At 65.1% G+C, this 57671-nt stretch carries 53 protein-coding genes and 1 pseudogene (1 of these 54 running past the window's edge); 23 read left to right on the forward strand and 31 right to left on the reverse strand.

Going from position 1 to position 57671, the window contains the following annotated elements:
• From MKW15_RS08670 to MKW15_RS08705, 8 genes are all read right to left on the reverse strand, one after another.
• Window positions 1-208, reverse strand: a 208-nt coding sequence (locus MKW15_RS08670; protein WP_462476164.1) for a PIN domain-containing protein, incomplete at its 3' end; no start/stop codon positions are given.
• On the reverse strand, window positions 205-432 hold the full coding sequence (locus tag MKW15_RS08675; RefSeq protein WP_240857204.1) for a FitA-like ribbon-helix-helix domain-containing protein: 228 nt from the start codon (window positions 430-432) through the stop codon (window positions 205-207). The genes MKW15_RS08670 and MKW15_RS08675, both read right to left, overlap by 4 nt.
• Before the next feature lie 281 nt (window positions 433-713).
• The gene (locus tag MKW15_RS08680; protein WP_240857205.1) at window positions 714-1100 is read right to left on the reverse strand and encodes a hypothetical protein; all 387 of its coding nucleotides are present in this window, start codon (window positions 1098-1100) and stop codon (window positions 714-716) included.
• Window positions 1100-1741: a nucleotidyltransferase domain-containing protein gene (locus MKW15_RS08685; RefSeq protein WP_240857206.1), complete on the reverse strand. Its 642-nt coding sequence runs from the start codon at window positions 1739-1741 to the stop codon at window positions 1100-1102. Before MKW15_RS08685 ends, MKW15_RS08680 begins: the two co-directional genes overlap by 1 nt.
• A gap of 115 nt (window positions 1742-1856) precedes the next feature.
• Complete coding sequence (locus MKW15_RS08690; RefSeq protein WP_240857207.1) at window positions 1857-2525, reverse strand: LGFP repeat-containing protein; 669 nt, start codon at window positions 2523-2525, stop codon at window positions 1857-1859.
• A 168-nt stretch (window positions 2526-2693) separates the two neighbouring features.
• Window positions 2694-3161 carry a YfbM family protein gene (locus MKW15_RS08695; protein WP_240857208.1) on the reverse strand — a complete coding sequence of 156 codons (468 nt, stop codon included), beginning with the start codon at window positions 3159-3161 and terminating at the stop codon, window positions 2694-2696.
• Between the two features lie 79 nt (window positions 3162-3240).
• Window positions 3241-3639: a DUF2255 family protein gene (locus MKW15_RS08700; protein ID WP_240857209.1), complete on the reverse strand. Its 399-nt coding sequence runs from the start codon at window positions 3637-3639 to the stop codon at window positions 3241-3243.
• A 161-nt stretch (window positions 3640-3800) separates the two neighbouring features.
• On the reverse strand, window positions 3801-4352 hold the full coding sequence (locus MKW15_RS08705) for a TetR/AcrR family transcriptional regulator (RefSeq protein WP_240857210.1): 552 nt from the start codon (window positions 4350-4352) through the stop codon (window positions 3801-3803).
• Window positions 4353-4452: 100 nt separating this feature from the next.
• Here MKW15_RS08705 and MKW15_RS08710 point away from each other — a divergent pair, with 100 nt between their 5' ends.
• Window positions 4453-4836, forward strand: coding sequence for a hypothetical protein (locus MKW15_RS08710; protein ID WP_240857211.1), 384 nt, complete (start codon window positions 4453-4455; stop codon window positions 4834-4836).
• 11 nt (window positions 4837-4847) lie between these two features.
• Here MKW15_RS08710 and MKW15_RS08715 read toward each other — a convergent pair whose 3' ends face one another.
• Window positions 4848-5648 (reverse strand): ferritin-like domain-containing protein, encoded by an 801-nt coding sequence (locus MKW15_RS08715; protein ID WP_240857212.1) that lies wholly within the window; start codon window positions 5646-5648, stop codon window positions 4848-4850.
• Between the two features lie 104 nt (window positions 5649-5752).
• On the opposite strand from MKW15_RS08715, the pseudogene MKW15_RS08720 reads away from it, so the two are divergent.
• A pseudogene (locus MKW15_RS08720) lies at window positions 5753-6321 on the forward strand (oxygenase MpaB family protein); the annotation flags it as partial.
• A gap of 419 nt (window positions 6322-6740) precedes the next feature.
• Window positions 6741-7172 carry a DUF1622 domain-containing protein gene (locus MKW15_RS08725; RefSeq protein WP_240857214.1) on the forward strand — a complete coding sequence of 144 codons (432 nt, stop codon included), beginning with the start codon at window positions 6741-6743 and terminating at the stop codon, window positions 7170-7172.
• A 15-nt stretch (window positions 7173-7187) separates the two neighbouring features.
• On the opposite strand, the gene MKW15_RS08730 is transcribed toward MKW15_RS08725, so the two are convergent.
• Entirely contained in the window at window positions 7188-7601 is a 414-nt protein-coding gene (locus MKW15_RS08730) for a MaoC family dehydratase (protein ID WP_240857215.1), read from the reverse strand.
• A complete protein-coding gene (locus tag MKW15_RS08735) occupies window positions 7598-7996 on the reverse strand; it encodes a hypothetical protein (RefSeq protein WP_240857216.1) in 399 nt (132 codons plus the stop codon). The genes MKW15_RS08730 and MKW15_RS08735 overlap by 4 nt, the downstream gene beginning before the upstream one ends.
• 143 nt (window positions 7997-8139) lie before the next feature.
• Here MKW15_RS08735 and MKW15_RS08740 point away from each other — a divergent pair, with 143 nt between their 5' ends.
• The 3 genes from MKW15_RS08740 (at window position 8140) to MKW15_RS08750 (ending at window position 11436) form a co-directional block, all read left to right on the forward strand.
• Window positions 8140-9312, forward strand: coding sequence for a lactonase family protein (locus MKW15_RS08740; protein WP_240857217.1), 1173 nt, complete (start codon window positions 8140-8142; stop codon window positions 9310-9312).
• A 52-nt stretch (window positions 9313-9364) separates the two neighbouring features.
• A complete protein-coding gene (locus MKW15_RS08745; RefSeq protein ID WP_240857218.1) occupies window positions 9365-10312 on the forward strand; it encodes an LLM class flavin-dependent oxidoreductase in 948 nt (315 codons plus the stop codon).
• A gap of 92 nt (window positions 10313-10404) precedes the next feature.
• On the forward strand, window positions 10405-11436 hold the full coding sequence (locus tag MKW15_RS08750; protein ID WP_240857219.1) for a YihY/virulence factor BrkB family protein: 1032 nt from the start codon (window positions 10405-10407) through the stop codon (window positions 11434-11436).
• A gap of 85 nt (window positions 11437-11521) precedes the next feature.
• Here MKW15_RS08750 and MKW15_RS08755 read toward each other — a convergent pair whose 3' ends face one another.
• From MKW15_RS08755 to MKW15_RS08775, 5 genes are all read right to left on the reverse strand, one after another.
• Window positions 11522-13714, reverse strand: a complete 2193-nt coding sequence (locus MKW15_RS08755; RefSeq protein WP_240857220.1) for a 3-hydroxyacyl-CoA dehydrogenase NAD-binding domain-containing protein — start codon at window positions 13712-13714, stop codon at window positions 11522-11524.
• Window positions 13715-13723: 9 nt separating this feature from the next.
• Entirely contained in the window at window positions 13724-14935 is a 1212-nt protein-coding gene (locus tag MKW15_RS08760) for an acetyl-CoA C-acetyltransferase (protein ID WP_240857221.1), read from the reverse strand.
• 29 nt (window positions 14936-14964) lie between these two features.
• Window positions 14965-16107, reverse strand: coding sequence for an acyl-CoA dehydrogenase family protein (locus tag MKW15_RS08765; RefSeq protein ID WP_240857222.1), 1143 nt, complete (start codon window positions 16105-16107; stop codon window positions 14965-14967).
• A gap of 20 nt (window positions 16108-16127) precedes the next feature.
• A complete protein-coding gene (locus MKW15_RS08770; RefSeq protein WP_240857223.1) occupies window positions 16128-17885 on the reverse strand; it encodes an AMP-dependent synthetase/ligase in 1758 nt (585 codons plus the stop codon).
• Between the two features lie 184 nt (window positions 17886-18069).
• Entirely contained in the window at window positions 18070-18690 is a 621-nt protein-coding gene (locus tag MKW15_RS08775) for an LGFP repeat-containing protein (RefSeq protein WP_240857224.1), read from the reverse strand.
• A gap of 283 nt (window positions 18691-18973) precedes the next feature.
• On the opposite strand from MKW15_RS08775, the gene MKW15_RS08780 reads away from it, so the two are divergent.
• The 5 genes from MKW15_RS08780 (at window position 18974) to glgX (ending at window position 25345) form a co-directional block, all read left to right on the forward strand.
• Entirely contained in the window at window positions 18974-20272 is a 1299-nt protein-coding gene (locus MKW15_RS08780; protein WP_240857225.1) for an ammonium transporter, read from the forward strand.
• A 131-nt stretch (window positions 20273-20403) separates the two neighbouring features.
• On the forward strand, window positions 20404-21204 hold the full coding sequence (locus MKW15_RS08785; protein WP_240857226.1) for a crotonase/enoyl-CoA hydratase family protein: 801 nt from the start codon (window positions 20404-20406) through the stop codon (window positions 21202-21204).
• A 145-nt stretch (window positions 21205-21349) separates the two neighbouring features.
• Window positions 21350-21943, forward strand: coding sequence for a dihydrofolate reductase family protein (locus tag MKW15_RS08790; RefSeq protein ID WP_240857227.1), 594 nt, complete (start codon window positions 21350-21352; stop codon window positions 21941-21943).
• Between the two features lie 89 nt (window positions 21944-22032).
• Window positions 22033-23163 (forward strand): lipase family protein, encoded by a 1131-nt coding sequence (locus MKW15_RS08795; protein ID WP_240857228.1) that lies wholly within the window; start codon window positions 22033-22035, stop codon window positions 23161-23163.
• Window positions 23164-23176: 13 nt separating this feature from the next.
• Window positions 23177-25345, forward strand: a complete 2169-nt coding sequence (gene glgX, locus MKW15_RS08800; RefSeq protein ID WP_240857229.1) for a glycogen debranching protein GlgX — start codon at window positions 23177-23179, stop codon at window positions 25343-25345.
• A gap of 175 nt (window positions 25346-25520) precedes the next feature.
• Here glgX and fadD5 read toward each other — a convergent pair whose 3' ends face one another.
• From fadD5 to MKW15_RS08820, 4 genes are all read right to left on the reverse strand, one after another.
• Window positions 25521-27131 (reverse strand): fatty-acid--CoA ligase FadD5, encoded by a 1611-nt coding sequence (fadD5, locus tag MKW15_RS08805; RefSeq protein ID WP_240857230.1) that lies wholly within the window; start codon window positions 27129-27131, stop codon window positions 25521-25523.
• 134 nt (window positions 27132-27265) lie between these two features.
• On the reverse strand, window positions 27266-32758 hold the full coding sequence (locus MKW15_RS08810; RefSeq protein ID WP_240857231.1) for an ATP-binding protein: 5493 nt from the start codon (window positions 32756-32758) through the stop codon (window positions 27266-27268).
• Between the two features lie 159 nt (window positions 32759-32917).
• Window positions 32918-33403 (reverse strand): SRPBCC family protein, encoded by a 486-nt coding sequence (locus MKW15_RS08815; RefSeq protein ID WP_240857232.1) that lies wholly within the window; start codon window positions 33401-33403, stop codon window positions 32918-32920.
• Between the two features lie 3 nt (window positions 33404-33406).
• Window positions 33407-33748, reverse strand: a complete 342-nt coding sequence (locus MKW15_RS08820) for an ArsR/SmtB family transcription factor (protein ID WP_240857233.1) — start codon at window positions 33746-33748, stop codon at window positions 33407-33409.
• 234 nt (window positions 33749-33982) lie between these two features.
• Between MKW15_RS08820 and MKW15_RS08825 the strand changes: the two genes are divergently transcribed.
• On the forward strand, window positions 33983-36220 hold the full coding sequence (locus tag MKW15_RS08825; RefSeq protein WP_240857234.1) for an NADP-dependent isocitrate dehydrogenase: 2238 nt from the start codon (window positions 33983-33985) through the stop codon (window positions 36218-36220).
• Between the two features lie 246 nt (window positions 36221-36466).
• Window positions 36467-37996, forward strand: coding sequence for a catalase (locus tag MKW15_RS08830; protein WP_240857235.1), 1530 nt, complete (start codon window positions 36467-36469; stop codon window positions 37994-37996).
• A 49-nt stretch (window positions 37997-38045) separates the two neighbouring features.
• Here the strand turns inward: MKW15_RS08830 and MKW15_RS08835 are convergent, their stop codons facing one another.
• The 3 genes from MKW15_RS08835 to MKW15_RS08845 form a co-directional block, all read right to left on the reverse strand.
• Window positions 38046-38540, reverse strand: a complete 495-nt coding sequence (locus MKW15_RS08835) for a M15 family metallopeptidase (protein WP_240857236.1) — start codon at window positions 38538-38540, stop codon at window positions 38046-38048.
• Window positions 38541-38585: 45 nt separating this feature from the next.
• The gene (locus MKW15_RS08840; protein WP_240857237.1) at window positions 38586-39848 is read right to left on the reverse strand and encodes an acyl-CoA thioester hydrolase/BAAT C-terminal domain-containing protein; all 1263 of its coding nucleotides are present in this window, start codon (window positions 39846-39848) and stop codon (window positions 38586-38588) included.
• Between the two features lie 131 nt (window positions 39849-39979).
• Window positions 39980-40468 carry a hypothetical protein gene (locus tag MKW15_RS08845; RefSeq protein ID WP_240857238.1) on the reverse strand — a complete coding sequence of 163 codons (489 nt, stop codon included), beginning with the start codon at window positions 40466-40468 and terminating at the stop codon, window positions 39980-39982.
• A gap of 263 nt (window positions 40469-40731) precedes the next feature.
• Here MKW15_RS08845 and MKW15_RS08850 point away from each other — a divergent pair, with 263 nt between their 5' ends.
• From MKW15_RS08850 to MKW15_RS08860, 3 genes are read left to right on the forward strand one after another with little or no spacing between them, the layout of a single operon-like run.
• Complete coding sequence (locus tag MKW15_RS08850; RefSeq protein ID WP_240857239.1) at window positions 40732-41394, forward strand: response regulator transcription factor; 663 nt, start codon at window positions 40732-40734, stop codon at window positions 41392-41394.
• A complete protein-coding gene (locus tag MKW15_RS08855; protein WP_240857240.1) occupies window positions 41358-42578 on the forward strand; it encodes a sensor histidine kinase in 1221 nt (406 codons plus the stop codon). The genes MKW15_RS08850 and MKW15_RS08855 overlap by 37 nt, the downstream gene beginning before the upstream one ends.
• Window positions 42578-43660, forward strand: a complete 1083-nt coding sequence (locus MKW15_RS08860; protein ID WP_240857241.1) for a hypothetical protein — start codon at window positions 42578-42580, stop codon at window positions 43658-43660. The genes MKW15_RS08855 and MKW15_RS08860 overlap by 1 nt, the downstream gene beginning before the upstream one ends.
• Here the strand turns inward: MKW15_RS08860 and MKW15_RS08865 are convergent.
• From MKW15_RS08865 to MKW15_RS08880, 4 genes are all read right to left on the reverse strand, one after another.
• Window positions 43657-47001, reverse strand: coding sequence for an ATP-binding protein (locus MKW15_RS08865; RefSeq protein ID WP_240857242.1), 3345 nt, complete (start codon window positions 46999-47001; stop codon window positions 43657-43659). The two genes, MKW15_RS08860 and MKW15_RS08865, sit on opposite strands and share 4 nt — an antisense overlap.
• Window positions 46998-47771 (reverse strand): DUF4194 domain-containing protein, encoded by a 774-nt coding sequence (locus MKW15_RS08870; RefSeq protein ID WP_240857243.1) that lies wholly within the window; start codon window positions 47769-47771, stop codon window positions 46998-47000. The genes MKW15_RS08865 and MKW15_RS08870 overlap by 4 nt, the downstream gene beginning before the upstream one ends.
• Window positions 47768-49243: a DUF3375 domain-containing protein gene (locus tag MKW15_RS08875; RefSeq protein ID WP_240857244.1), complete on the reverse strand. Its 1476-nt coding sequence runs from the start codon at window positions 49241-49243 to the stop codon at window positions 47768-47770. Before MKW15_RS08875 ends, MKW15_RS08870 begins: the two co-directional genes overlap by 4 nt.
• Before the next feature lie 110 nt (window positions 49244-49353).
• Window positions 49354-49494, reverse strand: coding sequence for a hypothetical protein (locus MKW15_RS08880; protein ID WP_240857245.1), 141 nt, complete (start codon window positions 49492-49494; stop codon window positions 49354-49356).
• Between MKW15_RS08880 and MKW15_RS08885 the strand changes: the two genes are divergently transcribed.
• The 3 genes from MKW15_RS08885 to MKW15_RS08895 all read left to right on the forward strand — a co-directional run bounded on the left by MKW15_RS08885 (window position 49493) and on the right by MKW15_RS08895 (window position 51803).
• Entirely contained in the window at window positions 49493-50137 is a 645-nt protein-coding gene (locus MKW15_RS08885) for a hypothetical protein (protein ID WP_240857246.1), read from the forward strand. The two genes, MKW15_RS08880 and MKW15_RS08885, sit on opposite strands and share 2 nt — an antisense overlap.
• Before the next feature lie 149 nt (window positions 50138-50286).
• Window positions 50287-50640 carry a VOC family protein gene (locus MKW15_RS08890; protein WP_240857247.1) on the forward strand — a complete coding sequence of 118 codons (354 nt, stop codon included), beginning with the start codon at window positions 50287-50289 and terminating at the stop codon, window positions 50638-50640.
• Between the two features lie 50 nt (window positions 50641-50690).
• Entirely contained in the window at window positions 50691-51803 is a 1113-nt protein-coding gene (locus MKW15_RS08895) for an alpha/beta hydrolase fold domain-containing protein (protein ID WP_240857248.1), read from the forward strand.
• A gap of 188 nt (window positions 51804-51991) precedes the next feature.
• Here MKW15_RS08895 and MKW15_RS08900 read toward each other — a convergent pair whose 3' ends face one another.
• From MKW15_RS08900 to MKW15_RS08910, 3 genes are read right to left on the reverse strand one after another with little or no spacing between them, the layout of a single operon-like run.
• Window positions 51992-52387, reverse strand: coding sequence for a tautomerase family protein (locus tag MKW15_RS08900; protein ID WP_240857249.1), 396 nt, complete (start codon window positions 52385-52387; stop codon window positions 51992-51994).
• Between the two features lie 12 nt (window positions 52388-52399).
• A complete protein-coding gene (locus MKW15_RS08905) occupies window positions 52400-53110 on the reverse strand; it encodes a class I SAM-dependent methyltransferase (protein WP_240857250.1) in 711 nt (236 codons plus the stop codon).
• 6 nt (window positions 53111-53116) lie between these two features.
• Window positions 53117-53737: a TetR/AcrR family transcriptional regulator gene (locus tag MKW15_RS08910; protein ID WP_240857251.1), complete on the reverse strand. Its 621-nt coding sequence runs from the start codon at window positions 53735-53737 to the stop codon at window positions 53117-53119.
• A gap of 78 nt (window positions 53738-53815) precedes the next feature.
• On the opposite strand from MKW15_RS08910, the gene MKW15_RS08915 reads away from it, so the two are divergent.
• Both MKW15_RS08915 and MKW15_RS08920 read left to right on the forward strand, forming a co-directional pair.
• Window positions 53816-54949 carry a threonine synthase gene (locus tag MKW15_RS08915; protein WP_240857252.1) on the forward strand — a complete coding sequence of 378 codons (1134 nt, stop codon included), beginning with the start codon at window positions 53816-53818 and terminating at the stop codon, window positions 54947-54949.
• Window positions 54950-55021: 72 nt separating this feature from the next.
• The gene (locus tag MKW15_RS08920) at window positions 55022-55432 is read left to right on the forward strand and encodes a nuclear transport factor 2 family protein (protein WP_240857253.1); all 411 of its coding nucleotides are present in this window, start codon (window positions 55022-55024) and stop codon (window positions 55430-55432) included.
• A 25-nt stretch (window positions 55433-55457) separates the two neighbouring features.
• Here MKW15_RS08920 and MKW15_RS08925 read toward each other — a convergent pair whose 3' ends face one another.
• Window positions 55458-56033, reverse strand: a complete 576-nt coding sequence (locus MKW15_RS08925; protein ID WP_240857254.1) for a PadR family transcriptional regulator — start codon at window positions 56031-56033, stop codon at window positions 55458-55460.
• Window positions 56034-56159: 126 nt separating this feature from the next.
• Between MKW15_RS08925 and MKW15_RS08930 the strand changes: the two genes are divergently transcribed.
• Window positions 56160-57194 carry an LLM class F420-dependent oxidoreductase gene (locus MKW15_RS08930; RefSeq protein ID WP_240857255.1) on the forward strand — a complete coding sequence of 345 codons (1035 nt, stop codon included), beginning with the start codon at window positions 56160-56162 and terminating at the stop codon, window positions 57192-57194.
• Between the two features lie 83 nt (window positions 57195-57277).
• Window positions 57278-57671 carry the beginning of a cation-translocating P-type ATPase gene (locus MKW15_RS08935; RefSeq protein ID WP_240857256.1) on the forward strand. It continues 4955 nt past the right edge of the window, so the window shows 394 of its 5349 coding nt (coding positions 1-394); it begins with the start codon at window positions 57278-57280; its stop codon lies off the right edge, out of view.

The raw sequence follows: 57671 nt of genomic DNA on the forward strand, positions 1-57671 counted from the left end.
GATCGCCATGCGCCTGCACCGCCTGATCGGCACTGACAACTCCGGCCATTTCTTGTCTACGAATGATATTGCTTACTTCAAACATCACCAGTTGCGGTGCGAGCAGGTGCGTGCCCGACAATTGTTCAACCGCCCAGTTGCCGTCCGGTCCGTCGTCGAGCAACAGGGTGACGAGGGCCGAAGACTCACATACGGCGGCCACCGTCACCGTCGGTCGGCATCTCGCGCATCGAGGATCGCTGCGGCATCGACCCGAACTCCAGTTGTGCCGACTCGCGCCCGCGCCCGCGCAATCACATCATCGACCTGCGGACGTGCCGCAGACTCCATCAGCATGCCGCGCAAGTACTCCTGCAATGACTTGCCCGCCCGTGCGGCCCGCCCAGCGAGCTCATCGCGCACCGCGTCCGGAACGTCACGGACTGTAATCACCACACTCGTGCAGTCAATGTAACTGCGTTGTCATCATTATGCAGCTGTGCCGTGGTTGGGACTGATCCCTCTTCGCCCGCACCGGCGATCCGCTCTGTCCGATCTCGGCTCCGATCGCGACGCGCAGAGCATATGCAGGATTACCGGCACTCTCTGAGTAGTTCACTCCTATTGCACTGCGCCGCAGCCGGATTCCCCGACCAGCCGGCTCGCGCGTCGAGTGGCATACGCGAGTGCTGCCGACATCCGTAGCGGACGTCCTCGCCGAGGTGGCGTGTGCCCTATCCGCGAGCGGCCACTGCCAGTTTCGCCGACGCAACCAAGTGCTGCGCTGCGCGGATCATCCGCTTTAGCTCTGCGGAGGTTAGGTCCTGATGCGTGTACGCAGCCTTGTTCTTCAGGTTTAACAGCGTGTTCAGGTGTCGCTCAGATCCACTGTCCGCACGCTTCAGGAGGGCTGCAGCCTCGGCGTGGTTGCCGGTGTTGGAATGCACACCGAGGCGAACACAACAGACAACGTCTGAGGCTGCGATGCCAGCGTCGACGTACAAGTCCCCAGCGGCGTTGGGCATCTCCTCCCCGAGATGGTCAGCGGCATCAAAGAACTCGTTCGCCTTCGACATCCGCCCTGCGATGACCACGGAGTCACAGTCGCGCTGCGACGCCATCAGGACCTCCCCGACGCCGGGCGCAGCTGCGCGTTGAACCAGGACCGAGTACCCGCAACGGTGAGGCCCTGCTTCGCCACGTCACGAAGCAGAGGTTCACCCGCGGCAGCCGCAGCGCGAAATTCGTCCGCAGCGTACTCGACTATGCGGCCGTCGTTGCCAGTCCACGCCGTGATAAGTCGGGCAACCTCTGTCACCCGATGCCCCCACACGTCGTCGCCTTCGTAGCCCCAGTCGCAGGCGCGCACCAAGATCAGGTCAATGTCGCTATCGAGGCGCATGTGCCCGGTCGCCGCCGACCCGAAAACCGCGGCGTACCGCAGCGTCGTACCCCACTCTCGGAGGTGTTCTTCGAGACGGTTCAGAAACGCCGAGTTCAGACGTGCCAACGCCATGATCGGCTCAGCAGCGAGGTGTTCGGTGTTGAGTCGATAGGTATTCGTCCTACCCACCTGATCGTGCAGCACAACGCCCTGAATGGTGAGTCGGTTGAGGACCTTGCGGATGCCTTCAGCCGATGCCGTGGTGAGAATGCGATGGACCTGGCTGATTGTGAACGTAGCGTCTGCGGACGCCAAAACCGCGAGTACGTCTCCGTCCAGGGTCGGCGTGACCGTGGCCAACGGTTTGTTCAGTTGCACGCCCGACACCTCCCACCATTCCAACTAAAGTTAGAGTAACACAACTATAGTTGAAGTGCAGGAACCGTAACAACGGCGTTTCGATGAGCTAGTCCGGGACTTCTCGGCGCTCCACCTATTTCAGACCCGATGGCACGCTCTTGCCGTTGACGGTCACGGTGACTTCGCCGGTCTCGGTGTTCTCGGTGACCTTGCCGTGCTCGAAGGTCACCTGTTGCACGTCCCCTTCAGTGGTCACGTCGCTGGTCGGAACTCCCAGAGGTCCGGCCGAGCCGTTCTTGCCTGTGACTGACGGGGTGCCGTCCGGGGCGCGCTCGGTGTTCCACGCGTCGCGGATCTTGCCCGATGTGACGATGTACGCCGGGGTACCTGGGGCGTTGTTCTTCGCGATGATCACGCCACCCTGGAATTGCTGGAAGACGACACCGCTTTCGCGGGTTCCCGCGTTGTGGTCACCAGTCAGCGGCTTGCCGAGGGCCTCCTTCTGAGCGTCGGTCGCCGACGAGTACTTGGCCGCGAGGGGGCCAGTCAGCGTCACTTCGACGTCCCGCTCCCCTGTGAGGGTCACCGCTGCGGGTGCAGCCGACTCGGTGGTGGTCGGAGTTGTCGTCTCGGTGGTCGTCTCTTCACTGCTCGCCACGTGTGACTCCGACATCGACGATGCGGCCGGCGAGGAACTCGGTGCGGCGGCGTCAGTGTCGTCTCCTCCGCAACCTGCGGCGATCAAGGCGATCACAGATAGTCCGGCGACGACCATGGCGGGACGGTGAGCGAGTTGCCTCATGTATTCCTCTCGGATCTTCGACACACAACCGGTCCGGCGCGAACCGGACATCAGTTTCGACTGTATCGGCCGAGACGGCTCGGAGTTGGGCGGTCGCCCGCCGGCTGCGTCATCCGATCCACCTTCGCGCTCCGCACGAAATGAAGGCGCACCACCAAGCGCCATTCATCATCGGATTGTGTAAACCAGCCCCAACCCATCGGCGGCGAGGCCGACCATGAACTCTTGTGCTCGACGGAGGTATTCGTTGGTGTAGTCGGCGCTCGAGTACGAGACGATCTCCTTGATCGTGGCGTCGTCGGTCGGTTCCACCAGCACGACGTCTTCGGAGATTTCCTTGACGATGTCCGGACTGAGAACGTGAACGAACCCGAGGTGCGCGCCGTAGGGGCCGATCGGGGTGACGTTCCCTTTGACCAACTCCAACGAGATACGCGGACGCAGAAACCCGTCGTCGACCGTGAAGATGTGTTGGAGTTCGCGCCAGGCCTTGTCGAGGTAAAGCATCCGAGGGCGATCCCCCTCCGGTCCCCACGCGTCACTCAGCGGATCGTCGGAGATGTACGGATAAGGATCGCGACGCGCGGACGCGACATCCTCGGGTTGAAGTGGATAGGCATAGTAGCGAATTCCCATGAGCCAGAGCATGTCACGGTATTTCGCCGGGGCGCCCGCGACAGATGCGCCTGTGGATAACACGGCTGCATCCCACAAATCACTCGGGAATAAGCGGCACCTGCTGACGCTCGGCGGGGTTGAGGCGAAGCGTCGTCGACGCAGCGTCACCGTAGCGGCCATACTTGGTCCGGTAGCTCTCGTCCACGTCGGCACGCAGCCCCGGGTCAGCTTCTGCGGCAACGATATCGGTGACCGTCACGTCGGTGGACAAGCCGGGCACACTCACGCGCGCATGTCCCGTGCGGACAGCGTCCCCAAACCACCCGGTGTTGCGTCGGTACCAGGTGCGGACATAGACGGAGGTCCGCACGCACACCACCCACACGGGCACTGCTCGACGCCACGTACCGTCGGGCTTGCGAACCGAAATCAGCAGTTCGCGCGTCGCGCCGAGCAAGTCGAGTTCGTTTTCGGTCCAACCCTCGGAATACGTCACCCTGACTCCTCGATCCGCGGCTTCCGACTGTCAAGCCTACGTCGCAGCACGTCGACGTCTGGGTTCACCACGTGCGGAAGCCTGATCCAGATCGCGACCGTGCCGGCCCGAACCCAGGCATCGGAACAACGGGCTCGAAACGACCTCCCACGGAACGGGACTCAGTGTGAGCTGTCGTTGATCAGTCCGGAGTGGAGTCGCACGAGTCGCTCCGCCCAGTCGTCGCCTACCGCGCCGATCCGCGCGTACTCGGCGATGAGCGACCCGACGATCGAATCGATGAGTGTTTCGATGTCAACGCCGCCGACGAGTGTTCCCTCCTCGATCCCCCTGGTGACCGCGGCCGCGACGGCAGCACGATGCGCAACGAGTACGCCCCGGAAGATTTCGGTGAACGGTGGGTCGGCGTCGGTCATCAAGGCTGCCATCCCACCGAAACCGATACCGTCGACGACGATGGCACTGGAGCTGGCAATGACCCACCGCAACCGCTGAGCACCAGACATGGGCTCCGGCGCCGGCCCAGGTAGGCCAATCGCCCGCAACACCTCGGTCAGCATCTCGGCTCGGTCGTTGTACCGCCGATAGATCGTCGTACGCGCCATTCCCGTGTGCTCGGCGACGCGTTCGATCGTCACCGCGGTGGGTCCCTTCGTACGAAGAAGGTCGAGTGCGGCCGCGCGGATCCGCTCGTCGGCGTCGGATCGTGGCACCAGATTTCCTCCCGCGGGAATGGATCAGTCGTCGCTTACGCTACATTAACTGTAGCGCTACACTACATGTAGCGTTTCGTTCTGATTGTGGAGGTAAGTGATGAGCAAGGTTTCGTTCTCGTTCCTCGGATATGTGCTGTTGCTGTGCGCGTTCGTTGGTCTCGGTGTGTCGGTGTACGCCGCCGCGTCGCAGTTCGCGATCGGGCAGGTGCTGGTGCTTGCCGGCGTCACCGCAGCGCTCTACGTGGTGTCGGTGACCAGTTTCCGGCTGCAGATCCGGATGACGCATCGTCGTGACGCAATCTACGACGCGCAGCCTGCGGTTCCGACCGAGCAACTCGCCCGCGTCGACCGGTATCTGCACACCTACCGGAGCAATGCAGCCCGGGCGTCGGCCGTGAGTCTCGTTCCTGAGGCCCGGTCGACAACCCCGACGCCGGTCGACGCCAGGGACGTACGTCGCGATCCTCGATGGGCGGCCTGAACGATCGCCGATCAACCCTCGGATACCGGCCGCTCGTGGAAAACGGTTGCGATCGCGTCGTCGAACAGCTGCATGGTGTCGCTGACAAACTGTCGCCTGCGCACCCCACAGGCACGCAATGCCGGCCCATGATCGACGGCCACGACGATTGCCACGACGAGTGCGAGTCCACGCCATGCGTGCCGGGCGAGCCGCTTCGCGTATCGGGGCTTGCGGCGGAATTCGACTGCGAGACGGCGGCATTGGAATGGGACGTGGTGACGCTCGTCGTCGAGGATCCGTTCCGACACTCGAGTCAACAGTTCGTCTCCACCGCCGTCGGCGAGGGCGCGGTAGTAGCGCAATGCCACGACCTCGGCAACGGTCAAGACCATCAACTCGAGTCGGAGGCCAAGTAGACGACGCAGACGAACGAAGACGGCGTCGGTCCAGTCGGCGTTGATCGTCGGCGCACCGGCCGCCCGCAGGATCTCGGCGAGCATGCGCGCGTGGTTCTGCTCTTCGGCCACGAACAAACGGATCGCGGTCTCGTAGTCGCGATCCCCGGTGTCCGCTGCCTTCGCGATCAGGTGGGGGCCGTCGCCACTCTCCCCGACTTGAAACTTCTGAACGCTGCGGATCACCGCGGGATCGAGTCGACACACGAGCGTCGGATCCGATGCTGCCGGATCCGATGCTGCCGGATCCGATGCTGTCGGATCGGATGCTGTCGGATCGGATGCTGTCGGATCGGATGCTGTCGGATCGGATTCCAGGGCCTGACGTTCGGCTCGAGCGACGAACTCCGAGGACCACAACAGCGTTTCGGTCATCCGCCCATCGTGTCATCGCCCGCGGGACGGATGGCTCAGCGTCATTCGTTCGCATGTCTACCGGGATCATTGCGACGAGTGAGACGAATAGTTAGGATCGTCTCGGCCCGGTCGATCTGCTCGCCGAGACGGGGCGGGTTGTCCGGCAACACCACCAAGCGCCGACTCGGCGAGACGCAGACGTGGGCAATCGCTGTGGGTCGTCCCGGCGGCATGCTTCGGGACTCCGACGGATGGAAACTCACCGTTCACGTTCGTCTCATGCATGCACTCGTCAACGACGCATTCGAACGAAATGGACTCTCCCAGACCGACGTGACCGACGCCGGCGCCGAACTCGCGAATGCGCTCGTCGACGTCCAATCCGAACTCCACTACCGCCATCGGCAGGACGCGTCGGCGTGGTACGCGCGCGAACGTCTGCTCAGCATGCTCGAGGGCTTTCTCGGCCCCCGTGGGATGGCAGATCTTCGCTTACCGCAACGCCTTCCGTGGGCTTTCGGAGTCGCGATGGTCCGGAACACGATCAGCTATCGCGTGATCGGTCCCTCGCCGTTCGGTGACCGATATCTGGAATGGCGTGGCCCGCAAGGCACGCGAAAGAGCCGTCTTCAGCCATTTCGGTTCCGACGCAGCCGAAGTCGGCTCGCTCCCGTTGGGCAGACATGGCTGAGGGCCGAGAGGGATAGTCCGCAGAGGCCGATCAGTTGCCGAGCCCGATCACCCCGGGAGACCTTCCACCGGCCCGCCGGCCGGGATCCGAGGTGCATGGTGGCCGGTCGCTGTGACGGTCCGGGTGCGGCCCTGACGCGGAGCCGCATCGGGTAGGCGTCGGGACCAAGTAGCGGTACTCGGATGCATATGCTGGGGCATGATCAACCATGCCGGCCGCCGTGGAGATAACAGCCGCCGTCGCTATGGCAACAACAAGAGCGCTGCTCGCTCGGCGCAGTGCGCCTGATCGAGATCGTCTGATCGTCATATGCCCTGTCCCTTCGCGAGATCGGACGATGGCTGACTCAAGCGTCGGAGATGTGCGACGTGGAATCGCGAGTAGCGAACTACCTGTTTCGGTTGAGTACGCTGACGCCCATGCACTTCGAGTCGGTGTTCACCGGTGTTGCCGTAGGTTTCGAGGCGATCGGCGCGTTGGCCATGATCGTCGGATTCGTGATCGCGGTGGTACTGGGTATTCGTTCGCTGCGACGCGGAGAGGGCGGTCAGGTCGCGTTCGGTGTTCTCCGGACCGCGCTCGGATCAGCCATCCTGTTGGGTCTCGAGGTACTCGTGGCCGCCGACCTGATCCGCACGATCACGTCGAAGCCGTCGATCGAGGATGCCCTCATCCTCGGGCTCATCGTGCTCATCCGGACGATCTTGTCGATGTCCATCCAGATCGAGATCGAGGGCGTACTCCCCTGGCGACGGGCATTGCTGGCCAGCGGTGCTCAGCAACTAGGTGCTGCGATCTCACGAGACGCGGCGTCGAGTGCTGCAGGACAAGACCGCGGACCGAAGACCTGATCGGCACCGTCGAACTCAGTCGCGCGGTGCGCTGGGCTCGTAGGTGATCCGGATGGGACGTAGAACCGCACGCGTCGTTGCGTCGGTACCCCGGACCGCTGCCGAGGCGAGAATCAGTCCCGGCACCTTCCGGACTCCGGCGACCACCAACTCGGCCGGTGCCGAACCAAGATGCACTGGACGTACAAACCTGGTGTCGCACTCGGTGATTCGCACACCATTCGCCGCGGCCCAGTGATCGGCGTGGTGCAGCACGATGCCCAGGATCAAGTACCCATGTGCAATCGCCGACGGCAACCCGGCGGCCTTCGCGGCCTCGTCGGACAGGTGGATGGCGTTGGCGTCGCCCGACACCTGCGCGTAGCGACGCACGCGATCACGCGTGACGTATTCGGTTGCCTCCCACAACAGATCGGAGGGCTCGGTCACGACTCGGCGTCCTCGTCGCGAAATGCCATCGTGGCAACCGACTCCGCCAGAGGTAATTCGTCGGCCACCAGAATCTCCCCGCGCACCTGAGTCTGTACCGCGCCCGCGCGGCGGGTCACCGATTCGACGCGAAGCCGGCCGGTGACGACGTCACCGGCCACGGGTGCGCGCCTGATTCGAAGCGATTCGGCGGTCAGGACGATACCGTCACCCGGTACAGCGCCCTCTTCGACCGCTTCCCGGGCGAGGATTGCCATCACTTGATGGATGACCGGTAGACCCGACGCCGACCGTCCCTGGCTGATGACGTCGGAATAGCCGGTCAAGAGCGCATCAGTGACCGCTATCGGTTCCGGTGTCCGGAAGACCATTCCCTCCGCCACTGTGTATGCCATGCCCAAAGGGTATTCCGATGGCCAACGCGAATGACTGCTCATCGTGAAATCGACCGGCGCCACAGATGTCTCGGCATTTCGCGATGGGGAACATCACTGGCGGTTACCGTCGGGGGCGAAGTGTCGGTCGGGAGGAACACAGAATGTCAAGGCTTGCGCCGCAGCGAACTCCACTGTCCACAGCACGAGTCGCGGCCGGATTGACCGTTGCCCTGGGCATCGTGCTCGCGCTCATCATGGGTCAGCAGCCGATGGCCTCGTCGGCGCCCGGATCCACACACCGCTTCCTGTTGACGGCGGCGACCGGGTCCATGGGCATCAGTGTTCTTCGGGTGTCCGACAGCGGAGGCCTGGCCCCGGTCGCGGGCACTCCCTTTCGTACCGGTTTCGGGGTCCTTTCCTTGACGGTCTCCCCCGACGGCTCAACCGTTTATGTGCCACATATCGTCGAGCCGGCGGTGAGCGGGTATCGCCTCGACAGGTTCGGCAGATTGCATGAAATCCCCGGAGCCCGATTGAATTTCAGTGGTCTGCCCACCGCAGCACAACTCGCGCCCGACGGAAAGCACCTGTATGTCGTCGTGGGTGGGCTGCCCGGCCGCGTCGAATCGTTCGCGGTCACGGCTTCTGGTGCGCTCCGGCCAACCGGAATGCCGGCGGTGCGGGTGGATGGTCTCAGTGTGGTCGGGCAGGCGGCTGTTGACCCCGACGGCCGCTTCTTGCGCGTGGTGACCTACCTCGGCACCACCTTGTCGAGCTACGCGATCGGTCCGGGCGGACGTCTCACTCCGCGCGGCGTGATGTCGATCGGCCTGGGACCGGTCGCCCCTGCATTCACGCCGGACGGACGCTACCTGTACACGAGCGACGAACTGACGCTGAGCATGTCGGGGTTCCGGGTGCGGCGGGACGGGGGTCTCACGAGACTGCCCGGGTCGCCGTTCGTCACCGGAGGCATTCCGCACGGCGCCATCGTCACGCCCGACGGCCGACGTCTGTATGTGCCAAACGCGATCGGTGTCGGCACGTCGATAGCCGGGTTCGACGTGCACGCAGATGGTCGGCTGACACCGTTGCCGCACTCGCCGTATCCGATGCCACTGGGGAGCCTGCCCGGGTCGCTGGCTCTGAATCCCGACGGCAAACACCTTTACGCCGTCGACGTGGCGACGGTCCGCAGCACGAGCAGCCAGGCGCACACCTACCTGATCGCGGCCGACGGGAGTCTGCGACCGTCGAATCGTCAACCCGTCGACACCGGTGCGCTGATCACCGACGGTCCCGTCGTCGCACTTGCCACGGTGGGCGGTCCGTGACGACGGCTGGTCGCGGGTGGGTCATCGTGTCCAGAATGCGTAGAATCCGATCATGTGGTTCGGTGCGCATCTGCCGCTGATCGACTTCGACGGAACGGGCCCGCCCCCGCTCGGCCGCTACGTCGACGCTGCTCGCGGCGCCGGATTCACCGCGATCGGCGCCAACGACCACCTCGTCTTCGCCAGGCCCTGGCTCGACGGCCTGGTCGCATTGGCGAGCATCGCCGAACGCAGCGACATGACCCTCGCGACCACGGTTGCCCTGCCGGTGATCCGTGGCCCGGCGGCAATGGCGAAGGCTGCCGCCGCGTTGCAGACGCTGTCGGGCGGTCGATTCGTGCTGGGCGTCGGTCCCGGCTCGTCGGCGGCCGACTATGCCGCGGCGGGGATCGCCTTCGATGAGCGGTGGCCCCGATTCGACGAATCGTTGCGTGCGCTCACGGCGTCGCTGCACCGCGGCGAGCCGATGGCCGGCCGATTCTATAACTTGCCAGATCTCAAACCGGTTCCAGCACAGACTGTCCCGCTCTGGGTGGGTAGCTGGGGCTCGGCAGCGGGCCTGCGCAGGGCCGCTCGGTATGGGAATGGATGGCTCGCCTCGGCATACAACACGAGCCCGGAAAAGATCACGACGGGGAGCGAACTACTGCACACCGCGCTCGATTCCGTCGGACGCCGAATCGACGCGTTCCCGATCGTCCTCGCGACGATGTGGATGTTCGTGACCCAGAGTTCATCCGTGGCACAAGACCGACTGCACATGCTGGCCCAGCTACTCGGACGCGATCCGTCCGCACTGGCCGATCTGCTGCTCATCGGATCTGCCGAGCGCTGCGCGGCAACCTTGGACCGATATGCCGATGCCGGCGTCGACGGGGTGTTTGTCTGGCCCATCGGCGATCCGATCGAGCAACTGGCGATCTTCGGGTCGTCGGTCGCCAGAAACGTCCGGCTGCATGACGGCCCTGCATTGCGGGATCACCGTGGCAAACCGACGTAGACTCGGCGATGCTGCGACCACGGCCACCCGCCCGAAACGCAGCAGGTCACATCAGTGGTCAGCCGACGGGTGGTTCGAGGAAGGTGGTGTGGGTGTCGCTGTCGGATCGCGTCGACGGCTTTCAGCGCCGCTATCCGGCGAGTGGATTCCCGCTGGGCGTCGCCTACAAGTTCTTCGATGACCAGGGCGGCTACCTCGCCGCGCTCATCACCTACTACGGCTTCATCTCCCTGTTCCCGCTGCTGCTGGTGTTCACCTCGGTGCTGGGCATCGTGCTCGACGACAATCCCGAACTTCAGAAGGAGATCGTCGACTCGGCGCTGAGTCAGATACCGGTGATCGGCGATCAGTTGAGCGAACCCGGACAGCTCTCCGGCAGTACGACGGCGGTGGCGATCGGTATCGTCGGTGCCGTTTACGGCGCCCTCGGCGTATCGGTTGCCATCCAGAATGCGATGAACATCGTGTGGGCGGTCCCCCGCAACGAGCGTCCGAATCCCATCCAGGTGAGGATCAAGGGCGCGATGCTGCTGTCCACGGTCGGACTGGCGATCATCGGCCTCACCGTGCTCAACGGCGTGATCGCGGCAATCAACCTCGGAGCAGATGGTCGGGTTCTCACGATCCTCGGTTCGCTGGTCCTCTACACCGCGGTGTTCATCGTCGGCTTCCGGTTCGGAACGAGCCGCTCGGTGAGCACCCGCGATGTGCTGCCCGGCGCACTGATTGCGTCCGTCGGATGGCAGGCCTTGCAGACATTCGGGACCCTGTTCATCCAGCGCTTCATCGCCAATTCCAGTGCCACCAGTGGTGTTTTCGCGGTCGTCCTCGGCCTTCTCGCGTTCTTGTACATCGCGTCGGTGATGGTGGTGGTGTGCCTCGAGTTCAACGTCGTGCGCGTCGACAACCTCTATCCACGGTCGCTGCTCACCCCGTTCACCGACAACGTGATCCTCACTCCCGGCGACGAGGCCGCCTACTCCGCGCAGGCACGAGCCCAGCGCAGCAAAGGATTCCAGGAAATCGACGTCACCTTCGACAACCCGGCCGGAGACGATCGAGCGGATGCGTCGAGATCCGATCAGCACCCAACCGCCCGAGAAGGGTCCTCTCCCGACGGCTGAGGTGAGTCTCTCGGCTAGCGCCTCGAGCACCACAGGGAGCGGATGGTGGCTGATGTCGTATGTGTAACTCAGGTGGGCTTGCGGGTCAGGCCAGTGGTGTCCCCTCCGCTGCACGCAGTCGCAAAGACTCGGCGACGAGGAATCGGTCGCCGTACCTTTCCTGCAATTGGTCTGCGCGAGCGACGAATCCGGCGATACCGACCCCGTTGCGCGAATCGCTGTACTGGTCGATGTATTGGAGGGCGCCACCGGTCCAGGCCGGGTAGCCGATGCCCATGATGGAGCCGATGTTGGCCTCGGCGACCGATCCGATGACGCCATCGTCGTAGCAGGCGTAGGCCTCCAGTGCCGCGGCCACCAGCATGCGATCCTTGGCGTCGTCGAAGGGGATGTCGGCGTCGGGGTTCCAGTACTCGGCGGCCAGTGTCGGCCACAGCCCGAGTCGCTTGCCCGCTGGTCCGTCGTAGTCGTAGAAGCCGCGGCCTTCGAGTCGGCCGGGACGGTCGAATTCCTCGAGCATACGGTCGACGAGCGGATAGGACGCACTCGTGATGAACGGAATACCACGTTGCTGTGCGTCGGCGATGAAGCCGGCTCGGATCTTGGCAATGGTCTTCATGTTGATCTCGTCGAACAGGGTGAGCGCGCCGGCGGGGAATCCGGCTTGCAGCGCGGCTTGTTCGGCGCTGGCCGGATGCATCCCCTCGGCGACCAGCGACAGGGCTTCGTCGACGAATTTGGCGATGACCCGGTTGGCGTAGAAGCCGTAGACGTCACGCACCACGATCGGCGTCTTGCGGATCTGCTGCACGAAATCCAGTGCTCGAGCCAATGATTCATCGGAAGTGTTCTCCCCGACCACGATCTCCACCAGCGGCATCTTGTCCACCGGCGAGAAGAAGTGCAGGCCGATGACATCCTCCGGGCGGCTGACCGCGCTCGACATCTCCTTGATCGGCAGGGCCGAGGTGTTCGATGCGAGCAGCGCGTCAGCGCTGGAGTAGGTTTCGACCTCGGCGAGGACCTTCTTCTTGAGTTCGACGTCCTCGAACACGGCCTCGACGACGAAGTCGGCGCCCTTGACGTCGGCGATGTCGGCGGTGGCCAGGATGCGGCCGAGAATCTCATCGCGAGCCGTTGCGGTCATGCGCCCCTTGGCGACTGCCTTGTCGAGAAGGCCGCGTGAGTAGTCCTTGCCACGTTCGGCGCCTTCGATCGTGATGTCACGCAAGACGACATCAATACCCGCGCGAGCGGCGACGTAGGCGATGGCCGCGCCCATCATGCCCGCGCCCAGAACGGCGACCTTCTCGGCCGTTCGTGTCGGGATGCCCGACGGCCGCGCGCTGCCCTTGTTGACCGCGTTCAGGTCAAAGAACAGCGCCTTGATCATGTTGGTGGAGATCTGGCCGCAGATCAGGTGGGCGCAGTAGCGGGTTTCGATGGCGAAGGCGGTGTCGATGTCGACTTGAGCGCCCTCGACCGCGGTGGCCAGCACCGAGATCGGGGCCGGCATCGGCGCACCCTTGAGCTGTTTGCGCACGTTCGCCGGAAACGCGGGCAACTGAGCCGCGAGCGCCGGGGATGCCGGAGTGCCACCGGGGATCGTGTAGCCCTTGCGATCCCACGGCTGGGTCGCATCCGGGTTGGCCAAAATCCACGCCTTGGCGCCGGCGATCATCTGTTCCGGTGAGTCGGCGACCGCGTCGATGACACCCACCGACAGCGCCTTGGCCGGCGTCATCCGCTGGCCCTGGCCTACGACGTTGAGCACGGCGCCCACGATGCCGAGCATCCGCACCACCCGGGTGACCCCACCGGCACCCGGGAGCACACCCAACGTCACCTCGGGCAGGCCGAGGAGACTGCCCTTCTTGTCCAGCGCGATCCGATGGTGAGTGGCCAACGCGACCTCGAACCCACCGCCCAGCGCGGTGCCGTTGATCGCCGAGACGACGGGCCGTCCCAAGGTCTCGAGGCGACGGAACGACTCCTTGAAGTGGTCGAGGCCGGCCGAGATCTCGGCGACATCGCCGGGACCGGAGTTCATCAGTTTGTTCAGGTCGCCGCCGGCGAAGAAGGTGTCTTTGCCGGAGGTGACGACGACACCGGTGATGGAGTCCTTCTCGGCTTCCAAACGCTCGACTGTTTCACGCAAAGCAGTCGCCATGGCGTCGGTCATGGTGTTCGTCGGCTGCGACGGATCATCGATGGTGAGGGTGACAATGTCGTCGGCGTCGACAGACCAGCCGATGATGTCAGAAGCAGTGGTGCGCACGGTGTCTCCTCAGACGCGTTCGATGATGGTGGCAACGCCCATGCCGCCGCCGATGCACAGGGTGATCAAAGCGCGGCGCGCGCCGCGGCGTTCGAGTTCGTCGACCATCGTTCCGGTCAGCATCGCCCCGGTCGCCCCGAGTGGATGGCCCATCGCGATGGCACCCCCGTTCACGTTGATGGTCTCGTCGTCGATACCGAAGTGCTTCTGGTAGTTGAGGACCACCGACGCGAAGGCTTCGTTCAACTCGAACAGATCGATGTCGGCGACAGTGAGTCCGGCCTTGGCCAGCACCTTCTCGGTTGCCGGTACCGGACCGGTCAACATGATGGTGGAATCGGCACCGCTGGTGGCCGCCGCCACCACGCGCGCGCGTGGCGTCAGACCCGCTGCCCTACCAGCAGTTTCGCTACCGACGAGCACGAGCGCCGAACCATCGGCGATGCCCGAGGAGTTGCCCGCGTGATGAGCGTGGTCGATGGATTCAACCCAGTGGTACTTCTGCAACGCGACGGCGTCGAACCCGCCCAGGTTGCCCATGTCGGCAAATGACGGCCGCAGACCCGCCAGCGCCTCGGCGGTGGTGTCACCGCGGACGAGCTCGTCGTGATCGAGCACCACCGATCCGTTCAGATCACGCACCGGGACAATCGACTTGGCGAAGAATCCGCCCGAGATCGCGGCGGCAGCACGCTGTTGGGACTGCACCGCATACGCGTCGACATCGTCACGGGTGAACCCGTTGACCGTGGCGATGAGGTCCGCGGCGACACCCTGCGGAATGAAGTAGGTGCCGTAGTTGGTGGCCGGATCCAACGGCCATGCACCGCCGTCGGAGCCCGGTGGGATCCGGGACATCGACTCGACGCCCCCGGCCAGCACCAGATCGTCCCAGCCGGAGGCGACCTTCTGGGCAGCGACGTTGACCGCTTCCAGACCCGATCCGCAGAAGCGGTTGAGCTGCACGCCCCCGACGGAATCGGGCAGCCCAGCCGCCAGTGCGGCGGTTTTCGCGACGTCACCACCCTGGTCACCGATCGGTGACACCACACCGAGGACGACGTCGTCGATCGTGGCGGGGTCGAGTTGCGGGTGCCGCGTACGCAACTCATCGATCAGTCCGACGATCAGATCGATCGGCTTGATGCCGTGCAGGGAACCGGTCTTCTTGCCGCGGCCGCGCGGCGTGCGAATTGCTTCGTAGATGAAGGCGTCAGTCATGGCGATGTCCTCGAGAATGATGGTGGGTATCAGAGCAGCCGGGCGATGAGGTCTTTCATCACCTCGTTGGCACCGGCGTAGATCTTGGCGATGCGGCCGTCGACGAACAGCCGCGCGATCGGGTACTCCTCCATGTATCCGTACCCGCCGTGCAACTGCAGACAACGGTCCACGACCTGCGTCTGCTGTTCGGAACACCACAGCTTGATCATCGCGGCCCGCTTGACATCGAGTTCGCCTCGGAGGTGACGATCCACGGCGTCGGTGACGAACGCTCGCATCACCTCCAGCGTGGTCGCGATCTCGGCGAGTTCGAACCGCGTGTTCTGCAATTTGAACAGCGGCTTCCCAAAGGCCTCGCGTTCGCGAACATAGGCAAGCGTCTGCTCGTAGGCGCTCTCCACCGCACCGAGCGCGGCGCAACCGACGATCAGACGCTCCTGCGGCAACTGCTGCATCAACTGGATGAAGCCCGTGCCTTCGGTGCCGCCCAACAGATTCTCGGCGGGCACGCGTAGACCGTCGAAGAACAGTTCGGTGGTGTCCTGACCCTTCTGCCCGATCTTCTTCAACTTGCGGCCACGCTCGAAACCCGGTGTGTCATCACCGACCTCGGCAACCAACAGCGACAACCCCGACGCGCCCTGGCTGGGATCGGTCTTGGCCGCAATGATGATCAGATCACACGTCGCACCGTTGGAGATGAACGTCTTGGCACCCGAGATCACATACTCGTCGCCGTCACGGATCGCGCGGGTCTTGATCGACTGCAGATCCGAGCCGGTACCAGGTTCGGTCATCGCAATCGCGCCGATCCATTCACCACTGGCCAACTTCGGAATCCACCGACGCTTCTGCGCCTCACCGGCATACGCGAGGAGATAGTGCGGCACGATGCCGGTGTGCACACCCAACTGCATCGAGATCTCACCACCGCGGGCCTGCTCATGAAACAGCACTGCCTCGTGTGCGAAAGTCGCTCCCCCACCGCCGTATTCCTCCGGCACCGACATACACAGCAGGCCCAGCTCTCCTGCCCGCCGATACAGTGCCCGATCGGGCTGGCCGGCGGCCGCGAACTCCTCGTAGCGCGGCGCGACCTCCTTGGTGAAGAACTCACGTGCCAGGCTCGTGAGATCGGCCAGTTCCGCGTCGAGATCAGTGGTCGTCATGGTGGTGTTCTCCCCTGTGGTCACTTGGTGTAGAGCGCGTCGATCTGATCGGCGTACTTCTTCGCGATCGGTGTGCGCTTGAGCTTCATCGTCGGTGTCAGCTCGTCGCCGCCGGGCATCCAATAGGTCGGCAGGACCTGCCAGTTCCGGATGTGTTCCACCCGGGAAAGGCGTGAATTGGCCTGGGCTACTGCTTTTTCGATGGCCGCGGTGACGGCCGGATGTGCCGACAATGCGTCGACGTCGGCACCGTCGAGCCCGTTGGAGGCAGCGAATGCCGTTGCGGCATCGGGGTCGAGTGTGATCAGCGCCGAGACGAACGGTCGGTTGTCGCCGATGGCTGCCACGGTCCCGATCAGCGGGCTCGCCGCTTTCAGCGCGCCCTCGATGTTGCTAGGCGACATGTTCTTTCCGCCGGAATTGATGATCAATTCCTTCTTGCGATCAATGATCGTCAGGTAGCCGTTCTCGAGCGTGCCGATGTCGCCCGTGTGAATCCACCCGTCGGCATCCAGAGTCTGTGTCGTCCGCTGCGGATCGTTGCGATATCCGCGCATGACACCGGCACCGCGTACCAAGATCTCACCATCGTCGGCCAAGCGGAGTTCGGTGCCAGGGATGGGCTTACCGACCGATCCGTACCGAGGCGCGTGGATTGGATTCACCGTGGTGACCGCAGACGTCTCCGACATACCCCACGCTTCCATCACCGGGATACCCAGTGCCAGCATGAAAGTCAGCGCTTCGGTGTCAATGGGCGCGGCACCCGACACCGCGGCGGTGAGCGAATCGAGGCCGAGTTTGGCCCGCAGCTTGCCGAGCACGAGACGATCGGCGATGCTCGCGGCGATCCGATCTACCGGCGACAGGGGCCGGCCGTCGATGATCGCCTGGGCGCGTTGGCGGCCGGCGCCGACCGCCCAGCGCGCGAGCGCTCCCTTGGGGCCTTCCTCGGCGGCCAGAGTCATCTCGATGCTGCCCTTGATCTTGTACCAGAGCATCGGCACCGCGACGAAGAAGGTGGGGCGCACCTGCGCCAACGTGGCGACCAGCGTCTTGGGGTCGGCGACGTCGACGACCTCGCTGCCGAAGTACATCGGCGCGTACTGACAGATCCAGCGATTGATCAGGTGCGCGTCGGGCAGGTAGGACACCACCCGGCCGCGGGCGAGGTCGCCGATCACGTCGACGACAACCCCGAGCTGATACAGGAGGTTGGCGTGCGTGAGTTCGACGCCCTTGGGGTTACCCGTGGTCCCGCTGGTGTAGATGAGGGTCAGCACGTCGTCGGCCTGGACAGCTCGCCACGAGGCGTCGAAGTCGAAATCGGCTGGCGCGCTGAGCTGTTCGATGTCGCCGAGGGTTTGCACGTCGTCCATCGACGCGCCGTCCACGCAGACGACGACAGCTCCATCGGGTGCCGCGTCGAGTACGCGTTGGAGGAACTGCGATTCCGTGACGACGACCTTGGGCTCGGCATTGGTGAACAGGTACTGGATCTGCGGCGTGGCATTGGTGTTGTAGATCGAGAATCCGATCGCCCCAAGATGCATTGCGGCCGCGTCGACGACATGGAACTCGGGCCGGTTGGTGAGCATGATGCCCACCGTGTCGCCGCGGCCCACTCCGAGAGCGGCCAGACCGGCCGCAACTCTACGGACGCGGAGTCCGTACTCGCGCCACGTGAGCGCGGTGGTGCCGTCCGAAGTGCGGATCGCAACCTCGGCGCCGAGTTCATCGACCTGCCGCTGGAAATGAGTACAGAGGGTCTCGGACATGGTCTCCCTGGTTTCTCGCCGAACACCCGGGTGCGGCCCGGGATGCACTACTTGCGGGGTTTCTGTTGACGCAACGCCAATAAAGCTAGGCCATCATTTGGCGCGGTGTCAACAATTGTCCGAGGTAGACACGACTGCGCCCACCCGCGGTTACGCGGATGGGCGCAGACGTTGATCGGTATCGCTACTTCGCGGGCACGACCTTCCCGTTCACGGTGACCTCGACGGTGTCGGTTGCTGCGGTCCAGGTGATCTTGCCGTTCTCGAAGGTCGACGTCTTCACGCCGTTCTCCTCGGTCTCGTCGCTGGTGGCGACGCCGAGTGGTCCTTGTGAACCACCTTTGCCATCGGCTGCGGGATTGCCGGATTCGTCACGCGGCACATTCCAGGCGTCGCGGATCTTGCCCCAAGTGATGTACGCCGGCGTTCCCGCATCACCATTCTTGGCGGTGATCACGCCACCGGTGAACTGTTGGAACACCACGCCGTTGGAGCCGGTGCCGGACGCGTTGGGCCCGGTCAGGGGCGCACCGAGGTCGGCCTTCTGCTTCTCGGTGGCGGCCTGGTACTTCACCGCGATGGGACCGGTGAGCGTCACGCTGCTGCCGTCGGCTGCGGTGAGTGCAACCGTCTGCCCCTGCCCAGACATGTCGCCGGACGATGGCGCCCCACTCTGGGTGGTCATCATCGCCGACGATGACGCCGACGCATCACTGCTGTCGTCGTCGCTACATCCCGCGACGACGATAACGGCAATGGCGGCCGCGGCCGCTGCACCGACGATCCTCGTCCCCCGCCTCCGCATTGGCCTGGCTTCTTGAATGGTCTGCTGCATGATTCCCTTTCGGTTTCTCTGAGCACTTGCCACGGGCATGCGCGCCCCCGTCGCACGAGACCCTTAGCCACCCTAAGCGAAGTTTGTGGACGAGTATTCGATGTTTACCGAATTGTTGGCTTGCGGTCGTGCGGCGGCTCCGAGCCGGCGTCTGCGGCGATAGTCCGAAATGCCCTATTCGCAGGTAGATGCACTGCAGCACACCAAAATCGACCGCTACACTTTCGATTCTCAGACGCGACGGAAGGTGGCCATGTTCCCGAAGTACGGAATCCCCGACGGCGCGAACACTGCATGGCTGTTGGCAGCGTTCGCCCTGGTTCTGCTGATGACGCCGGCTTTGGCGCTCTTCTACGGCGGGATGGTGCGCTCCAAGAGTGTGCTCAACATGATGATGATGTGCCTGTCGGCCATCCCCATCGTGTGGATCATCTGGGTGATCTTCGGTTACTCGCTGGCGTTCGGAACCGACCACGGTGGGTTGATCGGGAGCCTCAGCTCCTTCCCCGGCCTCGAACACACCTACGGACACGACGACGCACATCCCGACGGAATATCGCTTGTCGGAACCATCCCGGCCATCCTTTTCGTCGCGTTCCAGGCCGGATTCGCCATGGTGACCGTCGCCCTCATCGCGGGCGCGGTCGCCGACCGTATGCGATTTGTGGCGTGGGTGATCTTCGCCGCGGTGTGGTCGGTCCTGGTCTACATCCCCATCGCGCACTGGGTCTTCAGCGCGCCGGGCCTGACCGAGGCCGACGGCGGCTGGATCGTCTCCGACCTCAAGGCGATCGACTTCGCGGGCGGCACGGCAGTCGAGATCAACTCCGGTGCTTCGGCATTGATTCTTGCGCTCCTCCTCGGTCGTCGAAATGGATGGCCCAAGGATCCGATGCGGCCGCACAACCTGCCCTTCGTGATGCTCGGCGCAGGCCTGCTGTGGTTCGGATGGTTCGGGTTCAACGCGGGTTCGGCCCTCGCCGCCGACGGATCGGCCGCGCTCGTCGCAGCCAACACCCTCGGAGCCGGTGCTGCGTCGATGGTCGCCTGGCTGATCGTCGAACAAGTACGTCATGGCCGCCCGACCTCGTTCGGTGCCGCATCCGGTGTGGTCGCCGGTCTTGTCGCCATCACGCCGGCGTGCTCGTCGGTGACGCCGCTCGGCGCGCTCGCGGTGGGCGCGGTGGCAGGCGCGGTGAGTTCCTACGCCATCGAACTGAAGTTCCGCTGGCGCTACGACGATTCGCTCGACGTCGTGGGCGTCCACTTCGTCGGTGGTGTGGTCGGCACACTGATGATCGGTTTGGTGGCATCGAAGAACACACCGGCCGGCGTCGACGGGCTGTTCTATGGCGGCGGTCTGGACCAGTTGTGGCGCCAGGCGGTCGCGGTGATCGCCGTACTCTCCTATGCGGCGATCGTCACCGGGATCATCGGGCTCGCGCTGAAGTACACGATCGGTCTGCGTGCCGATCGCCAACACGAGGTCGACGGAATCGACGACGCCCAGCACGCCGAGTCCGCGTACGACTTCTATAGCGCGGGACGCTGATCCGACGAGGTCTCGCTGACCTGAGCAGATGTCAGCAACACCGCTGGCGTCTGCGCGTAGGCGGATTTGCCTCGGCTCCCGCGCCGGGTTCGTAGGATTGCGTCGACCACGTCGACGGGAGACTGACCGAGATGACCGACAAGCGAATCGTCCTGGAGATCGACGACAACGGCGTCGCAACCGTGACGTTGAACCGCGCCGAGAAGCACAACGCGCTCGACCGCGCGATGTTCGATGCACTCCTCGACGTCACGGCCCGTCTCGCGACGCAGCCCCGGGTTCGCGCGGTCGTCCTGCACGGCGCGGGCAAGAGCTTCTGCTCGGGACTGGATGTTTCGAGTCTCGGAGAGGGCGGTGGCGCGTCGTCGTTGCTGACCCGAGAAGACGGTCACGCTGCCAACGATGCCCAGCGGGTGTCGGTCGATTGGGGCCGTATCCCGGCGCCGGTGATCGCCGCGATCACCGGCAACTGCTTCGGCGGCGGACTGCAGATAGCTCTCGGTGCCGACATCCGGTACGCCACCCCGAACGCGCGACTGTCGATCATGGAGGTGAAGTGGGGGCTGGTACCGGACATGGGCATCACCCAAACGCTGCCGCGGCTCGTGTCTGCCGACGTCGCCAAAGAGTTGACCTTCACCGGCCGCATTCTCGGCGGCACCGAGGCCCACGAGCTCGGACTGGTCACGCGTGTAGTGGAGGATCCGCTCGGAGCAGCACTCGAACTGGCCCGCGAGATCGCGAGCAAGTCTCCGGACGCCGTACGCGCGGCGAAACGACTGTACGACGAGACCTGGAATGGCACGGATCCCGCCAGGGCCCTTCTGTTGGAGAGTGAGCTCCAGGTCGGCCTGATGGGTTCGCCCAATCAACTCGAAGCGGTCCGAGCCGGATTCGATAGTCGCACACCGAACTTCGCCGATCCCGACTGACCAGAGACAACAAGAGCTTCGGCGGATCCACTGTCGCCGGAAATTGGTTGTGCGGTAGGCGCAACGCGCGTTAGCGTGTCCACATGGTCTGATCTGCGCGTCACGCACCGTCCTCATCCCTCCGACGTGAGAGAGCTGTATCCCATTGCGCAAGTTGATCTATTTCGTGGCGTCGACCCTTGACGGCTTCATTGCCGGAACCGATGGCGCCGACCCATCCACGTCCATCTTCGATCCTTCGGGCGCCCACGCCGGCCCACTGATGGCCGAATATCCGGAGATGATTCCGGGACATGTACGGTCCGTCTTGGGCGTCGAGGGCGTACCGAACAAGCACTTCGACACCATTCTGGAAGGCCGTGGATCATACGAGATCGGGACGGCCGCCGGTATCGGCGACGCGTATCCGCATCTACGCCACCTGGTGTTCTCGACAACTCTGGACTCGACGTCGGACCCGGCGGTCGAGTTGGTCGGTTCCGCCGCCGTCGACCGGGTCCGAGCGCTGAAAGACGAGCAGGGCCTGGATATTTGGCTCTGTGGAGGTGGCTGCATGGCGGCGTCGTTGCGCGACGAGATCGACGAGATCCACCTGAAGCTCTACCCTGTGGTACTTGGTGACGGTATCCCCTTGTTCGGACGCGTACCCGGGGGTGAATCGGAGATTGATCGATTCACGTTGAACGGTGCGCGAGTCTTCGACAGTGGCGTCGCCCTGATGACCTACGCCCGGGCATAACCAGCTGAAACCGGGCCGCACGGTCGCCGGGCAGCGTAGCGTTCGACCGTATGAGAGCACAGTCCGGTTCTCGAGGTCTTGTCGCGGCGATGGCTGTAGTGGTGGCAGTCGTCGCGGCAATGGTCGCTTCGTCGACTCTCGTGTTCGCCGCGCCCGCCGCATCCGCCCTGCGTGTCGGAACAGTGCTGCGCACGTCCGCAATTGCGCCAGACCATCTGCCGAGCGGTGCCGCTCGTGGGTATCGGTTGCTGTATGTGACACAGGATCAGAACGGTCGACGGGTCACCAGTACAGGCGCTCTGTATCTGCCGGCGGGCGCTCCCCCGTCGGGCGGCTGGCCGGTCTACTCGTGGGCGCACGGGACGAGTGGCATCGGTGACCGGTGCTCGCCCAGCATCGTCAGGGGCAGCGTCCGGGACCGGCTGGAGCCGGGGATCGCGCATGCGTTGAAGGTCGGCTATGCGGTGACCGCGTCGGACTATCCGGGATTGGGTAGCGGAGGCGTGGCGGAGTATCTGGGCGGCCGGGCAGAGGGTTCGGCGGTCATCGACATGATCCGGGCGTCTCGCGCGACAGTCCCTGCGCTGTCACGGCGATGGGTGTCCAGTGGCCACTCACAGGGTGGGCACGCTGCGCTGTGGGCTGCCTACCTGGCGCCGCGGTACGCGCCCGAACTGGCATTGAAAGGCACCGTGGCGATCGCACCCGCGTCGCAGATCGAAAACGTCATTCCCCTGTTGCTGCCGGGAACGCCAGATCTCGGTCGGTACAACGGATTCGCCGGTCTGGCCCTCTACGTGCTCTCCGGGCTCGAGCACGCACGAGCAGACCTGAACGTCGATGACCGGCTTACTCCGGCCGGCCGCTCGTGGGTGGCGCGAGTCCGCAATCTCTGTGTGGGGCAACTCGCTTCGGCCCTGCGTGAGGTCACCCCGGGAACGCTCGTCGCGAAGCCGTTGACCGACCCGGCCTTCGTCGCAGCACTGCGCGACTACACCACTGTGCCCGCGGGTGGCTACGGCACACCGGTGCTGATCGAGCACGGCGACTCCGACCTGACCATTCCGATGCCGTTCAGTGTGGCACTCACCGCGCAGATGCGCGCCGCAGGCACCGACGTCCGACTCATCACCTACCCGGGGCAGGGCCATCCCGGCGTCACCCGCGCCGGAATGATGGATGCCTTCAGCGCAATCAGCAGGTACTTCGCCGCGCCGTGATCGAATTGACGTCGTGACCCAAGCGCATCCGCACGGCGATGAACTACTGAAGCCACACACTTCGCGCACGACGGCGGCGGGGCATCCATCGCCACTGGGAGCGACGCCCGCTTTCGGCGGGGTGAACTTCGCGCTGTACTCGGCACACGCCACCGCCGTGTTCCTGCTGCTGTACGACGCGGCCGACGAGAACCCCACCGATGTCATTGCACTGGACGGTCCGGCCGAGGGCACCTGGCACGTGCATGTTGACGGCGTGCGACCTGGGCAGCTCTACGCATACCGCGTCGACGGGCCCTACGAACCCGCTGCGGGACTGCGTTTCAACCCGGCCAAGGTGGTGCTCGATCCATACGCCAAGGCGGTCACCGGAAAGTTCCGCAACGTCGACAATCTCCTGCTCGCCTACGATCCGACGGCAGGAACCGCGGAACTGACTCTCGACCAACGGGATTCGAGTTCGGTGGTCCCCAAGGCCGTGGTCGTCGACGACGACGCCTTCGACTGGCGCGGCGACACCGCACCCGACCTTGCGCTGGAAGAACTGATCATCTACGAAGTGCACGCAAAGGGATTCACCGCCCACCCGTCGTCGGGAGTCGGCGCGCCCGGAACCTACCTCGGATTCATCGAGAAGATCCCCTACCTCGTCGAGCTGGGCATCAACGCGGTCGAGTTGCTGCCGCTACACGAGTACTACGTCGACGACTTCCTCGTCGACCGAGGGTTGACGAACTACTGGGGTTACAACAGCATCGGGTTCTTCGCGCCCGAGTCCTCGTACGCCACCGGAACGAGTCCGGGATATCAGGTCGACGAGTTCAAGACGCTGGTGCGCGAACTGCATGCGGCCGGCATCAAGGTGATTCTGGATGTGGTGTTCAATCACTCCGGCGAAGGTAACGAGATGGGGCCGACGATGTCGTTGCGCGGCATCGACAATCCGAGTTACTACCTCCTCACCGGTTCTGACGATGAGCCCGGTCGCTATTACATGAATTTCAGTGGCTGCGGCAACACCCTCGACTTCAGCAGTCCGGCCGTCATCTCCCTGGTGTTGGACTCGTTGCGCTATTGGGTGCAGCAGATGCACGTCGACGGCTTCCGGTTCGATCTGGCCGCCGTACTGGGGCGGGCCGGCGACAATGACGGTTTCGAGGCCCACGCCCCGTTTTTCGAGGCCGTGCGGAGCGATCCTGTGCTCGCCCAGTCGGTTCTGATCGCCGAACCGTGGGACACCGGGACATATCAGGTGGGGAACTTTCCACTCGGTTGGTCGGAGTGGAACGGCCGATTCCGAGATACCATGCGGCGCTTCGTCAAAGGCGACGACGGACAATTGCCCGATCTGGGACGACGCCTCACGGGTTCTGCCGATCTGTACGCCGACGACGGTCGCACTGCCTACAACAGCATCAACTTCATCACCTGCCACGACGGCTTCACACTGAACGATCTGGTCTCCTTTGACACCAAACACAACGAGGCGAACGGTGAGCAGAACCGGGACGGCTCTGACGACAACAACTCGTGGAACTGCGGAGTCGAGGGCGACACCGACGACCACGAGATCACCTTCCTGCGCCGCCAACTCGTGAAGAACCACCTGTGTCGCCTGCTGTTCTCCGCCGGGACACCCATGCTGCTCGGCGGCGACGAATTTCTACGCACGCAACACGGCAACAACAACGCCTACTGCCAGGACAACGAGATCTCTTGGTTCGATTGGGATCTGGTGGAACGCAACCGCGACATCCTCGAATTCGCCAAACGCGCGATCTCACTGACCCGACGATTCAAGACGCTCCAACATGCCAAATACGTTCTCGGAGCGAACAATGACGCGGGGCTCGTGGATGAGCTGACGTGGTTCGGACCGGACGGTAACCTGCCCGACTGGTCGAACCCGCACGCACACACACTGTGTTTCCAACTCGACACCGCCGACGCGGTGCCACACGCCGGCATCTCGTCGCTGTACCTGATCCTCAACGCCGATCACCAGAACGCCTGGATTGTGTTGCCGCAGTTGACCGACGGACAGAGCTGGTATCGCGTGGTCGACACCAGCCTGCCCGCCGGCGAGGACTTTGCCGATCCTGGTAGCGAAGTGCTGGTGGATCCGGACGACCACTATCTGGCCAGCGCCCGCGCGGCGGTGATTCTGGCCGCGCGAGCGTGAGTCGACAGCAGCCCCATCCGTTCCCTGAGCCTGGATCCGTGAGGGGCCCCTTCCGGTCCCTGAGGTGCGAGCGGAGCGAGCCTCGAAGGGCGCAGGTGCGACGACAACGTCATCTCGCCAGGGCTTCGAGGCTCCTCGCTTGCGCTCGTCGCACCTCAGCCGGCGGGGTCCACGCTCAGTGGGACAACCCGGAGTCCTTGCTGCCGTAAGCATCTCGCAGCTTGGGTTTGACGACCTTGCCGCCGGCGTTGCGGGGTAGCTCGTCGATGATGACCAGATCCTTCGGATGCTTGAATCGCGCGAGGTTCTCGTTGAGATGGGATTCGAGATCATTCAACGTCAGATCGTCGACGCCATCGGCGAGCACGACGACCGCGACCGGTACCTCGCCCCATTTCTCGTCGGCGCGCCCGATGATCGCGGCCTCGGCGATCGCCGGATGGGCGTAGAGGGCGTTCTCCACCTCCGCGCAGTAGATGTTCTCGCCACCGGAGATGATCATGTCCTTGGCGCGGTCGACCACGTACAAGAAGCCCTCGTCGTCCTGACGGACGAGATCGCCGGAGTGAAACCAGCCTCCGCGGAAGGCGTCGGCGGTGGCTTGCGGATTCTGCCAGTAGCCGACCATGAGATTCGGTCCGCGGTAGACGATCTCGCCGACTTCGCCGGGTGCCACGTCGTTCATCATGGGGTCGACGATGCGGGCCGTCACCGCGGGCACGACCTTGCCGACGGATCCGATCTTGCGCAGCGCATCCTTGCCCTCGAGGATGCACGTCACCGGGGACATCTCGGTCTGGCCGAACGCGGTCATGTTGAGTGCCTGCGGGAAGGTGTCGTTCATCGCGTTGAGCACCGTGTCTGATGCGGGCGCCGCACCCCAGCTGATCGTGTGCAGTTTGAGGTCGCGGGGCCGGGCCGCTTGTGCGGCACAGATGGCCTGCCACTGAGCCGGCACCATGAACACCGACGTCGTGCCCTCGCGTTCCATCGTGTCGAGCATGGTGTCGGCGTCGAACGCACCGAGGGGGTGGATCACCGCCCGCACACCTCGATACAGCACCGGCGCGAAGCCGGCGATGCCTGCGATATGGAACAACGGCGGCACGATCGAGGCGACGTCGGCGTCGGAACCGCCCTGCTGTGCAGTCGCGATGGTCGTCACGGCCTGCGCTTGCAGATTCTGATGGGTCAGCATGGCGCCCTTGGGTTTACCGGTGGTACCCGAGGTGTACATGATGAGCGCGACGGTGTCCTCGGGGACGTCGACCTCGGGCAGGTCCGAGGCATCCTCGGCGAGGATGGTCTCGTAGTCCAGGTGTGCCGGATCGTCGCTGCCGTCGACGACGATGACGTTGTCGATGCCGCCGGTCGACGCACTCACCGCGCCGGCGAGCGGCGCGAGCAACCGCTCCGTGAGGATCACCCGGGCACCGCTGTCGGTGACGAGATAGCCGACCTCGGCCGGACTCATCCGGATGTTCACCGGCACCGGGATGGCGCCGATCAGGTTGGCCCCCAACACCGCTTCTACGTACTCGGTCCGATTGAGCAGGGCCATGAGGACACGGTCGCCGAAGCGCACTCCGCGACGGTGCAGCGCGGCCCCGAACGCACGAGACCGGTGTTCGAGATCGCGCCAGGTGGTGGCGTGGTCGAGGTAGGTGATGGCCGTGGCGTCGGGGGTCATGAACGCGTGACGGCGGACCTGGTTGTTCCAATGGTTGCGGCGCGAACGCATCGGTTCGGTCACCAGGTCGCTTGTCGTGTCGACAGTGGCGGTCATTGCCATCTCCCCTTAGTCCCAACTCGCGGGGTGCCGCACCATCGCGGTCCCCGCCTACTGTGTGATCGAGGTACTTGTGTCCTCGATCACACAGTAGGTGGACGGGCTTGGGTTTCGCCGGGGATCGGGCGTGCTCAGGAGATCGAGGCGTGCGCTCCCGAATCCGACCACGCTGTGCTGCTCTGGATCGCGCCGATGATCCTGGGACGCAACTCGGCCGCGCGGATCACCGCGTCGACCGACCCGACCTCCACCGCGCGTTGGATGCTGTGCACCGCGTCGAACTCGGCAGCGACCTCACCGATCTTCTCCGCGCGGACCGTCTGCCGGGTGTCGGCGAGCTCGGCACCGAGCTCTGAGCGGTCGACACCGGTCGCACCCGAAAGCTGGGACTCCAGTTCGCGCACCCGCGGATCTGCCGCCACACGCTTGCCGACCTCACCGGCGAACACGACGGCGGCTGCCGGGGCGCCACCGAGCACCGACGCGAACGAGCCCTCGATCGCCAGCACGGTCATGTTGGGATTGAGCGCCTTGGAGAACACCACGAAGGCACCGCCGTGATAACGCGAGATCACGCAGAACACGATCGGCCCGCGGAAGTTCACGATCGCGCGACCGATCTCCGCGCCGTACTCGAGCTGCAGCTTGCGCAACGACTCCGGCGAACCGTCGAAGCCCGACAGGTTGGCCAGCACCACGAGTGGCCGGTTGCCAGAGGCGACGTTGATCGCGCGTGCCGCCTTCTTGGACGACTGCGGGAACAGAGTACCCGCGGTGTAGGTATCGGGTCCGTCCGTGGGTGTGTAGCCACGACGCTGCACTTCCTTGGACTCGATTCCCAACAGACACACCGGGATTCCGCCCATGTGCACGTCCTGGACGACGGCGGTCTCGGCGTCGGCCATGCCGGCCCAGCGTTCGAGTACCGCGTGGTCCTGGTCGGCCACGGCGCGCATCACGGTCCGGATGTCGAAGGGCTTCTTGCGATCCGGGTTGGTCGAGCTGGCGAAGATGTCGCCGACCTTGGTGAAATCGCTGCCCGCCAACACATGCGGATAGTCGGAGATGTCGCGTTCGGTGGGGTCGCTGGTGAGCGACCGGCGTGGGGTCTGCTCGCCCGGCACGACGAAGGTGTGGTCGTAGTGCGACATCAGGATGTCCCGGGCGGCACCGAGATTCGGTGCCCAGTACTGCGCCTGACCGTTGGGACCCATCACGCGGTCGTAGCCGCCGATGCCGAAGTTGTCCTCGGCCGAGACACCACCGGAGAAGTCCAGCGACTGCTTGCCCGTCAAGACCATCGCCGAATCGGGGGTCATCACGAGGATTCCCTTGGTGTGCATCAGCATCGTGGCCTCGGCGTTCCAGTACGGCTGGGCACCGACGTTGATACCGGCGACCACGATGTTGATCTCGCCACCCGCCTGGGTGAACTCGACCACCCGCTTGAGCGCGCGCGCCACCGAGTCCATGTTCTCGGTACCGGAATCCATCGAGATCCGGGCACCCGACGACAACGCGTACCACTCGAGCGGAACCTGCATCTGCTCGGCGAGGTCGAGAGCCGCGATCACACGGCTGCACTCGGGCTCCGACAGCGCGCCCAGCGACTTGGTCGGGTCGCCGAGGAGCACGACTCGGGTGACGCCTTCCTGGTACTTCTCGGTTGGCGTGGTGATCACGCCGGCCACGATCGCGGCGGTGTTCTTGCCCCGCGGGCGTTCGACGGGCACCAGGCGCTGCTCGGCGTCGAGGTCGTACTCGGCGAAGTCGCCGAGCAACCCGACCAGCTCGTAGGGGTAGATGGCGTTGCGGCGAGCCGCACTGAGCACCTTCTGCCGGTACTCGTCGACCGGCTCGATCGGATCGGACGTCGCCTCCCCGACCGTGACATCGATGCCACCGGTCGGCTTCACGGTGAAACGCACCGACACCTTGTTCAGCGCACGCGTCTCCGGAACCCGTCGTCGGGCGATCAGCTGGACTTCTTCCAGACCGACGCCGGAGGTGATGCCGCGGATGTGCGAGCCGATGGTGTACAGATCCTCGTCGCTGACATCCATCGGCGGCCAGATGTACATCACGATGCGGTTGGTGTTCGCGGTGCGTCGCGCGCCGCGCTGGGCGCGTCGAATCGAGTCGACGCACGACGCGAGCGTCGTCTCCGCGGACGGGATCGTCAACAGACGGCCATCGCTCTCGCGCAGTGCGGTCAGGTCGCGGATCTGTGCGAAGGCGATCAGACGGTCGTCGGACGGGTTGTCCTTGGCCACACAGCGGAACAGGTACACCTCTTCGTCGTCCGCGGACGGCAGGCGGGTGATGTCGAACTTGTGCAGCCGCTCGAGCTGCATCCGCTGCGCGATGTAGGGATGCAGTCCGCGGATGAGTCGTTCTTCGGCCATTCCGGTGGCGGATGGGCGGAAGGTGATGTGGTGGTGCATCCGAGCGTCGCCGCTGCCTGCCACCGTGATCGTCACCCGATGGACCCGGTTGGGTAGCGACGTGGACGCGATGATCTCGTGCAGGGTGCCGGCCATCGCGTCGAAATCGTCGGGCTGTTGCTCCCAGCTGAGGTAGATGTCGGCGTCGACCGGTCCGGTCGCTCGGGCGAGCTCGCCCAGGCCGGCGATGGTGTCACCGAGCTGGTCGAAGTCCACAGCGGCCGAGACGAGGTTGAAACCGTCCCGCTCGGCGATCACGAAGGATGCGCCGCCGAACTGTTCGGTGCGGATCCCCGACAGACCCTTGTTGCCGTAGTAGCGGCGGGTCAGGACCTCGAGCATGACCGAGTTGTCGGCGCTGCCGCGCACGATCCGCTGGCCCAGGATGCGCACCAACGGTTCGGTCGAGCCGACCATCTCGGCGATGCGGTCGGCCCGATCCGGAGTGGTCGGGTTCTCGTCGAGGTAGCGCAGCTGCTTGCGGACGTCGTTGTAGACCCGTGCTCGGCTGCGACGCAGAAGCGGTTGCCCGTACCAGGCGTAGACGACGCCGCGCGCGAGGTCGGCGATGGCCGGGAAACGCACCTGCGAGGCGGCGACGAGCCGGTCGAGGGCACCTCCGATCCGATCGCGCAGTTCGTCGCGCGGTGTGGGCTCCGCCAGCCACTCACGCAGCAGCGCCGACATCACCGCGACCGAGTCGGCCGGGTTCTGCAGGGCGAGGAAGATGCGGAAGACCGCCGCCTCCAACTCAGGGGTCCGGTCCAGTTCGGTGACACCGTAGTGCGCGAGCGCCCGGCCGAGCTGATTGTGGAATGCCTCGGGAAGTCCGTCCCGCTCGACGTCGAGGCTCTGCAGATAGGTGTGGAAGTTCTCCCGGGCGCTGTGCACGTGTTCGATGCCGAGGTCCTGGCCCGACGGACGGTTCTGACTGAGCTCGGCCAGATCGGCGAAGACCGTGATCAGCTCCAACTCGTCGGCCAGGGGGCGTCGGCCACTCTCCAGCGCCGCGTGGCGGACGGTGAGGTAGTCGTCGAGGGGACGATGCGGGTCCTGCGGGTCGACGTCGTAGCCCAGCAGCTGACTCCGCAGATCCTCCTGCGTGCGCGTGGTGCGTTCGTGCGGTTCGACGTCGGTGGGTTCGGCGGGCAGCGCGATGTCGACGGCCTCGTCGACCTCTTCGGCCGGTTCGTCGTCATCGTCGTCGGCCAACGGTTCGAGCCGAAGCAGGGTCGCACCGGTCTCGACCTGGGTGCCGACCGACACCAGACATTCCTTGAGCCGCGATCGCACCGGAGCACGCAGCACGGTTTCCATCTTCATGCTCTCGAGCACGAGGACCGGAGCACCGGCCTCGACCTCGGCGCCGGCTTCGAGCGGGGTGGCGACCACGAGCGCCGGGGCGGGCGATCGGACGACGCCGCCTTCATCGCGGCTCACCCGGTGGGTGACACCGTCGACGTCGATCAGGTGCACGGGACCGTGGGTGTCGGTGACGAGGCGGTAGCGCACGTGGTTCACGACCATTTGTGCCGCATGCTCGTCGAACCGTTCGAGGTCGACGTCGGCCGTGTGTGTTTCGGCACCGGCCTCGATGGCGATCCGGAAGCGGTGCGCGCCGATCCGGGCGACGCGAACGCGGTAGGTGACGCCGCGGAGTTTGAGATCGAGTGGTGCGCCACTGTCGTGCTGAACCTGCGGCCGGCCGCCGGCGGCGGTGGACAGCAACCGCTGCCGCTCGACCGACTCGCCCTCCTCGTAGGCGTCGATGGCCGCGGCGGCCAGCGCGATCGCCGAATGCCGGTGTGCGACGAGTCCGCCTTCGGCGCGGACCCGGTCGATCCAGCCGGTGTCGGCGCTGCCGTCGATGACGGCGGGCTGATTGAGCAACTCCAGCACAAAGCTCTTGTTGGTTGCGCCGCCCTCGATGATGACCCGCGTTTCGGCCATTGCCCGGCGCAGGCGACCGAGTGCCTCGTCGCGGTCTCGGCCGTAGGCGATGATCTTGGCGATCATCGAATCGAAGTCGGCAGGGATGGTGTCGCCCTCGCTGACACCGGTGTCGACCCGGATGCCGGGTCCCGCGGGCAGCTCGAGGCGGGCGATGCGACCGGGTGACGGCGCGAAGTCGCGGTCGGGGTCCTCGGCGTTGAGGCGGGCCTCGATGGCGTGTCCGCGTTCGGTGGGCGGTTGGCCTTCGAGCCGTCCGCCCGAGGCGACGTGCAGCTGCGCCCGCACCAGGTCGATGCCGGTGGTGACCTCTGTGATCGGGTGCTCCACCTGAAGACGGGTGTTCACCTCGAGGAATGCGAACAGCTTCTCGCCCGGGTGATACAAGAACTCCACCGTCGCGGCACCGCGGTAACCGACGGCCACCGCGAGGCGCTCGGCCGACGACTTCAGGTCGGCCACCTGCTCGGGCGCGAGGACCGGCGATGCCGACTCTTCGATGATCTTCTGGTTGCGACGCTGCACCGAGCAGTCACGCACGCCGAGGGCCCACGCGGTGCCCTGACCGTCGGCGATGACCTGAACCTCGACGTGGCGCGCGCCCGTGACCAGGCGTTCCAAGAACACGACTCCGCTGCCGAAGGCTCGTGCCGCTTCGTCCCGGGTGCGTTCGTAGGCGTCGACGAGGTCGGCGTCGTTGGTCACCACACGGATGCCGCGTCCGCCGCCTCCGGCGGTCGCCTTGAGCATGAGGGGGTAGCCGATCTCGGCGGCCGCGGCCTCGGCCTCGTCGACGGTGTCGACGGCGCCACGACTCCACGGCGCCACCGGCACGCCGACCTCCTCGGCGATCAGCTTGGCGCCGATCTTGTCACCGAGCTTGCGCATCGCCTCGGGCGATGGTCCGACGAAGGTGACGCCGATCCGTTCACACAGCTCTGCGAAGAGTGGATCCTCGGCGACGAAGCCCCAACCCACCCACGCGGCGTCCGCGCCCGACTCGAGCAGTGCGCGCTCGAGGACCTTGAGATTGAGGTACGGCCGCGACGCGGCGGGACCCAGGTCGTAGGCGAGGTCGGCCTCACGGACAAAGGTTGCCTCGCGGTCGACGTCGGTGTGCAGCGCGACGACCTCGATCGGAATACCGGTCTCCGCGGACAATCCTCGGACGGCATGGATCAGTCGCATGGCGGACTCACCGCGGTTCACGATGGCGATGCGGGTGAACATGGCCGGGTCCCTTCTCTCGTTCGTCAGGTCGGCGAATCACGCGCCGAGGGGCGGACCCGGACGATTGTTTCGAAGATTTTTCGTACGCGCGAGTACGGTCCCGGCGACGTGTGTCGGGAGGACACATGTCGCCGGGACCGGTACGGCGAGATTCGACGACTATGCCGCGAGAAGGTCGTCGATCTGGTTGATGGCTCCAGAGGAGCCTTCGAGGACGCCCATGTCGAGGACCTTCTGTAGGTCGTCGGCGGAGGCGTAGGTGCTGACATAGGTTGCGACAGTGCGGCCGTCGTGCTCGGAGAAGGTGTAGTCGCTCGTCGACACCGGCATCGAATCGACCGGATTCAAGTCGCCGTCGGCGAACCCGTCGGTGAATCGGAAGCCACTGGGTTCGTCGACGGAGATGATGTCCATGTATCCGCCGAACTTATCCCCTTCCGGGCTCGTCATGTAATACGTCACACGACCGCCCGGACGGAAGTCATGGTCGACGACGGTCGCCGGGTAGGTGGGCGGTCCCCAGATCTTCTCGAGCTGACGCGGGTCGGCGTAAACCTGCCATATCCGGCTTCGGGGGGCCGCGAATTCGGCGGTGATGGTGATGGTGAGTGTGTCGATGTCGTGGGCGACGCTGGTGACCGGCATGGGTCAGTCCTCCTGAGTGGGGTCGGTGGCGATCAGTTCGTCGATGCGGGCAATCCGGCCGCGCCAGACCTGCTCGAGTTCGGTGAGCATGTCCGAGACCGCACGTACCGCGGACACGTCACCGCTCGCGATCTGCTCGCGACCGCTGCGCCGCTTGTTGAGCAGTCCGGCGCGTTGGAGCACGGCGACGTGTTTCTGCACAGCGGCAAAGCTCATGTCGTACTTGGCCGCCAGTGCCGTGACCGAATGCTCCCCCGCCAGCACGCGCCGCATGATGTCGCGGCGGGTGCGGTCGGAGAGTGCATGGAACAGGGCGTCGGCCCGGTCCTCATCCGCTTCGCTCACCGTTCCAACATACAACCAATTGGTTGTATGTTGTCAAGCCCTCGATCGCAGAAGCCCGGCTATCGTGACTCGTGGGAACGTGCCGCCACCCGTCTCGGCGCGGCGCGGTTACCGGTGGGTAGGACCCAACGTTCGGCACGATTCGACCCACAACGAGATACTGGTAGCGCCGAGACGCTCGGACGCATGCGATCCATGTGGTGAGTGAAGAGAAACCGGAGACAAAGGCGGGTTATGAACGCGAAGCAGCCGACCATCATCTACACCCTGACCGACGAGGCGCCGATGCTGGCGACCTACGCCTTCCTTCCGGTCATCCGCGCATTCGCCGACGCGGCCGACATCAACATCGAGACGAGCGACATCTCGGTGGCCGCCCGCGTGCTGGCCGAGTTCGGTGACTACCTCACCGAAGAACAGCGGGTGCCCGACAATCTGGCCGAATTGGGACGGCTGACCCAGGATCCTGACACCAACATCATCAAGCTGCCGAACATCAGCGCGTCGGTCCCCCAGTTGCTCGCCGCCATCAAGGAGCTGCAGGGCAAGGGATACAAACTCCCCGACTTCCCGGGCAGCCCCAAGACCCCCGAGGAAGAAGAGATTCGGACGCGTTACACCAAGTGTCTGGGCAGTGCGGTCAATCCGGTTCTGCGCGAAGGTAATTCCGATCGTCGGGCCCCCAAGGCGGTCAAGGAGTACGCGCAGAAGCATCCGCACAGCATGGGCAAATGGTCGATGGCGTCGCGCACCCACGTCGCCCACATGCGTCACGGCGACTTCTACCACGGCGAGAAGTCGATGACGGTCGACGGCGACCGTGAGATCAAGATGGAACTGGTCACCGCCGACGGCGAGACGATCGTGCTCAAGCCGAAGGTGTCGCTGACCGACGGCGACGTCATCGACAGCATGTACATGAGCAAGAAGGCGCTCATCGAGTTCTACGAAGAGCAGATGGAAGACGCCTACAAGACCGGCGTGATGTTCTCGCTGCACGTCAAGGCGACGATGATGCGCGTCAGCCATCCGATCGTGTTCGGGCACGCGGTGCGGACCTTCTACAAGGAGGCCTTCGCCAAACACGGTGAGCTCTTTGATGAGCTGGGCGTCAACGTGAACAACGGTCTGTCGGATCTGTACAGCAAGATCGAGTCGCTGCCCGCGTCCAAGCGCGAGGAGATCGTCGACGATCTGCACAAGTGTCACGAGCACCGGCCCGAGTTGGCCATGGTCGACTCGGCGCGCGGCATCACCAATTTCCACTCCCCCAGCGACGTCATCGTCGACGCCTCCATGCCGGCGATGATCCGGGCCGGAGGCAAGATGTACGGCGCAGACGGCCGCACCAAGGACACCAAAGCGGTCAACCCGGAATCGACCTTCTCCCGCATCTATCAGGAGATGGTCAACTTCTGTAAGACCAACGGGGCCTTCGATCCCACGACGATGGGTACGGTGCCCAACGTCGGCCTGATGGCACAGAAGGCCGAGGAATACGGTTCACACGACAAGACATTCGAGGTACCCAAGGCCGGAACCGCAAACATCACCGACCTGAAGACCGGCGAGGTGCTGCTCACCCAGGAGGTCGAGGAGGGCGACATCTGGCGACTGTGCATCGTCAAGGACGCACCCATTCAGGACTGGGTCAAACTGGCCGTAACCCGGACCCGTGAATCCGGCATGCCGGTTGTGTTCTGGCTCGATCCCTACCGTCCGCACGAGAACGAGCTGATCGCCAAGGTGCACAAGTACCTCGAGGATCATGACACCGACGGTCTCGACATCCAGATCATGTCGCAGGTTCGGGCAATCCGGTACACGATGGAGAGGCTGATCCGCGGCCTCGACACGATCTCGGCCACGGGCAACATCCTGCGTGACTACCTGACCGACCTCTTCCCCATTCTCGAGCTCGGTACGAGCGCCAAGATGCTCTCGATCGTGCCGCTGATGGCGGGCGGCGGGCTCTACGAGACCGGCGCAGGCGGTTCGGCACCCAAGCACGTCAAGCAGCTCCTCGAGGAGAACCATCTCCGTTGGGATTCGCTGGGTGAGTTCCTCGCGCTGGCAGTCAGTCTCGAGGATCTCGGGAAGAAGAACGACAACCCGAAGGCCGAGATCCTGGCGAAGACGCTCGACGCGGCCACCGGCAAACTGCTGGAGAACGACAAGGGACCGTCGCGCAAGGTGGGTGAGATCGACAACCGCGGCAGCCAGTTCTACCTCGCCCTGTACTGGGCGCAGGCGCTGGCCGAACAGACCGACGACACCGACCTGCAGAAGCACTTCGCACCGTTCGCCGAGTCACTCGCCGCGAACGAGGACGCCATTCTCGGCGAACTCAACGGCGCACAAGGCGAAGCCGTCGACATCGGCGGGTACTACTACCCCGACGGCGATCTGCTCAAGAAGGTGATGCGCCCGAGCACCACCTTCAACGAGGCGCTGGACGCGGTTCAGTCCTGACCTGAAGAGATCGGTGACCGGAGCGCTGACCCGGGGAGATGCAGTCTGCCGCGGAGGCGCTCCGGACAGTCTGTGTCCTGTTGGAGAGCACACAGTTGAGCCGACTCGGCATCCCGCGTCGAACTGCGAGGTGCCGACCGCGCGAGCGGCCCTCGCCCTTGCGCTTCCAAGTGTAGGATCAGCCCCACGGCCTGAAACAGTCCGGGTCACTTCAGCCCATCCTGCTTCACCGTGCTCGGAGGCGATATGACCAAGAGCAATTCCCTGTATACGACTCGAGATTCGGGAGCCCCGGCCGGTAGCGACGAACATTCGCTCACTGTCGGTGCCGGCGGTCCGATCGTTCTGCACGATCACTACCTCATCGAACAAATGGCCCAGTTCAACCGCGAGCGAATCCCCGAACGTCAGCCGCACGCCAAGGGCAGCGGCGCATTTGGAACATTCGAGACCACCGAGGACGTGTCGGCCTACACGTGTGCGGCGTTGTTCCAGCCAAAGGTCAAGACCGACATGGTGGCTCGCTTCTCGACGGTTGCCGGGGAGCGTGGCAGCCCCGACACCTGGCGCGACCCAAGGGGTTTCGCGCTCAAGTTCTACACCACCGAAGGTGTCTACGACATGGTCGGCAACAACACGCCGGTCTTCTTCATCAAGGACCCGATGAAGTTCCAGCACTTCATCCGTTCACAGAAGCGGCGCGCCGACAACAACTTACGCGACCACGACATGCAGTGGGATTTCTGGACGCTGTCCCCCGAGTCCGCGCATCAGGTCACTTGGCTGATGGGTGACCGCGGAATCCCGAAGACGTGGCGGCACATGAACGGGTACAGCTCACACACGTATCTGTGGGTCAATGCGCAGGGGGTCAAGCATTGGGTGAGATACCACTTCATCACCGATCAGGGCGTTGAATGTTTCACTCAGCACGAAGCAGATCAGATGGCAGCCGCGGACACCGATTTCCACACCCGCGATCTGTTCGAGACCATCGCGGACGGAGGCCGGCCGAGTTGGACGCTGAAGGTTCAGTTGATGCCCTATGACGACGCGGTGGGCTACCGGTTCAACCCGTTCGACCTGACAAAGGTGTGGCCGCACGGCGACTACCCGCTGCACGACGTGGGAACAATGACCTTGCACACCAACCCGACCGACAACCACGCCCAGATCGAACAGGCGGCCTTCGAACCGAACAACGTGGTGCCTGGGATCGGCTTCAGCCCCGATCGGATGCTGCTCGGCCGGGTCTTCTCTTACGCCGACGCCCATCGCGCACGGCTCGGAGTGAACTACAAGCAGATCCCGGTGAACAGTCCGCGCAACGACGTGCACACCTACTCCAAGGATGGCGCCATGCGGATCAACCCGGTGAGCGATCCGGTGTACGCACCGAATTCGAAGGGCGGGCCGGCTGCCGTGTACGCGGGTCAGCCCGAACCGCAGTGGGCAGCCGACGGTCAGATCATCCGCAGTGCCTACGTGGATCATCCCGAGGACGACGACTGGGGCCAGGCCGGCACGATGGTGCGTGAAGTGTTCGACGACGCCGCCCGAGAACGATTCGTGGACAACGTCGTCGGACATCTCTTGAACGGCGTGTCCACACCGGTCCTGGAACGGGCCTTCGACTACTGGAGTCGAGTCGACTCCGACATCGGTGCCCGGATCAAGGCGGGGGTCGCCGACAAGCAGGGCGAACCCGATCCGAAGGTCGATGAGCAGGGCAATCCGGCGCGCACGTCGATGCAGGAGAAGGTGCAGAGTTCGTGACGGCACGCGCAGTTGATCGTCGCCCGCTCGACGATCAACTGCGCGGCGATCAACCGGGATTGTGGTCGATCCGGGCGGCCGCGTCGGGCCACATCGGCGGGCACGCGAACCCCCGGATGGTCGCGACCTCGAAATGCCACCATTCGTTGGCGAATGTGCGGCAGAGACCCCAGCGGTACCCGTTCGTCTCCAGCCAGCGTGCCCCGGCGCGTGGGCCGACGTCGATGGCGTACCCGGTGACATGGGTTGATTCCTCTGGCGGCAACACCCAGCGTCGGGCGGCCGCGGGGCTGCCATAGGTGGCGATTCCTTCCCGCCACAACCGCCGCTGCTCGGCGACCGAACGCTTTCCCGACGTGATGCTCAACGGCACGCCTTGTGACTGTGCGGCAGTGGCGGCCTGGCGATAGGCGGTCGCCAGCGTCGGGTCCAGGCCTGCGGTGGTCGACGCGCTCGCAGGACTCCACCCGAACGTGGAGATCGCAAGCAACAGTGCGACGGCAAGAATCAGCCGCGCAATGTATGGCCGGCCATGAGAACGCATGCGCACAGTAAAGCCCGTCACCGCGGGATGTGGCCAACCGGCGCGTCAGGCCGACACTCTCAGCTGGGTCCGCAGGAAACGGAGGATGTGCGTCCACGCATCCCGTTGGGCGGCGGCCGTGGCTGCTGGACTCCCTCCCGAGATCAGCCCGGACGAGCGGTCGACGGTCGTCGGGATCGCCGGCGGCCGGATGAAATGTCCGACATCGTCGTAGATCCGCAGTTCATCCTGGGCGGCGAAGGGGTTGCGGGCGGCCTCGCGTCGATCGATGATCGCGGCGGCCATCGGGGCCGCGGGATAGCACCTGTCTGCGGTGCCCGCGATCACCAGCATGGGGCAGTCGATGTCCTCGACGCGCAGGGTCGCCTCCGCGACAGCTGACGCATCGCGGAGGCCGGCCTCGTACGCGCTGCTGGTGGCCAACGCCGTCGATGTCGGTGTGCGGGATATCCGTCGGCGGAGCTCGTTGCGCAGCACCTGTGGCAGTAGTCGCTCGGACTTGACCGGAACGTAGGGAAGATCCTCACCGCCGTGGGTGAGGGCGGACATCTTCTGCGGTGGTCCGTCGTCGCGCAGCGCCTGGAAGACGACATGACTCGGCGCGACCGCCACGACGGCACGGACCGCGGTGCCGGTGGTGATCAGGGTGGCCAGCGCTGTCTGGACCCCTACCGATCCGGCGTGCACGGCGACCGCGTCGCCGTCGACGTAGGGCAACTGCCGGAACGCCTCGATGCCGCCCGCGATGTCTTCGGTCGCGATGCGTGAGAAGGCGTCCGGGAGGCCGGGCTGCTGCGTGTAGTACAGCGTCGCGGTAACGTACCCGTGCGACGCGAGCAGGGCGGTCGTCGCTGCGATCGATCGTCCCACCATGGTTCCCGGCAACACCACGATCCCCGGAAGACACGGCTGATCATTGGGCGGACGATAGATCTGCAGGACCCACCCGTCGCCGGTGATGCGTTCGGTCCGCAAATCCAGCCCCCATCGCCGGGGCACGGTCTGCGTCGCCGAGTCATGAGCGGTGTTCGCGGTGATCGCGAATTCGATTTCCGTGGCGCAGTTCTCGAAGATCGCCGCAGGGCGGTCGACGGCCTTGTTCTGCATCGTCGCCCACGGCGAGTCGAGGTCGGGGATGTCGAGCCAGCCGCCGGGGCCCACCGCGTAGGACGCGCTCGACCGCCATGGCGCACCCGCCGCGTCCGCGGTCGACACGATGAGGTCGACGGTGTCCGCAGTAGTGCCCGACACCCGGAATCGCAGTGGCGAATCCACCAGGTCGCTCTCACCCGAGATATGAAGATCCATGATTTGCCCTCTCCCCCATCATCACTCGTCGCCAATGGTGTATTGCGACCGGTACAGGCCGGTACAGGCCGGAGCCACGGTGTCGAGGAGGGGCGATCTCCACGACACCGTGGTCCGGTCGGCACGCCTGGCTACTGCAGGGTGTATGTCGCCGCCATGTTCGGTGCGTCGCGGTAGACCCTGGCGATGACCTGCTCGCCCGGCTGTGAAGCCTTGGAGCCTGCGGTCCAGGTCATTCCCCACTGGTGCGCCAGCGAGGACACGTAGTGGTACGTGCTGCCGAATCGGTAGTTGTAGCTGTAGTCCACCGTCACCGAGAAATGGACGGGGTTCGTCGACCAGGCCCGTGCCACTGTCGTCTGGCCGGGCTGGAGTACCTGTGCGGGCCGGTCGATCCAGCGGTCGGGAGACGAACTGCCAGAGGAGGCGTCGGTGTACGGGTACGAGTTCAGCTGGAGCGGCCAACCGGTCTGGTTCTTGATCACGAGGGTCGCGTTCGCGCCGCCCGGCGGGAACGGTCGGGCGTCCGCTGCTGCGGACCCGACTGCGGTCAGCCCGGATACGAGTGCCACGGTCGCGACGATCAGAGCCAGCAGGTGCCGGCCTTTGGTGGTTCCCATCAGCGTTCTCCTTCTCGACTTCCCTGGGTGGGGTCTCGGCTACGGGACGTGCTCAGCCGATTCCTTTGAGCCTAGAAACGCCGGGGTCGGGTGATAAGTCCCAGTTGCGGGGGGACTTTCGGAGATTCGGATGTGTTCGTCGCCGGACACGACCTAATCACATGTCCCGTCCAGTGGGTCTGTGCGACAGTGGGATAGGCGAGAATGAAGCTTGCCGGGACCCTACACGGTGGTTGCGGGATCGATGATTGGGAGGTCGACGAATGGAAGCCGACGCAGTGGCGCGCGTGGGTGTCGTCGACGACCACCAGTCCACGGTCTGGGGTATCGAACGAATTCTGGACGGCCATTCGTGGCTCACTCTCGCCGGTGCGGCGCAGACGGTTCCCGAACTGCTCAGCGGCGACGGAGGTTTCGACCTGGTGATCCTGGATCTGCGCCTCACCGACGACAGTAGCCCGCAAGCCAATGTCGAACTGTTGCACACCAACGGCATTCACGTTCTGGTGTACACCTCGGGCGAATACCCCGATCTACTGCGCTCGGCAGCCAAGGCGGGAGTGCTCGGGATGATCCCCAAGTCGGCGCCGGAGGACATGGTGATTCGAGCGATCGAGGAAGCGGCACGGGGTGAACCCGTCCTCGGCACGGAGTGGGCTGCCGCCATCGACGCGGACCCAGACCTGAACGCGGTGCGGTTGAGTCCACAGTTGCAGCGCGTGCTGACCCTGTACGCCAACGGCGCGACGTCACGGTCCATCAGCGAGGCGATGAATGTTCAAATCGACACCGTCAACGAGTATCTGAAACGAATCCGGCAGAAGTACGCGTCGGCCGGCAGGCCGGCGAACACGAAACTCGACCTGTTCAAGCGAGCCCTGGAGGACGGGTGGGTATCGATGCCGCACCGTACGTCCGGGATGTGATGGAGGCGCAGACCGCAGACGGTGATCGAATTCTGCGGCTCCTGACCCGATTCGTCGGACTCGGGTATGCGGCCTACCTACTGGTGTCGATCCCGGAACTGGGTGCGGACGGTCAGATGGTCGACGGGTGGTGGACGCCGGTGGCCGTCGTCTTGGTCTTCGGCCCCGGGCTCGCGCTGATCGCGACCAGTTTCTCGACGATGCCCAGTTTCTCGAGAATGCGGGGTGCCACGGGCGTCGCGGCGTGCGCCGCCTTCGGCGGCTACGTGCTCGCCAATCTCTTGTGGCTGATCGCGTGGAACGGTGGGCACGTGATGTCGGCGAGGAGCACCTGGATGGTGATGTTCTCGGGTCTCGCCGGCCTGTCCGCGGCCCTGGTCGCCCCACCCGCGTGGGCGTTCGCGGGCCAGGTCGTGGCGTCGTTTCTCAGTGTCCTGACCAACCAGCTAGGACTCGTCGGGGTGGAGTCATTGGCCGCGCGGGTCGCCTACGAGACGGTGTGGGCGGTGGCCTTCAGCTCGGTGTTTGTCGCCGCAGCACTGCTCACGGTCCGCACCGCGCACCTGCTCGACGCCACGCGCCGCGACGTGGAGCGACAAGCGGTGGCCGATGCGGCGCGGGTGGCGCGCGACGAGGAACGAGCACGTTTCGACGCACTGGTGCACGACCGCGTCCTGGCCACCCTTCTCCAAGCGCATCGGACACCGGATGATCCGCGTGTCGGATCTCATGCCCGCGATGCGCTGACCGAACTGGATCGGCTGGCGCACCAGCTCGCCGTTGAAGAAGCGGTTGGGATCGACGCCCTGCAGCGGCGGCTTCGTCGTGTGTGTGCAGAGCACGCCGTGCAGCCGGAGATCCACACCGACGGCGACGTGGCCGGCGCGCGGTATCCCGCACATGTCGTCGGAGAGATGCTCGCCGCCGCCGCCGAGGCATTGCGCAACAGCTCATTGCACGCCGCCGGGGCGACCCAGGAGGTGACCGCATGGCTGGCACCGCGGGCTCTGCGATTGGTCATCGCCGATACCGGGCCCGGGTTCGATTCGCGGCGGCGTGAGAGCGGCCGGCTCGGTCTGGACTTCAGCATCACTCGACGCATGCAGCGACTTCGTGGTGGCCGATCCGTGGTGACCAGTGCGGTCGACGCCGGTACCACCGTCGAACTCGAGTGGCGCTCGTGATGCCGACGTCGCCCGTCGACCAGGATGATCCGGGCCGTGGCTCGGATCCGGTCCATGACCTTCTCGGTATGCATTCACGCGGCGCTCGCACGGTCGCGTACGGATTCTTCGCGGCCGGCTGTCTGCTGACCTTCGGGTCGCTGAAGTCCGGTGTGGGGGTCGCCGCGGCGGTTGTTCCGCTCGCGCTGCTCGCCGTCGGCGGCGCGGTGCTCCTGCGGACCCACGGCGACCCACTCCCTCGCCGCGCCACCGTCGTGGTCGCGATCGTCCCGATCGTGCAGGCCATCGCGATGCTGCCCGCCCTGCCGGTGCCCATCAACCAGCCGCTGCAGGCCGCGGTGGCCTTCGGTGGCGGCACGGTCCTGTGTGCCTTTCTGTGTGTGCGTGGACGTGTGGCGGCGTCGTGGACGAGTCAGGCGATCGTGTTCGCGGTGGCGGCGGCGTGGGCGCTGCGCACCGGAGGCGGTCTCGACCAGGCCGTTGGACAGTTGCTGTCCAGCACCGGCTTGATGGTCTCGGCGACTCTGTTCGCGTGGCTGGTGCGACCCGCCGCCGCGACCATCTATCGGCTGCGCGCTGCCCAGACCCGTCAGCTGGCCGAGCGTGCCGCCGCCGACGCGGTCCGCACCGAGCGGGCGACGCAAAAGGCTCGGCTCGATGAACTGGCTCGCCCGCTGCTCGTCACCATCGCCGAGGACGGTGGTCTGACCGGCGGTGACGTCGAACACGCACGTCTCCTCGAGGCGCGGCTGCGCGACGGGATCCGGGCACGTGCTCTCGATGTCCGGCAGGTGACTCGATCGACCTGGGCGGCACGGGCGCGCGGCGTCGACGTCCGGCTCCTCGACGACAGTCGCAGCGGGCCAACGGATGCGGACGAGGCGACGATGGCCGGACTCCACGCGGAGATCGTCACCCACCTCGACCGGGCCGTCGACGGACAGATCACCATCCGACTCCAGCCTCCGGGCCGGACGTCTCTGGCCACGATCACCACCATCACCGCCGACGGCGTGAGCATCCACGAGATCGCGGCCGCCGGTGCGGCCGAGGCCACCGCCGGAGCGGAGAACGGCATCTAGACCGGCAGCCGCGCCCCGCTCGAGCGGCGCAGATCCGAGAACGCCTGAATCGAGGTGGACATCGCGGTCGCCACCGGACGCGCATCGGCCCCTTCGGTTTTCGACACCATCACGACGTTGTCGATGTACGGCTGGATCGTGCTGGTGTTCTGCACGGTCGCAACGATGATCAGCTGGAAGCCGAACTTCCGGAACGCCGACAGGGCCTGTTGCGCGAATTGCGGATCCGACTTGGAGAAGGCTTCGTCGAGCATCAGCTGGGCGAAGATCGGACGGTTGTCATGACCGTTGGGACTCGCCAGGTTGAAGCTCAGCGCGCCCGCGAGACAGAACGCCATCAGCTTTTCCTGCTCGCCACCGGAGTTGTCGCCGGCGTTACTGTAGGTCCGAATGGTCTCGCCGCTGTCGGCGTCGTGCTCCTCGCAATAGAAGTCGAAGCGATTGCGCACGTCGAGTGCGTCCCGAGTCCATTGCCGGTCCTCGGGCGTGGCACCCGCCAGCCGTTCGCGCAGGAGCAGGATGTCGGCATACTGCTCCAGGATCGCCTGCTCGTCACCGAAACCCACCGCCGCCGCCCGGCCCGAGATCTGCCGCGCCTTCTCGCTCAGTTCGGCGACCGCAGCCAGGTGTTTGCGGCCCGGATGCAATCGCAGTCGGGTTCCTCGGTTGAATGCGACGGCACCCAGACCGCTGTTGACACGTTCGATCTGCTCGACGATGCGGCGCTCCTCCGCGTCGGCGGCCATGTGCAGGTTGAGGATTGCGCCCGGTGCCTGCTCGGTGATGAGCCGGCGCATCCGCTCGTAGGCAGATGGGAGTTCCCGCTCGTCGATCCGTCGGCACAGCGACACATAGTCGTGGATGCGCTCGTCGAAATCGTCGCTGTCGTTGGGGATGGCGTCCGGGAACTCTTCGTCGTATCGGTCGAGGATGCGGGCCAGTTCGTCACGCGAACGCCTTGTGTCCGAACGCATTCGATCGCGGTCGCGGGACACGACCTTCACCAGCTCCTGCCGGTACGACTCGGGCGCGAGCACGTCGAGCGTGGCGGCCGACTCCTCGCGGAATCCGTCGAGGGACGTCTGCGCCTGCGGCGCAATCGGTTCCGGCTTCAGGCGATCGATCAGATCGAGCAGTTGGGTGCGGCGCCGATCGTGAGTCGCGATCTTGTCGCGCACCAGGGCGGCCTGGGAGATCGCGGCACGCACCTGCTCCCAGATGTCCTCGGCCTTGCGCTGCAGCGCCTCGACATCGGGGTGCTCTTCCATCAGCAGGTCGTACTGCTCGGCCAGCTGATCCACCCGATCGTCGGCGGAATCGAGGTCGATTTCGCTCCACTGGGTGAACTGCTCGCAGAGTCTGCGGTAGGAATCGCGGCGCTGTTCACGCGACGTTCGTTCGCCGTCGAGCGTCGCACTGGCCTCGCGCGCCTGGTCGTAGGCGTGCTGTTCGGCGTCGAGTTCCTCTTGCAGCGCTGCGATCTTGGCGTCGACATTGCCGACGAACACGTACTGTGAGGGTCGCAGCGCTTGGCGGTCGTCCTTGACGGCCAGCTTCGCCGAGTCCTTGCGCAGACCACGATCGGTCACCGCTTTGGTGTGGTCGCCGAAGTCGGCGGTCGACTCGACGCATGCGTAATTGCCGAGGCGGGCAAGGATGGACAGCGCTTCCGACGAGCACGGGTGCGCCGGGTCGACGGCCCGCAAGGTGGCGCCGAGGGTGCCGGCCTCGGGGGTCGGCGGTCGACGATCCTCGGCATGGTGCAGCTGAATCCGTCCACGCATGTCGTGGTTGTTGACGAACCGAAGTGCTGCCCGGAAATGCTTGTCGGGAACGAGAAGTCGCAAGCCTGCCGAGCGCAGCACCTTCTCCACGGCCAGCCGCCAGCGCTCCTGGTCGGGATCGAGTTCGACGAGTTCGGCGACGTAACGCAATTCGGATTCGTCGATGCCCAGCGCGGTGGCGAGCACCCGCCGCATCTCGTGCTCGGCGCGCGGAAGGGCCGAACCGGCCTGCTGCACCCGGGTGAGTTCGTCGGCCACCGCATCACGCTGGGTACGCGCAGCCACCTCGCGTGCCAGGGTCTCGGCAAAATGCGCCTTGCCGGCCTCGAGTTGGCCCTCGATGTGGGTGGCGTCCTCCATCAGGGTCTCGCGCAGAGACCAGAATTCCTCGGCGTCGTTGGGCGGTGAGAAACCGAGCGCGGTCACCTTGTGCTCGTAGCTCGCCCGCCGGATCGAGGCCTCGTTGCTCACCTTCTGGGCGGTCGCGAGTTGCTCTTGCAGCGGGGCGAGGTCACCGGTCGACGTCGCGATCCGCGACAGGAGATGCGAGTGGTCTTGCCGGAGTTGGTCGTGCTGGGCGGTGAGGGCCGCCAAATCGCCGTCGAGCCTTGCAATCTGATCGTCGAGGTCGCTGACTTCGGGCGTCGCGTTGTGGAGGCGGAGGTTGTTCACGTACGAACGCACCGTCGTGGGATCGATCGTGTCGAGGACGCTGAACGTCGCAGCCTCGGCGACATAGCGTTCCTGGACGGTTTCGATGTTGGCGAGGATGGTGCGTTTGCGCCGGGCCACATCGAGCAGTTCTCGTGCCTCGACGAGCGGGTCGATCTGTTCAAGGGCGTCTTTGATGCCCGCGATGCTGGTCGGTTCGTCGAGCATGAACTCGCGAACGAACTGCGCCAGACCGCCAACACTCTTGAGTGACTTCGCTTTTCCGAGGAGCTGCTGGGCCGCCTCGGACGCGCGGATCCCGATGAGCGAGTACAGGGTGGCAAGGTATTTACCCTCGCCGGGCCCACCTCGCCAGCCTTGTTCACGGAACCGGGCCGAATTGTGATTGCCGGTCGCCCAGGCGTTGCACACCTCGGCGATGTCGGTGTCACCGTCGTGGATGTAATAGGCGCTGTGCGCGTCGGTCATCTTTCCGGCCGCCAGCCACTTGAGCACCAGTCCGGTGATCGCCGCACCCGACGTCGACGTGTAGGTCACCGCGATGGCGGCCCAGGCCGGTCCGGCGCCGCGCAGGTACATGATCTCGCGGGCCGCGTTGGCGCTGTCGCGGCGTTCACCCCACGCGCCACGCACGTACTTGCCGACGGTGCGCCGCCCGCTCGACGAACCGGCAGCGGTGGCGTCGCCGGACGCGTTGAAGTTGCGCCGGTGATCGGGCAGGAAGGCCAGCGAAATCGCATCCAACAGAGACGATTTGCCGCTGCCCGACGACCCGGTGATCAGTGATCCGTTGGGGCTGAACGGAATCGAGTGGTACCCGTCGAAGACACCCCAGTTGATCAACTGGAGCCGGGACAGGGAGTACTGGTCGACGGGTTGGTTCACCAATCGTCTCCTTCGTCGTCCTCGTCGGAATCGAGTGCGATGACCTGCGTCCCGGCCTCATCGACCGACTGGTCGTCGTCGCCGGTGTCGCCCGCGGAGATGAACTGCTCGAACTGCCGCTGCAGATCGGTGATCACCGACGCGGTCATCACGGCGGAGATGACCGGGCTGACGGTGAACGTGTCGGGATCGTCGCGGTTCTTGCGCAAGAACTCGAGTTCTTCGAGTTTGTCGATGGCGTGCTCGATGCGCTTGTCGAACAGCGCGAGATCACGATCGATCGTGTTGCTGACTCCTGCGAACAGTTCATGGATTTCTTCGCGCGTGATCATGATGTGCTCATCGCGCGCGGCACGAGCGTACTTCGCCAGGTGCAGCGCGAGTATGGCGTCGTAGGTCTGTATCGTCTCCCGCTTGAGAATCCTTCTGCCCCAACGTGAATCATATCCAGCCTGCTCGACGAAGGCGACCTGCAGTTCGTCCACTATGCGCAACCGCAGGTCGAGTTCGGACAGCCGCACCCGCAGAGCATCGGAGTACTCGGAAACCCAGGCCCAGAGTTGTGGATGTCGGTCGCCACTGACATATCGCCTCGTCACCAGGTTCTGCAGCGCCCAGCAGGCGCGGTCGGGCAATTCGCTGCGATCGCCGTCGAACCGAGGGTGGCGCGGCCGCAGATCGTCGGCCGGTCCAGTCGCCGCGGCGGGTAGGTCGTCGTAGCCGGCGAATTCGTCGGCGTCCGGTGCACCGTCATCGGTGGTTGTTGTCATAGCGCGTCGACCTCCGCGGTCGGAATCGGTTCGGTGAACATCAGGGCCGGGACCTCGATCGCCTGGTCCTCCCCCTGCAGGGAGCGGAATCGGAGCGCAACGGACTCATGTGCGTTGTTGCCGGGCTGTTTGAGCGCCCACGACCACAGGACGATGACGTGCGCCAGGTACGGCTCGTTCAGCCGTGCAAGCACCTCCGACAGTGTCACCGGGCCGTCGAGGACCGCGTTGTTGACCGTCTCGGTGAGTTCGACGGTGTCGACCTGGCCGGCGAGCGACGCGAAGGAGGAGAGGTCGGCGTCGCCACCGGCGGGCAGGGCGGGCGCCGGCGGATCGGGATGGCGGATCTCGAAGGCGAGTCGGCCGACCGACGACACCGCAGGTGTGGCCAGCGGCATCTCGTAGCCGATGCGGCGATCCGACAGGGACGCCTTCAGCAGTTCGTTTGCGGTGGCGATCGCGTCGTTGAGTTGTCGGGCCACGCCGCGACTCTGTTCGAGTGTGCCCGAGGCCACGAACCTGCGGATGCGCCGCGCGCAGCGCTGACGGGTGCGCCCGACCTCACCCATCTGTTGGGTGACCAACCCGAAGAAGTTGTCCATCACCGACCGCAGCCCGGTGTCGATGCCCGGCAGGTGGTCGGTGACCGTCTCGATGTCGGAGATCAGCCGCGCCCGCTGCTCGGGATCCTGGATCATCTGGCTGAACGCGTGGTACGACGCACTCTGCGACGACTCCAGAAGTGCCTCGTAGTCGTCGAACATCTGACGTTGTCTATCGCGGTAGGCGAGGTCGGAATCGTTCGGGTCGTCGAGCAGTTGGGTGGTGATGCGATCGAGCATGCTGCCGTACTGGCCGATGTCGGTGATCACCTGCTCCATCTGGTAGGCGATTGCTCGCGCTTCGTCCTCGGCGCTCCGCAGATCCGGGGCTCGTCGGTGGCCGGCGTCGAGGTCGGCGAGTTCGGCGTCGAGTTCTTCGATCTGGTGGGTGATCTCGTCGCGGATGTGGTCGGGATCGTCGGAGACCTGACCAGCGACCCGTCGGAGGCCCGCGGCGATGCCGTTGATGGAGCCGCCGGTCGCGACACTGTCTTCACGACGCAGCCGGCGCACATAGTCCAACACCGATCGAGCGTCGGTCGAGAGGTAGCAGAGGTTCGGGGCGCCATCGGTGGCGTTGTCGGTCACCCGGTGCAGCCATCCCTGCTTGGCCCACAGCTTGATCAGATCCAGGCCGTTCGGGGTGTCGGCGGCGCCCAGCTCGGCAACGTCGCGTTCGAGCCGGACGGCGAGATCGGTCTCGGCCAGGCGTGCGCCGAAGTCGAGATGCCGCTCCATCAAGGTGACGTACAGGGCCGAGTTGGCGGCGGCGAAGAGCCGGACCGCGGCCGAACGCTGGATCGACCTGTTGGCCTCCCACACCTCGGCAAGCGTCGCCGGGCCGGCGTCGCTGAGCTCAGTACCGTTCATCGCAGCCCTCGGAGGTGTTGGCGGTATTCCCAGAATGAGGACCCCCAGAAGGAGGACCCGAGGTAGTCTGCCACGCTCACCGATCACGACGAAATGTCGGTCCACATGGCCTACCGTTTTTCCATGCAAAGGAATTCGAGGTTGATCGTCGCCGTGCTGGTTGCGACCGCGGCGGCTGCAGCCGGATGCGCCACTGACGACACCGGCTCCACCCCGTCGTCGGTCAGAACGGAGATTTCCACGACGGTCATGACGACCACCGTCACGTCGCCACCGTCGTCGCCGAGCACATCGACGCAGGCCGTGAGCGGCTACGTCGGCACGCTGGTACCGACCCGTGGAGGCACCGAGACGACGACCTTCGACGTCAATCTGCCGCAGGTGACCGGCGGGCAGGCGCCCGTCCGAGAGCGGTTCAACACCGGGATGCGTTCGGCGCTCACCGACGTGGTCAACCAGTTGTCTGACGCCACGGTCTCCGACGGCACCTTGCTCGGTGACGAGCGCAGTCGCGTGACCACGACAACGCAGCAGGTGGTGGCCGGTGTGGCGATCTTCTCCACCTATGGCCGTGGAGCCGCCCACCCCAACAACACGGTCGCGACGATCACGATCAATGCCGACACCGCGCAGCCGATTCTCCTCTCCGAGGTCTTCACCGATCAGAACGCGGCTGCCGCACGTCTGGCCGCGTCGGTCAACCGGATCGACAGCCGGGCCAACCCGGTCGCCGCAGACATCAACAACTTCGCGAACTGGGTGCCTTTGCAGTCGGGTTTTCATGTCTACGTTCCGGTGAGTCACGCCGCCGGTGACTACCTGCCGGTGACCGTGCCGTGGAACGAGATCGCAGACCTCATGAAGCCCGGTATGCAGGTAGTTCTGGCCGGCTGAGAATTTCTTTTCGAGATTGTGTAACGCCGCGTCGAGGTGCGCCGATGTACTCGATGGTTCCCGGTGAGTCAGTCAGACCCCCGACCCGACTGGCTCGCCGGGACCGCCAACCTCGTCCCGGTGTCGTCTCGATCTGCGAAGGTTGACGCGTGGCAATCTCCGGCGCGCACATCATCGTCTTCAGTTCTGACCCCGACGCGGATCGGGAATTCTTCACCGACGTGCTGGAGTATCCCCATGTCGACGCCGGCCACGGCTGGCTCATCTTCAAACTTCCGCCGGCCGAACTCGCGGTACATCCCAGTGACACCTCCACCGCACATGAGCTGTATCTGACGTGCGACGACCTCGAGGAGACCACGGCGTCCCTTCGGGCTCGGGGCGTGACGCTCGACGAGGCCACCGACGAACCGTGGGGCCGGCTGACCGGATTCGTTCTGCCGGGCGGAAGCAAGGTCGGTCTCTATCAGCCGTTCCACCCGCGGGCGACCGAACTCGACTGAGGCGTCGCTCGCCCTCACCCATCACGGGTGTTCCGATCTACAGTTGAGTCATGGTTATGGCAGACCGCCCCGAGGTTCAGACGGCGTCCGCGCCGGTCACCGCCCTGGCTGTGGTGGGATTGGCGCAATCGATGCTGAACGGACTGGCGCAGGTCCCGTTCCGCCAACCCTGGCGCGGCCCGGCCGGCCTCCTCGACAACATCGGCCAGTCGGTGACGCGACAGACCATTCGGTCCTTCATGGGCTATTCGATGGGACTACCCATCGACGAGTTCCGCTCGATGGAGAAGATCCTCGACGACATCTGCCAGTGGGTTATGCCCCCATTCATCGCGTTGACCGACGGTGTGGAGATCACCGCGGACACTGTCGGCGGCGTTCCGGGTCTGTGGTGTCGTGCCAAGGCCAGTTCCGATGCCTACGTCGACGACCCCGCTGACAAGCAGGAGATCGGGGCGACGATCCTCTACCTCCACGGCGGGGGTTACATCGGTACGTCACCCATCATGTACTCGGCGTTCGCCGCCTCGCTGGTCAAGGCCACCGGAAACGAGGTGTTCATCGCCGACTACCGGATGGCACCCGAATTCCCCTTCCCCGCAGGCGTTCTCGACGCCGCGGACGTGTTCCGCGGCCTGCTCGACCGTGGTGTGTCGCCGGATCACCTTGTGGTGGCGGGTGATTCGGGCGGTGGCGGACTCGCCGCGTCTCTGGTGTCGTACCTGCACGCACATGATCTTCCGATGCCCGCCGCGGTTGCGCTGTTCTCGCCGGAGGTCGACCTCGATCTCGATCATCCGTCGGTCACCGAGAACGCACATCTCGACATCCTCCCCTGGAACGTCCCGGTCACCCCGTATCTGCAAGGCGTGCAACCCAATGACGCGCGGGTCTCGATCGTCGACGACCCCGACCCGGACTGGTTTCCGCCGACCTTCGTGTGCTGGGGTGCCGACGAGATGTTCCGCGACGGGATCCGGCTGTTCGTCGAACGACTCGAAGGTGCCGGAGTGCAGGTCTATGCCATGGAGGAGTACGGCATGTTCCACGTCTTTCCGATCCTCATGCCGTGGGCCGAGTCATCGAGACGGGTGTTCCGTGCGCTCGAGGAACTCTCCACACGGCATGTCAAACCCGACCTCGCTGCCGAGCAGACGCACTGAACTGCGCTCCTCGCACCTCGGCTTGGATCCGTGGAAGGCAGAGCTGGGCCCGAAATTCCGCTGTCTGAGGTGAGTTGGGCCGGTCTGCGTCCTTGCGGTCATCGTTCGACACGCTTCCACGGATCCGGGCTGAGGCCGGCGTGAGTAAGCATTTGCCGCCTCGGCGAGCGTGCGGCCATCTCGTTCGATCACACGTTGACGTCGAAGCCGAGGTCGACGTCGCAGGCGGCCTGTCCGCCGCGAATCCCCCAGTTCTCGGTGGACGCTTCGCGCACCAGGATGGTGATGTGGTCGCTCGGAATGCCCAGGGCGCCCAGACGAGTGACGATTTCGCGGTAGAGGTTGCGCTTGGCCTCTACCGACCGGCCGGCGAAACAGTCGATCGTCACCAGTGTGTACAGCTCGGGTGATGCGAGGCCGGGTGAGTACGAGAACCGGTGCGGCTCGTGCGCGATGAGCCGTACGTGCTTGTCGCTCTGCGGGATTCGGAAAGCCGCGACCAGTGCGTCGTGGACGGCGTCGATCATCGCGGCTTCGTGGTCAGGAGAGCATTCGCGTCGGGTCTCGATCAGTGAGCTGGGCATGACGACATCGTGTCACGCCGTCGGATGATCCTGAACTCGATTTTCGGCGGCGGCGCGCGAGTGGCAGACCAGCATCCGATCTGCGCCGCGCTGGAACTCGTAGTCAACCGGCCGGATCTCGGTGTCGATGTGCTCGCCGTCAAGAGCCTCGAGCAGAGCGGCGACGTCCGGGGCCGGCGTCGAACCCGATGCCACCAGCGGGAATACGCGCACCTCGCCGGAGCTGACGCGGCACATCTCGCGAAGGGCCTCGAGGTGAAAGCGCTCATCGAGTTTGTCGGCATGGCTGAACAGCAGATGCGACGACACCACGAGACCGAAACTGGCGTCGTCGAACGGCAAGTCGGGCAACGAGCCTGCGACGTAGCGCTCGGGATGAGCGGTGATGTCGTCGACGAATCGCCGGCACGCCAGCATTCGTCGGGCCAGGTGGTCGTCGGGGTCGCGGTAGAAGCTCCACTGGTAGTCGTCGTGATGGCGGCGGACGAACTCGTTGCCGCGCAGTGTCTCTGACCGGGTCAGCGCGTCGAGCGTGGCGGGGTGCTCGGCATATCTCGGGTCGCAAGCTGTGGCGTCTCCCCCGGCCGCATTGACCTCGGCGGTGAATGCGGAAGCACCTGCTGCGCAGTCGAGTACAGGCAATGCGAGGTCTGCGTCTGTCAGCGAGAACATCGCGCGATACTCGCCGAGCGGTCGGGCGGTGATCAGGATGTCATCGATCATGACCACTCACTGTGGTTGCCCCACGCCGTTGGACGTGAGCAAGGTGACGAGTTGGTGGGCAAGGCGATCTTCGCTGACGTCCACGTCGTCGTTGAGCCATGCGGCGATAGCCTGCGCGACCCCACCGACCAGGAAGTGGGAGATCAGCGGCGGCTTGCCGTGTTCGTCGGGACGAAACCGGTCGCCCGACTGCGCGCTGAACAGCGCGACGAACGCCGCGGTCGACTCGAACCGCTTGGCCACGATCACATCGTTGGTCTGATGCCGCCCGAACAGCATCTCGCCGATGCGTCGATCACCGGCGATGGTGCGGATCAGTTGGGTCACACCCACACGCGTTCCTGCGCGGAATGTGCTGCTCGCGAGCGCACCCTGCACCTCGTCGATTACCTGTGCCATCGCCCAGTCGTACACCGCGGCAGCGAAGACGTCCTTGTCGGCGAAGCTCTCGTAGAAGTACCGCTGGGCCAGCCCCGAGCGCCGACAGATCACGCGAAGTGTGAGGTCGTCGTCTCCGCGTGGATCGCCGAGAATGTCGAGACCGGCCTCCAACAGCCTGCTTCGACGCTGCGCCACACGCTCGTCGACCTCCACGCCGCTGTACACGCGGCCGCCTTTGGCACCCATCGTGATGAGTGTGGCAGATCGGGCCGCGATCACGAGGATCGTTTCGACCTCGGCGCGGACGGTCTAGCCTCGGAAGACATGTGCGCCGACCGTCGGACATCGTCTGCCTACCTCGTCGACCGATCCGGCACGCGATACGAGCTGACCGATGCGCGGTGGCGAGGGGCGGACGGGTCGCCCCTCGCTGTGAGCCCGCTGCCTGGCCTCACGCCCGCGGACATCGTCGTCGGTGAACGATCGTTGTGGCGCTACGCCCCGGTGATCCCGGTGGACCAGCGTCACCGAATCAGCTTGGGAGAAGGCGCTACTCCCATGCCCCTGCTCGACTGGGGTGAGAATCGCGTGCACTTCAAGCTGGAGTGGTTCAATCCGACCGCGAGCTTCAAGGATCGTGGTGTCTCGGTGATGATGTCGCATCTGCGCTCGCAGGGTGCGCAGGCCGTGTTGGAGGACTCGTCGGGTAATGGTGGTTCGTCGGTGGCCGCCTATGCGGCAGCAGCGGGTGTGCACGCGACCATCCTGGTGCCAGAGGCGACCTCGGCGTCAAAGGTGGTCCAGGCGCGGGCGCATGGCGCCGAACTCGTCTTCGTGTCGGGAACCCGCGACGACGTCGGTGACGAGGCCATCCAGCGTTCGACTCGCATCCCCTATGCCAGCCACAACTGGCATCCCATGTTCGTGCAGGGCGTGAAGACAATCGGCTACGAGATCTGGGAGGCATTGGGATTCAACTCTCCCGACAACATCGTCGTCGTGGCCGGCTCGGGAAGCCTCGTTCTCGGCTGCGACCTCGCGTTCACCGAACTGCTGTCGGCGGGTGCCATCGATCGTCGACCGCGACTGCTCGTCGGACAACCACGCGACTGGGCCGCGATCGCCGACACCGTGAATCGAATTCACCAGACCGGGCAGCGGGCCCCGACGATGGCCGAGGGCGCCGCGATCGCGCGTCCGGTGCGGTTGCCCGAGGTCGTTGCAGCCATCGGAAGGTCTGCGGGTGCCGCCGTCGCGGTGACCGAGGATGAAATCGTGTCTGCGCTGCGCGCACTCGCATCGCGTGGTCTCTTTGTGGAGCCGACGAGTGCGGTCGCCGCAGCGGCGCTCGACCGCTTCATTTCCGACGGAATCATCCGGCGTTCGGAGACGACCGTGGTGGTGCTGACCGGCACAGGTGCGAAGACATCGGACCGGATCGCCGCTGTCGTGGGATGACGCCGCCCTTGTCCACGAGATGAGAGCGCCCTAGAATCTAGTCAATTAATTGACTACTAGGAGTTGGCTCAGATGCATCCTTTCCGTGCGGCGGTCGAGAGTGGCGACACGCAGGCCATGGCCGACCTACTGGCCGATGACGTTGTCTTCACCAGCCCGGTCGCGTTCAAGCCCTACCCCGGCAAGGCCATCACCGCCGCGATCCTGCGCGGCGTCATGCGCGTCTTCGAGGACTTCCGCTACATACGGGAGATCGCCGACCCGGACGGGCGCAACCATGCGCTGATCTTCGAGACCGTCGTGAGTGGTCGCACGATCACCGGCTGCGACTTCCTGCACGTCGACGACGAGGGCAAGATCGACGACTTCATGGTGATGGTCCGGCCGCTGTCGGGCGCCTCGGCGCTGGCCGAAGCGATGGGTGCGCAGTTCGAACGGATCCAGGCCGAGGCGGCGGAAGAGATCGCGGCAAACGCAGGCTGAGCGTCGCGCTGCCGATTGGGGTGCGTCAACGATCGATTGGCACCGCGACGGCGGCCCGTGCGGCAAGCACCCCGGCCGCCCGCCGGTACCACGCGGCGTTCTCGCGTTCGAACACGCTTCCGCGAAGGCCAGTCAGGTAGGGCCCGACTCGCCGACCCTCCGCGAGGAAGCGGTCCTCGGACATCTCCCCGCGGAGCTTGCGCAACAACCCCTCGATGAACTCGGCCTTGGCCAGGGACGCCTCGGCGCGCTGGTGCAGATGCTCGATGAGCGGTCCGGGGTCACCCACATCGCTGGCGTACACCCGAACCAGCAGCTCGTCTCGGATGAAGGTCGGCTTGGAGGTGTTGCCGACGAAGTCCTCGAGTTCGGCGCGACCCGCGTCGGTGATCGTGAAGATGCGCTTGTTGGGGCGTCGTTCCTGGATGACTTCACGGCCGACGATGAGACCGCCGGTCTCGAGCCGGCCGAGTTCGGCATAGAGCTGCTGGGGGGTGGCAAACCAGTAACTGGCCACCGAGACATCGAAGTTCTTGGCCAACTGATAGCCCGTCGCGTCGGCGTCGAGCAACGCGGCCAGGACGGCATGGCGCAAGGACATGCGTGCCTCCGTTCGTCGAAATCCGTCGTATTTAGTCAATAATATGATTATTCACCCCTTGATCCAATCGCGTGCGCGGCGTAGTTTCGCCCGCAGGCGGATGCCACACGGTCGAAAGGGTGAGTGATGAAATTCGGTCTGCAACTCGGTTACTGGGGCGCGCAGCCTCCCACCAACCACGGTCAACTCGTGGCAGCGGCCGAAGCGACCGGTTTCGACAGCGTGTTCACTGCCGAGGCGTGGGGTTCGGATGCCTACACTCCCCTGGCCTGGTGGGGTTCGTCCACGCAGCGGGTTCGACTGGGAACGTCGGTGTTGCAACTCTCGGCGCGCACGCCGACCGCCTGCGCGATGGCGGCACTGACGCTCGATCACCTCTCCGGCGGGCGTCACATCGTGGGCCTCGGGGTCTCCGGCCCGCAGGTCGTCGAAGGCTGGTACGGACAGCGCTTCGCCAAACCGCTCGCGCGCACCCGGGAGTACATCGACATCATGCGGCAGGTGTGGGCGCGCGAAGCGCCGGTCACCAGCGACGGACCCCATTACCCGCTGCCGTTGGGCGGACCCGAGGCCAGCGGACTCGGCAAACCCCTCAAGCCGATCACCCATCCCCGTCGCGCCGACATCCCGGTGATGCTCGGGGCCGAAGGACCCAAGAACATCGCGCTCGCCGCCGAGATCGCCGACGGGTGGCTGCCGCTCTTTTACACGCCGCGCATGGCCGACACCTACAACGAGTGGCTCGACGACGGATTCGCCCGCGCCGGCGCCCGCCGTTCGCGGGCCGACTTCGAGATCTGCGCGACCGCCCAGATCGTGATCACCGACGACAAGGCGGCCACGTACGCCGCCATCAAGCCGTTCCTCGCGCTGTACATGGGTGGCATGGGCAGTGAGGACACCAACTTTCACGCCGAGGTCTACCGTCGCATGGGCTACGGCGAGGTCGTCGACGAGGTCACCGCACTGTTCCGCAGCGACCGCAAAGACCAAGCGGCCCAGATCATCCCGGACGAGGTGGTGGACGACTCCGCAATCGTCGGCGACGCCGAACATGTGCGCACTCAGATCGGCGTGTGGGAGAAGGCGGGTGTGACCACGATGCTCGTCTCGCCCGGAAGCGTCGAGCAGGTCCAACAACTCGCCGCACTACTCGACTGACGGGGGTCGACTGACGGGGGTCGGCCGCGTAGATACAGCCGCACCGATCGTGCTGGACGGCTGTGCCTGTTGGATAGACTCGAATGGCCAGCGCAATCGCCTATGGCGCCGACGACGTGCATCGACTTCGGACCGAGTCCGTTGGGCTGTCGCCGGCGGTCGATTGCCGCAAACGTCGCCGGAGGTGTCGCCAGATGGGTCTGCTCAGTGCTCCGCTGTGGTTCGCAAATGTGGCCACGGGTGCCGCACTCATGGGTGGGGAGGCCGCGGTCAAGGCGGGGCGCACCGTGTCCCGATCTCTCGTCGACGCAGCGGGTGAACAAATCACCGGGCTGACCGACCTCGCCCGCGGCGCCACCGCGGTGGTGGGCGAGGCGCTGACCGCATCGCCGGCCCGACGAATGAGTTCCCGCGGCGAGGTGCGGTGGATCGAGGTGCGCGGCCTCGATGGTGACGACCCAGACGCGGTGGCGCGCG

This window comes from Gordonia gummivorans, assembly GCF_022513585.1.
Taxonomy (GTDB): domain Bacteria; phylum Actinomycetota; class Actinomycetes; order Mycobacteriales; family Mycobacteriaceae; genus Gordonia.

Coding starts and splice junctions, on each gene's coding strand:
- MKW15_RS08690 (WP_240857207.1), bottom strand. CDS start 2,525: ATGAGGCAACTCGCTCACCGTCCCGCCATGGTCGTCGCCGGACTATCT.
- fadD5 (WP_240857230.1), bottom strand. CDS start 27,131: ATGACCGCCACTGTCGACACGACAAGCGACCTGGTGACCGAACCGATG.
- MKW15_RS08925 (WP_240857254.1), bottom strand. CDS start 56,033: ATGTCCTTGCGCCATGCCGTCCTGGCCGCGTTGCTCGACGCCGACGCG.
- MKW15_RS08885 (WP_240857246.1), top strand. CDS start 49,493: ATGACGACCACCGTCACGTCGCCACCGTCGTCGCCGAGCACATCGACG.
- MKW15_RS08915 (WP_240857252.1), top strand. CDS start 53,816: ATGTGCGCCGACCGTCGGACATCGTCTGCCTACCTCGTCGACCGATCC.
- MKW15_RS08835 (WP_240857236.1), bottom strand. CDS start 38,540: ATGCGTTCTCATGGCCGGCCATACATTGCGCGGCTGATTCTTGCCGTC.
- MKW15_RS08765 (WP_240857222.1), bottom strand. CDS start 16,107: ATGACGACCACTGATCTCGACGCGGAACTGGCCGATCTCACGAGCCTG.
- MKW15_RS08815 (WP_240857232.1), bottom strand. CDS start 33,403: ATGCCGGTCACCAGCGTCGCCCACGACATCGACACACTCACCATCACC.
- MKW15_RS08825 (WP_240857234.1), top strand. CDS start 33,983: ATGAACGCGAAGCAGCCGACCATCATCTACACCCTGACCGACGAGGCG.
- MKW15_RS08900 (WP_240857249.1), bottom strand. CDS start 52,387: ATGCCCAGCTCACTGATCGAGACCCGACGCGAATGCTCTCCTGACCAC.
- MKW15_RS08870 (WP_240857243.1), bottom strand. CDS start 47,771: ATGACAACAACCACCGATGACGGTGCACCGGACGCCGACGAATTCGCC.
- MKW15_RS08920 (WP_240857253.1), top strand. CDS start 55,022: ATGCATCCTTTCCGTGCGGCGGTCGAGAGTGGCGACACGCAGGCCATG.
- MKW15_RS08725 (WP_240857214.1), top strand. CDS start 6,741: ATGCACTTCGAGTCGGTGTTCACCGGTGTTGCCGTAGGTTTCGAGGCG.
- MKW15_RS08695 (WP_240857208.1), bottom strand. CDS start 3,161: ATGGGAATTCGCTACTATGCCTATCCACTTCAACCCGAGGATGTCGCG.
- MKW15_RS08895 (WP_240857248.1), top strand. CDS start 50,691: ATGGTTATGGCAGACCGCCCCGAGGTTCAGACGGCGTCCGCGCCGGTC.
- MKW15_RS08795 (WP_240857228.1), top strand. CDS start 22,033: ATGGCTGTAGTGGTGGCAGTCGTCGCGGCAATGGTCGCTTCGTCGACT.
- MKW15_RS08680 (WP_240857205.1), bottom strand. CDS start 1,100: ATGGCGTCGCAGCGCGACTGTGACTCCGTGGTCATCGCAGGGCGGATG.
- MKW15_RS08775 (WP_240857224.1), bottom strand. CDS start 18,690: ATGCGGAGGCGGGGGACGAGGATCGTCGGTGCAGCGGCCGCGGCCGCC.
- MKW15_RS08760 (WP_240857221.1), bottom strand. CDS start 14,935: ATGACTGACGCCTTCATCTACGAAGCAATTCGCACGCCGCGCGGCCGC.
- MKW15_RS08770 (WP_240857223.1), bottom strand. CDS start 17,885: ATGTCCGAGACCCTCTGTACTCATTTCCAGCGGCAGGTCGATGAACTC.
- MKW15_RS08905 (WP_240857250.1), bottom strand. CDS start 53,110: ATGATCGATGACATCCTGATCACCGCCCGACCGCTCGGCGAGTATCGC.
- MKW15_RS08745 (WP_240857218.1), top strand. CDS start 9,365: ATGTGGTTCGGTGCGCATCTGCCGCTGATCGACTTCGACGGAACGGGC.
- MKW15_RS08910 (WP_240857251.1), bottom strand. CDS start 53,737: ATGGGTGCCAAAGGCGGCCGCGTGTACAGCGGCGTGGAGGTCGACGAG.
- MKW15_RS08845 (WP_240857238.1), bottom strand. CDS start 40,468: ATGGGAACCACCAAAGGCCGGCACCTGCTGGCTCTGATCGTCGCGACC.
- MKW15_RS08840 (WP_240857237.1), bottom strand. CDS start 39,848: ATGGATCTTCATATCTCGGGTGAGAGCGACCTGGTGGATTCGCCACTG.
- MKW15_RS08880 (WP_240857245.1), bottom strand. CDS start 49,494: ATGACCGTCGTGGAAATCTCCGTTCTGACCGACGACGGGGTGGAGCCG.
- MKW15_RS08785 (WP_240857226.1), top strand. CDS start 20,404: ATGACCGACAAGCGAATCGTCCTGGAGATCGACGACAACGGCGTCGCA.
- MKW15_RS08930 (WP_240857255.1), top strand. CDS start 56,160: ATGAAATTCGGTCTGCAACTCGGTTACTGGGGCGCGCAGCCTCCCACC.
- MKW15_RS08710 (WP_240857211.1), top strand. CDS start 4,453: ATGAGCAAGGTTTCGTTCTCGTTCCTCGGATATGTGCTGTTGCTGTGC.
- MKW15_RS08715 (WP_240857212.1), bottom strand. CDS start 5,648: ATGACCGAAACGCTGTTGTGGTCCTCGGAGTTCGTCGCTCGAGCCGAA.
- MKW15_RS08810 (WP_240857231.1), bottom strand. CDS start 32,758: ATGTTCACCCGCATCGCCATCGTGAACCGCGGTGAGTCCGCCATGCGA.
- MKW15_RS08830 (WP_240857235.1), top strand. CDS start 36,467: ATGACCAAGAGCAATTCCCTGTATACGACTCGAGATTCGGGAGCCCCG.
- MKW15_RS08875 (WP_240857244.1), bottom strand. CDS start 49,243: ATGAACGGTACTGAGCTCAGCGACGCCGGCCCGGCGACGCTTGCCGAG.
- MKW15_RS08740 (WP_240857217.1), top strand. CDS start 8,140: ATGTCAAGGCTTGCGCCGCAGCGAACTCCACTGTCCACAGCACGAGTC.
- MKW15_RS08860 (WP_240857241.1), top strand. CDS start 42,578: ATGCCGACGTCGCCCGTCGACCAGGATGATCCGGGCCGTGGCTCGGAT.
- MKW15_RS08780 (WP_240857225.1), top strand. CDS start 18,974: ATGTTCCCGAAGTACGGAATCCCCGACGGCGCGAACACTGCATGGCTG.
- MKW15_RS08850 (WP_240857239.1), top strand. CDS start 40,732: ATGGAAGCCGACGCAGTGGCGCGCGTGGGTGTCGTCGACGACCACCAG.
- MKW15_RS08735 (WP_240857216.1), bottom strand. CDS start 7,996: ATGGCATACACAGTGGCGGAGGGAATGGTCTTCCGGACACCGGAACCG.